Genomic DNA, 53,250 nt, shown 5'->3' with positions numbered 1-53,250 from the left:
TCGCCACGACGCAGAAAAAGGCCCTTTTTCAGGGCCTTTTTTCATGGTGCCCGTGGCGATGGGAGCCAGCATCGGATGGGCCTCCGGCCCCGGGTTTTTACGCGCCTCCGTGCAAGACAAAACGAGGCGCTTGCGCGCCCCGTCGATCCGCCTGCGGCCTCCGTCGCAAGCGATCAGGCCCGGCCCATCCGTGCGATGTCGAGCATGGCCCGCGTCACGTCGGCGACTTCAGCCAGGCCACGGGCGTCGGCGAGCAAGCGGCGACCGTCGAGGTCGGCCTGCAGCCAGGCGTTATGCCCCTTCATGAACGCCTCGTACAGCACGGGGTATCGGCAAATGAACGGCCACGCGGTCGGGCCTTCGGCGTCCGAGTCGGAATCGTAGTGTTCGTTTTCGATGTGCGGGTTCGCGCCGAACCGCGCGAGCAGTTCGATGATTTCGGGCCACTCGAAATCGTCCCCGTTGCCGTCGCCTTCATCGACCTGCATATCGACCTGCACCATCAACGTTGCGAGCATCGTTCGCCCGAACGCCTGGCGGTTCGGGTCGGCGCCCAGCGTGAGCAGCCAGGAGATGTGCTCCAGCCGGCCGTGCAACACGGCTTTGCGAAGCGGCTGGCCGCTGCCGTTGTGACCGTTCACGTCCGCACCTTCAGCGATCAGCCGGTGAAACGCACCGCCCCAATGCCGGCCGATCGAGCGGCAAAGTTCGCGTTCAAGGCGCCGGCTCTCGGCATCGGTGTGCCGCTTCACGAGCGCGACCGGCCGCGGTTTCTTGGCGGGCTTCACGTCGGCCCAGCGCTGCACCCACGCCTGCACCGCGGGCACGTTGGGCACGTTGTCCGACTCCGCGTCGCCGTCGGTCGGGTCGTCCGGCCCGTCCAGCGCGTCGAAGAGGTCGCCGAACTCGGGGCCGATCTCGCGCCGCTGCTCGTAAGCCGCGATCGCTTCGTGATCGTCGGCGTCGATGTACAGCGGGGCCGGGCCGACGCTCCACGTCATTTCTTCGCGAAGTGCGTCGAGCCTCTCTTCTTCGATCCGCGCGAAGTGACGCCGCGTGTACGCTCGCTCCTCGCCTTCCCGCTTCTGTTGCACGTCACTGCGCCACACCATCGCGTCCTGCAGCACGCTCTCCATGCGCTCGCGATGCCGGTTCCAACGCTTGCAGATCAGCACAACGATCGTGAGCATCAGGGCCACCGTGGTCACGACCACCGGCAGGATCAGCCATTTTGAAAGCGACGGTTCGATGCAATCGAGGCCGGCGAGCACCGCGACCTCGGCGACCGCACCGACCAATAGCCACGTCGCCGCGCGGCGGCCGTGGCGCATCGCCCGGTCGGTGAAACGGTCAAGCGCGATGTCTGAGTCGAGCGCGTGGTCCTCGTCGTCGTCCAGGTCGTCGTCGTCCTCGTCGTACGCTTCGTCGTTGATGGTGTTCATGGGTGGTCTCCGATGTTCAGTGCGCCGCGCCTGCTGGCGCGAGCGTGAGGTTCAGAAGCCCGTCGGGCGACGGGGTGCGTCGGGCGATGGCCGCGGCCTTGAACGCGGCCACGCGGTCGAGCCGGTCGCGCATCACCGCCGGGTCGAGGGCGCCGGATTGCAACGCGGCGAGGATCAGCGGGATCGCTTCATCGACCTGGCGCGGTTGTGGCAGCAGGATCACGTCGGCGCCAGCCTGCAACGCCTGCACGACGGCCTGCGGGCGGTTCGAGATTTCCCACAACGCGTCGGTCATGACGAGGCCGTGAAAGCCGGCCGCGCGCAAGCGCTGGACGTACACCGGGTCGAGCACCGCGGGCAACGGCGACACGCCGGGGTAGACGCGGTTGCTCATCATCACGATCGGGGCCGCGTTCACGGGGAACGCATCGGCCATGCGCCACACGTCCGCCGCCGGACCGGGGCAGTTTTCGACCTCGTGGCTGCCCTTGCGAAGTTGATAGCCCGGCAGCGAGGCCACGGGCTTGCACGAGGCGAGTTTGCCCGGGTAGTGCTTCATCACCGGGGCGATGCCGGACTCGGTCATGGCCTGCGCGAAGCGAGCGGCGATCGTCGCGGCCTGCTGCGGGTCGTTGCTGTAACTGCGCTGCGCGTCCTGCACCTCCGCCACCGGCGCGTTGTCGATGTCCACACAACTGTTCGCCAGAGCGTCGCCGGCCCGCTTCACTTGCGCCGTGAACTCGCCGGCCGTCATGCGGGGTACGTCCCACGGTGCGGGCGGTGCTTCCACGTTCTTCAGGTCGCGCACGATGCCGCCCTCTTGATCCGTGAGGATCAGGGCGGACGGATGGGCTTTGCGCAGGTCGCACGCGATGGTGGGTCGTGCGTCGAACTGGTTGCGGATCAGCAGCGCGCCGAACTCGTTCGTGAGCGGCGGGTTCTCGACGACGAACAACGAACGCAGGTCGTCGGGCGTCGGCAACGGTGCGGCGTGGGCCAGCATGGGCGCTGCGAGCAGTGCCGCGGCGATGGTTTTGAGAACTCGGCGCATGGTCAAGCCTTGAGGTGCGCGAAGAGGCGTTTTTGCGCCGCGCGGTTGCCCGCGCTCGCGGAGCGGATCAGGTTGTGCCGGGCGCGCTGCATCAGGCGGTCCACCTCGCCCGGCGCTTGCGCACGGTCTGCGGCTTCTTCGGCGGCCAGGCCGGCGAGGAAAAACGCCTGCACCGGGTGCCCGTCGAGCGCCAGCGCTTCAAACCGGTTGAGCGCCGCGATCGGGTCGGTTTGCAACGCGTCGATCGCCGCCCACAACCGGGGCTCGTAAGGCGTTGCGCGGGCTCGGTTCCATTGCTCGGCGTTCTCGTGGTCCGGCTCAACGTCCGGGTCGTTGTTGTCCGTCCAGAACGCTGCGGTGCGGTACGCGAGCGCGAGGCGGGCCAGCGACCGAGCACTCCGCTCGTCGGAACGCGCGCTCGCGTCGGCGGAGAGTTCGTAGAGCACGGTGTCGAGCAGCAGCGCCGAACCGCCGTGCCCAAGGCTCGCGGCTTTGGCGAGCAGCGGGACGGCGATGGCATGGTCGCGCGGCGGTGCGCCGGCCGTGCCGAACCATGCGGCGAAACCGGCGGCGAACGGCTCGAACCAGGGCTGGTTTTCGTGCGGGTTTTGCATGGCGGACTCCATCAGAGGCGCTGGGCCAGTTGTTCGACCGTGCCGGCCGCGACGCCCAGCATCGGGTTGTTCAGCAGCATCGCCGCCACGCGGGCGCGGATCGCCACGTCGATCAACCGTTGCTTGGCGTCGGTGCGCTGCACGGTTTCCAGCGACGCGCGGGCGGTGCTGATTTGGTCGAGCATCCAGGCGCGCACGTCGGGTTGCTGGGCCGTGCGGGCCTCCAGCGTTTGCACGTTGTCGAGCGCGCGGCGTGCGGTCATCGTCTCGTCCAGCGTGAGCGGCCCGGCGTGGGCCAGGTTGCACGCGAGCGCGACGACGACGGCGAGAAGGAAGCGGGCTTGCATGTCATACCTCCGTGGGCGCGAGGCCGTCGAGCGTGGCCTGCCAGGCGGGCGACAGGTCCGACGGTTCCACGTCGGCGGCGAGGCTCAACGTGCGGGCCGGGTCGCGGTACGCCCGTTGCTGGGCCGCGAGGAGCGCTTTCGCGTCGGCTTGTGCGGCGTCCCATGCGGCGAGCATGTCGCGCAAGCCGGGCGTGAGCGTTCGAGCCTTGCGTTGCGCAAGGATGTGCGCGCGGACTTGCTTGTTCCGCTCCGACACCCAAGGCCGCGTTGGGCGCTTGCTTCCCGTTTTCGTTTTGACTTTGCGAGGGCTGGTTTGCATGACGGGCCTCACGGGGTGGTCTTGCGGTTGCGAGCGGCCGTGCGCTCGATCGCGGCGGCGGCGAGGTTGAACTGCGAGCGTTTTGCGAGGTAGAACCGTGCCGCAACGCCGATGCTCACCGCGGCGACGATCAGGTGCCCCGGCGCCTGGTCGGCCGGTCCGCGCAGCGCGTCGGCGACTTGCCACGCACCGATCGACGCCATGACGATGAAGAGGCCGAGTCGGACGTGACGGACGATCTGGGCGATTTCGGGAAGGTTCATGATGCGCATGGCGGGCCTCACTTCGTCGTGTCCGGGGGGAGCAGTTGCACGTCGGCGTTGCCGAGTACGGAGCGCGTGAAGCCGAACGGATTCGGAAGCCAATCGCTCGGGCGGCGCAGCAGTTCGAGCGGTCGGCCCTCGGTCGCACGTTGACGCATCAGATTTGCGCGGAACGAACCGCTGAACCAAACGGCGCCGGTGAACGCGGCGACGCCCAGCCGGCCGAGCAGGTTGGTCCAGTGACCGTCGCTGGCCTCGATCACGCCGAACGCGAGGTTGAGGGAGAATGCGATCGCGCCGATGTGCGCGACGGCGGTCTGCATCAGGTAAGCGCGGTTCGCCGTCCGCTCTGTGAGGTGATGGTCGAGGTCGTGCATCGTTGGTCTCCAATGGGTGGTTGAGCGTTGGCACAAACGCTATGAACCCAGGCTACCTCGAGCACCGGCTTTAGCAAGGGCTTGGCGGCCCGAAAACGGCCGTTTTCCCCAGAAAAGCCGTGTTTTTTGAGGGTGGGCGGTAGCGGATCGCCAGCGCGGAACGCGCCCGTTTGAAGGTGTTGGTGTAGGCGCTGGCGATGGTTGTACGCGCACCCATGCAAAAAGAATGGGGCGCTTGCGCGCCCCTTGGTCGATCCGCCTTCGGCCCGTTACCGCGGGGTCGTGTTGCTGCTGGCGTCCTTCTCGGCGGTCGGTGCGCCGCCGGCCTCCGGCTTTTCAGCCTCGGCTTTGCGCTCGCCCGGATCGACCAGGCGATCACGCGCCTCGCTCATGCGTTGCCGCGCCGCGTCGAGCGATTGAGCCAGGCCCTTGCCTTGCGCCGCATCGCCCGTTTCGGGCTTCGTGCCGGTCGTACCATCCGTCCGGCTCGTGCTCGTGCCCGTGTCGGTCGAGCCCGTCGTACCGGTCGTGCTGGTCGTGCTGGTCGTTCCGCCCGGCTGGCCGGTACCGTTCGGCTTGGCACCACCGGCCGCGGCTTTCGCGTCCTTCAGCGTCGTAGGCTCGGGGGGCAGGTCGCCACGACCGCCACCCGCCGGCGTGCGCTTCCCAGGTTCCGTGACGTGGGCCCAGCCGCCCCGCTCACGGCCCTCGCCAACATCGCGCTCACGCTCCTTCTTCGCGCCAGCGAGTTTGTCGCGCAAGGCGCCCATGCCCTTCGCCGCACCCGTGGCGGCCGAGCCGAGCGCCCCGCCTGCCGCTGCGGCCCCGGCCGAACTGGCTGCGCCAGTACCGCGGTTCATGTCTTCGACGTGGCCGCCCAGCACGGCGCCATGCCCACCGCCCAGCCAGTCGAGAACGTTGTCCGGCACCGACGTGATCAACTTCAGGCAGTGCCGCACGCAATAGACCAGAAACGCCATGAACAGGATCGCACCCGCGATCATGCGCATCAGTTCGAACAAACCGCCGCCACCGCCGCTCGTCGCGCCAAAGGCCACGCCGAACATCGTGTTGGCAAACAACCCGATCGGCCCCATCAGGACGTAAGCCGCGCACACACCGATGGTCATCAAGGCCGGGCGAAGGGACAGGCTCAAGATCATCATCAAGCCTTGCTTTTGCGAGCCGATGCCGTCGGAGCCGTGATTCGGAGAGAGGAACGAGACCATCCACAAGGGCGCCGCGACCAGCGACTCGAACAGCATGACGAGCCAGCCGAAGGCCGCGAGGGCGACGGCGAAGAACGGCATCATAGGCAGCACGAAGCAGAGTACGAACCCGGGCGCGAGAAAGAGCGACGCGATGAGCGTGAACAGGCCCCCGACCAGCGAGGCCAAGGCGACCACAATCTGGCCGACGGCCGGGACGGCGGCCAGCCCCATCAGCGTCGCAGCAGCGGTGCCAGCGTCTTGCACGGCGGTGAACAGCCCTTGCCCTACGTCGTACGCGCGCATCATCGGGTCTTCGTTTGGGTCCGTGGTGAGCGTGAATCCGTGGCCCGCGAACACGTTGACGATCTTTGCGAACTTGTCGTCACCACCGCCACCGCCGGACTTGGCTGCGGCCTGCGTGTCCGCCGCGTCGAGAAGTGCCTTCGCGTGCTTCACGTCCGAGTCGGTCTGGTTGTCGAAAATGCCCAGCCAGCCCACCTTGCCGGCGGTCATCCCGTCCACCGCCGTCGGCACGTTCGAGACCGACGCGTTCACGTCCGACTTAGCGCGAGCCAGCGCCGCCCACTCGGCGCCCGAGACCACAAACCCGTCGGCGGCCAAGTTAACGGCCAGGTTACCGCTGCCCATCGCCGCGGTGAACGCCGCATTGGCCTTCGCGTTGACCGAGGATTCGTACGCCTTCACGGCGGCGTCGATCGCCGCGTTGACCGTTGCCGGGGGGAGCGCGCCGTTGCCCGCGGTGCCCACCATCTGCTTGGCGAGGTTGTCTGCAGCGACCTGCATGGTTTTCAGCGCATCGACGTGCGCCGACTCGATCGCGCCCGTAGCAGGCGCCGCGTTGAGCCAAGCCGTGGCGGTCTGCAGCCCGGCCGCGTCGGTGCTGGCGTTCACCGCGTTGGCCGTGGTGCCCTTGAGCGTGGCGGTCACGGTGCCGCACGCGGCGTACGTCGAACCGTCACCGGTCCGGCCGAAGTTGTAGCCGACCGTTCCCGCACCGTTGGCGTCGAGGTTGCTGAACCAGGTCGCGCCCACCGCCGACGAAATGTCTTGGCCGTTGTTCAACGCGGCGATCGTGGCTTGATCGTCCGCGGGTGCGCTGGCGTACGTGCCGCGCACGCTCTCGTAGCACACGTTGCTCAACACCAGCGACTCAAACAGCGATCGCGCCTTCACGTCGAGCACCGGGCTCGTGTAGGTCGCGGTCTGCTGCGTCCAGTTCGACAGGTACGTACTCCAGACCGTATCGGCGAGGCCGATGCCGTTCGTCGCGAGCCAGAGAACAATCAACTGGATAAGGCAAAACCCGCCCTTCACCGGCAAGATGCCCGCGAAGCCGATCATCGTGCGGATCGGTACCCACATCGAACTCCACATTTTTCCCAGCATTTCACCGTCGTGTGCGGTGGCTACGGTGCCAGCGACCATGACGTACGCTGCGAGCAGGCCGCCGAGAAACATCAACGCGCCGTTCAACACGGCGAAAAGTGGGCTGAACGGGCTGGCCGACGCGTCCGAACCGGCGCCGAGCAGCGGCATGACGTGGACCATCACCCAATCCGTGCTGGGCGGGGTGAAAAGGTCCACTGCGTGCGCGTTGCCGCTGAACAGCAACGCAAACAGGGCGAGCGGCCCGGCGAGGGTCTTGAAAAGTCGGCGCATGGAATGGCCTCGGGCGAGTTGTTAAAGAGCGGGTGGTGCCGGTTGAGCAGTTGGCACCAACACCAGGCTAACTCGAGCCACGCGCGGGTCAAGCGCAGAACGGGGTGTACGAAAAAAATAGTTTGGGTTCCCAGGCATGTACGGGGGTGCGAAGCCCGTGCAGGCCCGGGCGCTCACGCGCCGGCCGGTCGCTGCCGCCGGTGAGCCTTCGGCGATGAACGCAAAAAAGGCGGCCGGAGCCGCCTTGGTGGGACGTTAGGACGTGGTGCCGTCGATCAGGTTTTCATCGGATCGAACGCGACGCACAAGCGGATTGCGTTGAGCGGACCCAAGGCCATCCAGCCGATCACGGCGAGCGCTGCGCCGTAAAGGGCCGATCCGTGGTTCGCGATTTCGTGCCAGCAGAACAGGCCCACGAGGACGTACAACATCAGCAGGAACAGCAGGCCGCCGATCGCGCCGTGGCGCACGCGCCCGTCCGGGCTGGCGACGGCGTAGACGGTCGTGGAGCCAAGGATGCGCTGCACGCCCAGCGCAACGGGCTCGCCGACGTTCAGGTAGTTGCTCAACCGCGGCGACACGCGCAGGTTGTGGATTTCTTGATCGCCGATTTCCGCGACCGTGCGAATCGTCCAGCCGTACTGGTCCACGCGACCCTCGCCGAGCATTTTCAAACGTCCTTCGATGCGTGCCATCGTCCTCTCCGTTCAGTGTGCGGTGCGTTGATGCCAACGCGGTATCTGCAGTACACCAGGTTCTGCGAAAAACTCAAGTAGTTGCTACGTGCTGCGCTTGGGTGGTGCCGTGGGGCCGCGGAACTGCGGGACGTTGCTTTGCTGCTGCGTGTTGCGGGTGCCTGGTCATCGTCTGCCCTCGTTCCGTTGTGAGTTGTGCGCTTCGGAGCCTGCCGTGACGCATGACAACGCCATTCCGGCCGGCCCGGCCAGGGTTCGGAGAAAGCCGCAGCCGCGCAGCGGACCGGGTGCCGACGAAAGCAACGCGTGCCCTTGCCGGGGACTCGGACGGTGGGCGTATGCGTCGGGAAACGGCGGGATCGAGCGCACGACGTGGTGCGAACGATGCGACCAGGTGCCGGCGTGGGAACACGCAGCAGGACGCGCGGTGGTGCGCGGCCGTGGTGTGGTGTGTTTGATTTGTATCGTTTGTATTTCTCTAGGTACGGTACTCGAACCGTACCCGTTGACATCGGGCTGGGTGTACGAGAACGTGGGATGTATCGGATGTATCAAACAAACGATACATACCACCCACCACGATCTAGAGGAGTACAGACCATGCCGATGTTGACCGTCGATGTTTGGAGCCCCAAGGGCGGCTCGGGCAAGAGCACCTTGTCGTTGAACCTGGCCGCATTCTTCGCCGCGGAAGATGCGAGCCGCCGTGTGCTGCTCGTCGATGCGGACGCGCAGCAGTCGGCACGAACGTGGGAAGCGCGAGCGAAGCAATACGGCCTCGTGCCCGCGTTCGACGTGTCCGCTTCGGCGGCGCGGGCCGATCGCTACGATGTCGTGATCCACGATCACGCGCCCTACGCGCCGGCCGTCGCGGCCTCAACGCTGAAAGGCAACGTGATCCTGATGCCCGTTCTTCCGTCGTCGTTTTTCGATGCGGCCTCGACGGTACGTGGTCGAAGCGAACTGGAAGCGAAGGGCCGGCGCGTCCTGCTGGTTCCGAACAGGGTGGAAACGAACTACGCCAGCGACGTTAGTTTCCTGGCGGACTTCGTAGGGCGTCCGTTCGTGAAGAAACGGAAAGCCGCGTATCAAACGACGGTCGCGCGGGGCCTCACGATCTTCGGCGCGGACAAGTCTGGCATTCGCGGGTTGAGCGAGGCGCGGGCCGAGTTCGGCCGCGTCGTCGAAAGCCTGGTCGATCTGGCCGCTGCCTAACTTTTTTGGAGATGTTCATCATGGAAAATCGCAACTCCCTCGCCCGCCTGGCTGCCAAGCCGGAACACAACCTGCTGGCCGCCGTGGAGGATGTCGCGCACGCCGTCGCCTTCCAGTCGCCGGAGCGCCCGTTCTTCAACCTGCGCACGAGCGATCGTTCCGTGGGAGATCCCGTGGTGACGTGCAAGGCGGCGATCGGCGGGCGCGATGCCGCCGCCACGCAGGTCCGCATTCCGCACGCGCTGCGCGAGCGGATCGAGAAGTACGCCCGGGGGCCGGCGACGGTCGTGCTGGTGGCGCTGGCCGATGCGATGCTCGACCAGTTGCTCGCCGAGGGCAAAACGCTGCACGTCGAGAACGGGAAGTGATCGGCGCCGGTCGAGCGGAACGCAAAAAAGCCCCTGAAAAGGGGCTTTTCTTCTGATACGGTTTGATTGATACGTTTGGTTTGTTTGATACAAACAAACATCAGTCGCGGGGCGCAACGGTGTGGCCGCTGCCGCACATCATCGAATAGCCATCGTCGTGCGTCACGAAGTACCGGCCGGCCGTCTTGCTCGGTTCGACCTTGAACACGAACGAGTGCTTGTGCAAGACCATGTTCACGTCGTGCGAGAGGCTACGGCCGTTCCAGTCGTGCAGGCCCGACAAGCGAACGTTCCAAAGGGCGCCGTTGCGGTAGTCCTCGACCGTCGGGCGGGCGATGCCGTCGCGCTCGAAGTTGCCTTGAAAACGGCGGTACACCGCGTCGATCGCACGCTGTACCGCGGCGTCCGAATGGTCGCGGTTGGTGTGGATGAAATCAACGCCCATCGACACCTTGCGGAAACCGTCCGGCGTGGTTTCCATGTGATGCACGCTGCCGCGGTAGTCAATGCTCGAATCAAAGTAACTGCCTCTGTATCGGTCCGTCACGGCCTCGACCTGGGCCTCGTTCGGGCCGTCGGTCCAGCGGATCGATGCGGACGCGCCGCCGGAGTACGTGGACGAACGCACCGAGAACTTGACCCCCGGGAACGCTTCCTTAAGGGACGCGCGAATCAGGCGGGCCGTGTCGGCGGCGGAGAGGTAGAGGGTATCGCTCATGGTGCGCTCGTCCTTGTTTGATTTGTTTGGTTTGTTTGGTGTGTTCGATCAGTGCGGGTAGATGTTTTCGACGTAATCGACGACGCGCAGGCCACCGGCCACCGCGCGGGCATGGCGCATCGCCGCCGCGTGGGTCGTGAAGTCGTCGAGGGCTTCGCTCGTGCCGTCCGCCTCGCGCCGGTACACCGTGAAAAACTGCGGGTTCAGGTCGTCGATCAGGCATTCGCCGTCCGCTTCACGAACGCCGTGGACGTGGACGTTTTCAACCTGCAGTTGGGGGAGCCCGCCGTTAAGGGGGTTGCTGTTCGGGTGGTTCTGGCTGGTTGCGCTCATGCCTGTGCTCCGTTCGTTGAAAGGTCTGCTGTCGGTGTCGCCCAGGCGCATAAGAAGCCAGGCCGGCACGAGCGCAAGGGCACGACAAAGCCGCACGCCCGCGCAGCGGGACCGGGTGCCGTCGTGAGCAACGCGACCCTTGCGCTCAAAAGTGACGGCTTGGCTTATGCGTCGGCCTTTGGCGACCACCGGCGGCTCTTCAACGAACGGGGTACGGAGCGCGATCGGCCGCGGGAGAACCGCACGGCCTTTCGCCGTTCGAGATGTTGTGTTTTTCCGTACGGGTGTTACCGTGGGTCATCGACGGCGTGGTGTCCGTCGATGCGCTGTGCTGTACTCCCGGTTGCAAAGGGTCGGTCGATATTGACCGGCCCTTTGTCGTTCGTTCTCCCAGGGAATCGGCCCGCCTCCAGGCCGAAGGCTGCGCGGGCGGAGTGGCCGGTGCGTGAGCGCCGGGTGGGTTTTGCGCGAGCGCTCACGCAAAACGGGCGGCTATCGCCGCCCTTGGTCACTCCGCTGGCGCCGGTGACGCCTGCGGCGGTTAGCGCCTGGCCTGTCCTGCCGACGTGACCGCGTCCACCATCGCCCACGCTCGCCGGTTGGCGGCCTCGGCGGCCCGCTCCTCCGGCGTCATGCGGGCGTCCTCGTCCGCGAGCGCCTGCTCGAACATGGCCCAAAGTTCGTCCTCGCGCTCGGGCGTGGTGGCCGGGTCGTGCATCTCGGCGTGATGCTCGCGGATGAAATCGCCGACGTTGCGAGGCTGGCGAGCCATGATGGGGCTCCAGTTACAAGCGACGACGCGCGGGCGCGGCCGGTGCGGCGGTTTCGGCCGCGGCCTGGCGGAGTTCGCGGGCTTCGGCGCAGACGTGTGCTTGCTCCCGCAGCATGTCGTACAGCACGTCTTGATCGTGGAACGACACGTCGGACAGCAGTGCGTCGAGCACGTGGGCCTCACCGCGCTGGGCGACCGGCCGGTAAGTGCCGGCGTCATCGACCTCGGCCCAGTCGATCCAGCGGTCCTGCGGTGAGCCGGTGCCCGGCTGCACGCGGTAGGCGCGCAGTCGGCCGGAACGTTCGACGGTCACGGCGGCGTTGCGGGCCAGCATCAGGAACGGCACCGCGAGGTCTTTCATCACGGCGTCGAGCGCCATCTGGTACGCGGACTGCCCCATCGTCTCGATGCCGAACAAATCGAAGCAACGGGCGAACGCCGCGCGCAACCGCGTGTCGTCCGCCGGACGCCATGCGTTGCCGTCGTAGCCCATCAGCCAATGGGAGCGCGCGCCGATGGCGAGTTGCCGGCCTGCTGCGATTTCCTGCTCGACCGCCGCGCGCAAGCGCAGATGCGGCCAGTTCCACACCGAGCGCTCGGCCGCGGTCGGAGGGGCCGGGTCGAAGCCCGGCAGCAGGTCGAAGTCGTCGCCGGTCTGGTACGACGCCACGTTGTCGGCCAGCACGGCCACGTGGTGCGGCCGGCCTTGCCAGACCGTCGCGAGGTTGCGGCCCAGCGCTTTGCGCAACGCCGCAGCGAACTCGCTCGTCTGCACGGCCTCGGCGACGGCGCCGACGTGCTGGCAGAACCCGTTGTACAGGCCAAAGGCGTCCGTGACGGCGCCCGGCACGTGGCGCACGTGGGCTTCGTCGATCCAGCGGGCGATCAGCGCTTGGCGCTCGCGTTTGAGAAGGGTGGTCATGCGATGGTCTCCAGTTATGGGAACCGGCGGCTCCCGGTACCGGCGCGACCCGCACGTGAGGCGGGCACGAGGGCAGCGTCGAGCGCCGATCACAACCTGCGGCGCGGGGCTGGTGCGGCTTCGATGAACGGATCGGCCGCGGTCATGGCGTCGTCGGCGACCGCGCGGAGCACGTGCTTTTCGTGACGAACGCGCGCGGCGATGGCCGCGTCGTCGGCGACCACCGTGATGTAGCCCGGACAACCAGGCGACGCAAGGTTGCGGCCCAGCATGACGCGCAACGTCACCAAGAACTCGGGCATGGACACGGCCTCGGCCTCGTGGGTGCAAGGCGTGGTGCGGCGGAACTCGGCGAACAAGCCCTTGCCGCTCGTCATTGCTCCAGGCACGTAGCACGGGCGAGCATTGTCAATCCAGCGGGCGATCCGAGCCTTGCGCGCGGTGCGCTCGCGCTTGCGGCGTTGTGCGCCGGTTTCGACGGGCTGCACGGGCACGCTCTCGTCGTCGGGCAACGGCGCGGGCTCGACGGGCCAAAAAATGGCCTCGTGGTTGGGCGGTACGATCAGCGACGGCGGGGCCGGCGGGAGCACGACGGGCTCGTGCGGGTGGTGGGTTCCGATGTTGCGAGGTTGGAAAGCCATGATGGTGTTCTCCGCGGTGAGCGCCGGGGCGGCGCTGGTACCTCGATACCCGCCTTGCGGCGGGCACGAGGGCGGAGTTGACGCTTGGGACGATCAGAACGGCGCGTCGTGCGTGAACCCGTGGTACGTCTTTCCGAAACTATGGCCGTAGACCGCGAGCGTCGTGGTCTTCGCCTCAAAGGCGGCGCCGGTGAGGCTCGGTTCGTCGTTGGCGAGCCATTGGCCCGCGTGAACGCGCAGCGTGGCGAGGTCGGGCAGGACTTGGTATTGACGCACCACTTGGTCCAGGAAACGGATGTGCTGGCTGGGCCGGTTGTGGACGCGGAAAACGGACCGGTGCGCCACGGCGGCGACGCTGGGCGTCGTGGTGGCGTAGTCGTCCGTGTCGGAAAAGCCGATCGTCTGGTCGAGAGCGGTGTCGAAGGCGTCGAAGGTCATGGTGTGTTCTCCGGTGGGCAGCGTCGGGATGACGCTGGTACCCAAAAACCCGCACGTGAGGCGGGCGCTGGGAGAACGGTGGAGCGTGAGGCGTTAGGCGCGGACCGGGCGGTACTCGTGATCGCCGCAGGCTTGGCGCACCGCCTCGACCCGAGCGTGCCAGGATTCCATCACCTTGATGTGCTGGCGAATGCGCTTGATCTCGTCCAAGGCTTTGCGTTTCTGCCAATGCAAAGCGACCGAAAGAGCCATCCGTTCATGAAGGTTGCGGGCGGCGAGTTCGGCGTCGCTCCTGGTGAAGGTTCCGAGTTCCTTCCAATCGGTGATGGTGTCGAGGTAGTCGTCGGTGAGGGCGGGCATGGTGGACTCCGTAAACGAAAAGAGCCCGTGGGGTCACGGGCTCGAACGATGGGCGCGGTGCGTTGCGCTGATGTACCCATTCAACCAGGTACCGGGGATATGTCAAGCACCTGTTAAACATTTTTTTTAGAGGGCGGACCACTTGGGCAGTTTGCCGCTGGGCAGGACTGCGAACGACGGCCCTTCGTAGGGGCTCATGCCGTCGTACGGGCGGAGCGCGGGCACGTCGTCCACGGCGAGGTGCACGACGCCGCGGTGGCGGTCGCACGCCCACGGATCGTTGAGCATCGCGGCGATGTTCTTGAAGAACACGGCCTCGGGCTCGGGCTCAACGTTGGAGCGCGCACAATAGTCCGCGTAGGTGGCGTGGATCGACGCCTTGCCGGTCCAGCGGTCCGGCGCGACCTTCACGTTGAAATACTTGACGAAGCGCTCGCGCATGTCCGCGGGGGTGAAATCCTGGATGATCATGATGTTTCTCCGGTGATGGCGCCAAGGCGCCGGTACCCCGAAGCCGGCCTGCGAAGACCGGCCCGGGGCGAACGTCCTTGTTCCTCGCGTCACACGGACTTAACGTCCCGCATGGTCAAGGGCACGTAGTCGATGCCGTTGCGCTGATGGCGCGGCCAGGTCTTGCCAAAGAAGGCGTACATCTGCCGCCAAAAATGGATTTCGTTGAGCCGGAACTGCGGCTTAACGCCCGTCATGTCGCAGTGTTTCACGTAGAGCGGGTACACCTCAAACTTCGGGATGTATTCGCCGTTGGCGGCGGCCTTCACGTTGTGAGCGTCCACGAACGGCGACACGGGGTTGTTGTCGCCGATGACGCGCGCCTTCAGCGCTCGCACTCGGGTCGGCGCTTCTGCGTCGGGCATGAAATCCCCGCGCTGCACAAGCCGCACCGCGCCGTCGATCACGAAATCGACCATCTGGAGCAACTCGTCCGGGTTGCCCACGATCTGCTCCACGAGGTCGGTGTTGACGCCGCCGGGCTTCGTCTCGGCTTGCACGTCCCAAGGGATGCAGCAGAGCCGGTCCGCGATCGCGCCGCTCGGGTCGTCGCGGTACCGCGGCGGATCGTTACAAGCGATGATCAGCCGTCCGCGCGGAATCATGCTGATTGCCAACCTGTTCTTGCGCGTCACGTCCACCATGTCCGACGCGACCACCGCCTTGAACTCCTTTGCTGGGAAATATTCGGTTTCGGCAGCGACGTACAACGTCTTGCCGATCATGTTTTCCATGCCAAAGTCATCCGCCCATTTTTCAGGGTTCACCGCGGCCCATTTCGGATGGAACACGCGCGTGAGCAGCATCTGGAACGTGGACTTGCCTGAGCGCTTCGGCCCCACGAGGAGGATCGCTTTGCGCCAGGTCTTGTCGCCGGTCACGGTCGATCCCATCGCCTCGGCGACGTAATACACCATGTCGTCCTCGTCTTGGCACGAGGTGTAGATGTACCCGCCGAAGAGACTGGTCTTGCGCAGCGGTGCGGGCGTGTAGATGCCCGATCCCTTGCTGTCGAGCGGCCCAACGCTGCGCTTCCAGTCGATGCGTGCCTGGACGCACGACGTGGTTCCGAAGTGCGGCGCCGGCTTGTGCGCGTACACCAGCACCTTGCCATCGGCCTCTTTGCGGACCTCGAGCACCGCGTTGAGCAACTGGATGTAGATTTTGCCCTTGGGCGTCGCCGGTTTTGCGTACTCTTCGAGCATGATCATCCGAAGGTAGTCGATCATGCTGTGAACGAGGTGGCTGGTCGCTTTTTGCGGCGTGTTCTTACGTGCGAACGAGGCGGCCCGGTGAGCATCTTTCTTGTCCGTCTGCGGCACCCAGTAAACACCGTCGTGCTGGTAGAACACTTCGTCCACGTTCTCGGCGTTTTCGGCCGATGCGCCGCCGGGCCGGTACGTCCAGTCGGCGATGCAATGGTTCAGATACTTCACTTCGGGCGTTGCGTCGTCGTCCTCGTCGTCTTTCGCCTCGAGCGTGACCAGTTCTCCCTCGGCTTCGGCGCGTTTGCGTTCCGCCTCCTCGGCCTCCTCGTTCAAGCGCTTGGCCTCGGCCTTCGCACGCTCAACGACGGTTCGCGCCGTGGCGATCTTGGCTTGCTCCCGGATTTGCGCCGTCCCGGTCAACGACGCTGCGACCGCTTCGCGCTCCGTCACTTTGTCCACGGCCTTGATCACGGCGTTCTCGGCCGCCGCGGCTTTCGTGGCGGCGGCCTTGGTCACGGCCGTCAACGTCTTGACCTCTTGGCGCAACGCCTTGATCGCCTTCATGCGTGCTTCTTCCGTGCGGCGACCGCTCTCCATCGGCTCGACGCCTTTTCCTTGGAACGCCCCCTTGCGCGAAACGATGCTATCGTTCGCGGCCTCGTCGCTTACGTCCGGCGTGGCGACGGCAACGGTCGGGGTTTCGCTATCGTCGGTGGGCACGGTTTCACCGGCGGCCGGCGTCTCGATGGTGCTTTGCGCACTCGCGGATACGACGCTCTCGGTGTCGTCGTGCAAGGGCGAATCGGTGAGCGCGATTCCACTCTCGTCGTCGTCGAATCGCACCGGCCCGTCGTGCGGCATCGCGGAGACCGCCGCCGCCTTGGCTGCGTTGAAATCGAGCACCGCGGCAGAGCCCGCCGGGCGTTGTTGCAGGAGAAAGGCCGGACGACGGCAGGCAGGCGAGGACATGGGAGGGCTCCTTTGTGTGAAACTTGACGACGGAGCCGGTTCTGGTTACGGTACAACATGAACCGGCGCTTTGACGGGTGCAGCGTTCAATCGGACCACGCTTGCAGGCGTGGTCTTTTCTTTTCAGGTGGTGCTTTCCAGCGACGCGCTCCTGTCCTCGAACATCCCAATGCAGAAACGCTTCGGGTTTGCCACGTAGCACCGCATGAACGATCGCAAAACGTCCGGGGCATCCAGGCCGTTCGCAGCGACCGCTGCGTTGAAGTTGTCGCGCAGCGCGCTGTTCATGCGAAGCCCGAGCATGATGTCCTTGGGAACTTTCGGAACTTTGGCGGCTTTGGTTTGCGGCGTGGTCATGGTGTCGGTCTCCGGCGGGTAAACGAAAAACGCCCCGGCTTTTGAGGCCGAGGCGTCGGTCAAGGCTTGCCGCAGCAAGCCACTGGGTCGAACGTTGAGCGCGATGAACTGCGCCGACTGCGTACCCACTATGGCAGGTGCTGCCGGCTTGTCAAGCGTCCAGCCGTCTCCTGTTAAACAAAGCGAAAACGCCTGGTGCGGTGGCCGAACTTCGTCGCCAGCGACGGGCTTTAGCGGAGTGCCTGGGCGCGATAGCGCCCCGGGTGGGTTGGTGTTGGCGGCGGGTTGACTCCCAGCCCGGTCCAGCGTGGTCATGGCCCGCTTACCTGTGTCGTACCTGTGTTGCGGAGCCTTGCTGGGCGGGGCTTCCGGGATTTACCCGTTTTTACCTGTGTCGTAGAAAATCCTTATTTATCAATGGTTTACCGTGGTTTCAAGGGTCTTCGACACGGGTAAACAAGTAAAACGCCAAACCTATCTACCATGCCTGGCTTGAAAAAATAAAAATCGAAGGCCGGCAGGGCTGCCTCGCTTTTTATTTTTCAAAACGGATTTTTGTACTCTAAGGCTCGCCGAAGTTACCTGTTTTACCTGTTTTCGCCCGCAAAGCCTTACCCAGCAAGGCTTTGCGGCGACACGGGTAAAAAAAGTTACCTGTTTTACCTGTGTCGAAACTGTCGATTTGCTTTCGGTTTACGTTCCCGGCCCTCGCGGAACCCCAAAACCTGGGGCGCTAGCGCGCCCGGGCGACCTGCTTGCGCCCATTGCCGGCGTCGCTGTGGTCTCGCCGGGGCGCAAAAAAGCCGGGCATGGCCCGGCTGCGCTGCGGCGCCCTGCGCTCGGTCAAGCCCGCTTGGTCTTGACCGCGGGCAAGGCCGCGAGGTGCTTCAGGTCGCGGCGTAGGTTGGGCAATGCTCGCCAGTCGCCTGGCGTGCTCGGCACACCCCATCGCCGACCGTTCGGGGCGGTGATTTTGCCGTGGCCTCCGCTCCCTTTCGTGAACGTCCAGCCAGCCCGTACGAGCCCGCTGATGTAGTCGTTCACGTCGCGATTCTTGCTGTAATGCTTGCTCATCCCTGCTTCTCCGGTTGTCGATGGTGGAACGCTCGTCCGGCTGGACGAACGGCCCCGACGAACCGGGCTTGTTGCTGGGCTTGCCTCCCAGCGTGTCGCGTGTGTGTGGTGTTGCGGGTACTTCTGGTGCTTCGTGAGTCGAGCGTCAAGTTTCGAGTGCTGAACGCTTACTCGGCGGCCAGCGTCACGTAAAGCGCGAATCCCGCATCGAACGGCAGAAGGTTCAACACCATTGCCTCGGGATGTTGCTGCTGCACCCGTTGAGCCGTCGATGCCACGTCGCATCCGGCCGCGGGCTTCGTCGTGTAGAACGTGCTTTTGCCGCCGTTGCGAAGGTCGCCGGGCACGCACCAAACCACCTTTTTGAGCATGGCCTTGCGCACGCGGGCCTCATGGTCCGAGCGCATGACGATCGACTCGATCGCCAAGCCGTCTTCGTAGTACGTGCCACCGTCCGGCACGACGGCGACGTACCACGCCCGCAGCGCGGCCTTTTCGGCGGCGTTGATCCAGTCCACGCGCATTTCCCCGCCGTCGCCGTAGTCGGCGAACGTGGCGATCGTCGCGCCGTTGCGGTACAGCGTGCCGCTGTACGCCCAGCCCTCGCGGCCCTCGGTCATCCGGCCGGTTTTCGCCGTGTAGTGGTCGCTGCTGCTGAACGTCGTTGCTGCCTGGCTGGTCTTGCTGGTCTTGCTCTTCATCGTGCTTCTCCAGTTGGTTGGACTGCGTTTGCTGCGGTTAAGGAAGTGCCCCGACCAACTCGGGCCATGCCGGGCTTGCCTCCCGGCGGGTCGCGGAGAATGCGCCGTAGCGCGGTGCTGCTGGTGCGTCTGCTGCTGGTGCGTCAAGGTTCAGAACCGCGGACGCGAACGCATCGCGACGGGCGACGCGCCATCGTTCAACGCGTCGTGCAGCGCACGGGCTTGACGCTGGACGTGCTTGGCGACCAGTTCCTCGAGCGCTTTGTTCGCGTCGGCGTGGCGGCCCGGCTCCACCGTCGTCGGATCGGCCCCGGCGCGCACGAGCGCGCGCATGGCGAGCGTGTGGTTGCTGGAGACCGCTTCGGCCAGTACCGCTTGAGTCGGCTCGGCCCCAGCGTCGAGCAACGACCGCAAAATCTGCGCATCGGCGCGCATCCCGCCGTGGTCGCGGTAATCGCGCTCCCACCGCGTGTCGTTCTCGTCCGTGACCGTAAGGAACAACGGCGTTCCGCCGCCGTCGGCGTTCACGTCCGCGCCGGCTTCGATCAGGGCCTTGACCGCCTTCGGGGCCAAGCGACGTGCCGCGGTGTGCAGCGGCGTTTCGTTGCAATCCGTGAGCGCGTTGAGGTTGGCCCCGGCCTCGCAGAGCGCACGCACGGCGTCCGCGTTGTTCTTCCACGCCGCGCAGTGCAACGGCGTGTCGCCCCCGGCGTCGGGCTTGTCGATCAGCGCGCCGTGCTTCAGCAGCATGCGAACCAGCGCCGCATCGCCAAACATCGCAGCGCTGTGCAGCAACGTGCGCCTCGACTCGTCGTCCTCGGCGTTGACGGGGTAGCCGGCCTCGATCAGCGCCTCGACGGCCTCCGGGAAGCACGTGTGGATCGCGAGGTGCGGGAGCGACCACGTGCTCGTCCCGTCGCACAACGGGTCGGCCCCGTGGCGCAGCGCGGTGTGCAGCAGTTCGAGGTCGCCGCGACAGACGGCCGTTTGCAGGTCTTCGTTGTACTCGTTGGTGGTCATGCTCAATCTCCGGGTTGTGATGGCGGTGGGGAACGTGGTTCAGTCGATCGCCATGCCGGCCGCTTCGACGATCGACCAGAACATCTTGTTGCGCGCGTGCAGTTCCTCCTCGCCGCGGCTGCCAAACTCGGCGATCACGGCGATGTGCTTCAACTGCTCGACGGTGACGTGGAACTCGTCGGCGACGTTGCGCCGCTCGGCTTCGCACGCCACTTGGTACTCCGGCTGGTCCTCGGGCTCCGGCGTGTCGAACGCGTCGAGCCGGTCGGCGTTCTCGTCGCGCCAGTTGTCGCACCACGCCTCGACCGCGTTCGCCCAGTCCTCGTGCGCGGCGATCAGCGTGTCGATGTAGCCAAGTGGCTGGCCCGCGAGGACGGCGAGCGCATCGTTCAATGCGTCTTGCTCGTCCGGGTCGTTGATGTAGAACGGGTTGATGTGGAAGTAGGACATGCGTTTTCTCCTGTGGGTAGGTGGATCAGTTCAGGGCGGCGGAACGTTTGGCGTTGCGCTCGCGCACCGCGTCGAGCCCGGCTTGTCCGGTCCACGCCACGATGATGCGGACGTGCAGCATCAGGGCCATGGTCACACCGTGAGCCTCGGCGACCTCCGGCTCCTTTGCGTCGCACCACGCTTGCTCCGCTTCGATCGTCCGGTCCAGCGTGCCCGTGTCGAGGGCGGCCAGCACGTCGAGGCTGTTGGCCGCCCTCTTGGCCGCGAACACCCGTTGCCGCTCGATCACTTCGCCCTCGCGACCGGCTGCGAGCACGAGGCCCGCGGCGTCGATGTCCTTGGCGTCGAGGTTGACGCGAAACTTCGCGCTCGCCGTCTTCTCGGCCCGCTGCTGGTCGTCGAGCCCGGCGAGCGCCCGGGCCGCGTCCAGCGATTCGGTGAGCCAGTGGAGCGGGTACGTGGCGAGCCTTTCGACGGCCTGGTCGGTTTCATCGACGAGGCCGAGTTCGATGCGGCGTTGCTCGACGAGCGACCAGCCCCGGTAGTTGTCCATGAGCACCGCGGCATGGCCCAGCAGGTCCACGCTCACGCCGAAAGCCTCGGCGACCTCGTCCATCAAGCGGTCGCAGGCCGGCAGCCAGTCGTCCGACTCTTGCGCGAGGTCCATGCCTTCGTCGTGGGCTTCGTCCCATTCTTCTTCCTCGTCCTCCCTGTCAAAGCGAGCGTCCGCGTAGTCGGTGGCCCAGTCCTGCAGCCATTCGTCGGTGGCCTCGTCGAACGCCTTTTCGGCGTGGTACAGGCGCTGGCGCGTGTCGTCGTCCAGCACGGCGATGATGTCGAGGGCTTCCTGCTGGCCGGGGTAGGTCTTGGTGGTGTTCATGCGTAGCACTCCTAAATGGTGTGATGGGTGATGGTTTGTTTGATACAAATCGTTTGTATCAGTGCATGGCGGTGCTGGTCGGGGTGAGGTCGCGAGGATCGACCTCGCGGAGCATGTGCGGGAAGCGCTTGGCGTAGGCCCGCATCTTGGCGCCGATGGCCTTGGGCTTCACGGTGTTCTCGGGCAAGTCCACGGTGCTCAAGAGGCCGCGCACAACGCCGGTCACGTCGTACTCGCCGGGGGCCAGTTGGGCGATCGCGATGTCCATGAGTTCGAAGCCGGTGAACGACGGCGTGTCGTCGGGGAGCATCCCTTTTTTCTTGCCATCGGCGCACGTGCCGGCCAGTTGCGCCTCAAACAACGCGTCCGTCATGCCCATGAACTTCAAAAGGTCGCGGCGGTTCTTCGCGCAGGACATCGTCCTGCGCAGGTACTTGGCGTGGCGCTCGGGTTCGTCGAGTTCCGGCGTCGCCAGCACGAGCACGGCGTACCAGAAGCCGCCTTCGTCGAAGAACTGGGGGTGCTTCTTGAACGACGAAAACCGGTGGCAAAACATGCTGCGCACGGTCGGCGGCAGCGCGAACCAGAGCCACGCGTTGATCAAGGGCATTCCCTTGATCAGTTCAAGCGCGACGGGTACGGGGAAGCGTTCGGCCAGCATTTCGGCACGGACGCGGGCGATGATGTCGTCGGACGACGACGGGGTGGTGCTGGTGTGGGTGTGCGACATAGCGCGCTCCTTGAACGTTGGTTGCCAGCACGCCGACATGGCGGGCTGGGTACGGGTAAGCAACAACCGCAGGTTCCGAGGAACCTACGTTTTGCTCCCGACCAACTGGAGGGCTACTTCGAGTCGCGTAGAAATGGGCCGTACTGCGCCGCATGGGACGAAATCCTACACCCAGGTTTTTCGTTTTGTACAGCGTTTTTTTGCGATCCGATCCGCCGCCTTCGGAATCGGGCGGTAGCCGGATCGGGGCCAACGGCCCCAGGTTTGGAGCCGCGGCCCGGCCGGCCTACGCCTTGGCGGTCTTGCGCGCCGCGCGCTTCTTCGCGGGCGGCTTGTCGAACCCGAACATCGCCGCGAGGCCCGCCGGCTTCGGGTTCACGTAGCGTTTGAGCATCTTCGGGTCTTTGTGGCCGGAAATGGCCGAAAGCAGGATGGTGTCCTGCACCTGTTCGGCCAGGCGCGTGAGCGCGGTGTGCCGCAGGTCGTGAAGCCGCAAGCCTTGAATGCCCGGGTTCTCCTTTTCGACCCGATCGCGCCCGCGTATCCACGCTTTGCTGATGGCGTCGGCCCGGATCGCCTGCGGCTTCTCGCGCGTGTTCAACGGGCTTTTGAGCACGAACCCGTACCGCTCGGCGGTCGGGATCGCCTCGAGCAGCGCGATGGACTCCAAGGTCAACGGGATCGTTCTGCTCGTGCCGTTTTTGCTGTCCGGGAACGTGATGTTAGGCCACCGCTTGCGCTTGCGGTCGAGCGTGAGGTCCACGTTGTCCCATTCGAGCGCGGCGATTTCGCTGCGCCGGGCGCCGGTTTCGATCAGCAGCCGCACGCCCAAGCGGGTCGGCGCCGAACCGGCGACCGCGAGGATCGAGTCCACGTCGCCGTCGTCGGCGGTACGTTCCCGGGCGTCGCGCACCGGCAGACGGTGGCCCTTCGCCCCGTTCACGAGCCAACGCTTGCTCTTGTCCGTGTCGTGAACCCAGTCCAGCACCGCGGACCAAATCGACATGAACGAGTTGAGCGTGGAGTTTTCGTAACCGCGCGTGTCGCGCGCTTCGTTGCGCCACGCCTCAAAATGGTCCGGGTTCAGGTTTTTCAGCGGCATGTCGAGCAAGCGGGCGCTGTTCGCCAGGCCGCCGCCCACGGTGTCGAGCAACTGGTCGATCCGGTTGCCCTCCGCGGTCTCGCCCTTCTTCGTGGGCGTGACCTCCTTTTTGTACCGCTCCATGTACGGCCGCAACGTGCCTTTGTAGTCCTCGCCGTGGCTGGCCGGCCGACCGGCCACCAGGTTCGCGCTGCTCTTCTGCACGAACGCGACGGCGCGGGAAAACGCCTCGTCTTTGCTCGCCACGTCGTCCGCCACGTACGGGAACGACTCGCTGAGTTTGTGCCCGTCGTGCATGAGTTTGACCTGGAACGACGCCCCGCGATCGTACACGTTCTTGAACTTGTATGTCTTCGGCTTCGCCACCCCTACCCCCTTCGCTGGAACATGACAGTGGCATATATTTTCCCAGTTTTTTCCCAAATGACCAACGCATTTTTGTTTTTCCCGGCTGAAAAACCCACCAGGCAAGGCTCCTGCGTTTCGGGCCATTGCCTTCGTAATGCAAAGGTCGGGGGGGCGATTCCTCTTTCCTGAATTTCAAGCAGTTCCGAGATGTTCCTGAAACCCGCGATAGCTAAAGCTTCGCGGGTTTTTTGTTGTCTACTCAGGGATTCACATACCGCGCCTCGACGCGAGCGAACCTCCCTGCGCTGTGCCGTTGCACGTTACGCCGACGTACGCGTATCGGTAGCAGGCGCCAGCTGACTCGCAAACGGTTCGAGATAGCCGAACAGTGCGGCGCTACCGCCCGTGTGCACGAATACGACGTTTTCGTCGCGGTCGAAGTGCCCCTTGCGAATCAGGTCGATCAGTCCGGCCATGCCCTTCCCCGAATAAACCGGATCGAGCAGGATGCCTTCGGTCTGTGCGACCAGCGTGACCGCTTCGATCATGCCCGGTGTCGGCAAACCGTAGCCGTCCCCGACGTAGTCGCAGTTCGCAATCACGCGCTCGCGCTTAACGGCATCCGGCATGCCAAGCTGCGCCGCCGTTTCGCACGCGAGACGGTAGACGCTGGCCTCCTGCGCCTCCTTCGGCGCGCGCACACCGATGCCGAGCACGCCGATTCCGCTATTCATGCCGTCGAACCCGGTGACGAGTCCGGCCTGCGTACCGGCGCTGCCGGTCGCATGCACCACGCGATGCACGACCAGATTCTGCTGATTGGCCTGGACCAGGATTTCCATCGCGCAATTGACATAGCCGAGTGCACCGATCCGGTTCGAACCGCCGCCGGGAATCACGTACGGTTTGCCGCCGGCCGCCCGAACTTCGTCGGCAACCGCCTGCATCGCCGCATTCATGTCGGTGCCGGCCGCGTACGTGCGCGTCGGCGCGCCCATGAGCCGTTCGAGGAATACGTTGCCGGAATACAGGTAGTTGCTGTCGCGATTGCCGGTCCGGTCTTCGAGCAGGATGATGCAGCGCAGCCCCAGCCGCGCCGCCGCCGCCGCGGTCTGCCGCGCATGGTTCGACTGCGTCGCGCCCTGCGTGATGACGGTGTCGGCTTGCTGCGCGAGCGCATCGGCCATCAGGAATTCGAGTTTGCGGGTCTTGTTGCCGCCGGTCGCCAGCCCGGTGCAGTCATCGCGCTTGATATACAGCCTGGGACCCTTGAGTAAGGCGCTCAGGCGCGGCATGGGTTCGAGCGGCGTGTTCAGATGTCCGAGCGATAGGCGAGGAAACTTCGAGAGATGCATGGCAGACCTTGTCAATGGGAGTGAATCGGAAGAACGGGAAGTGCCTCGGCAAGGCGCGCGTAACGTACGCAGCGCTGCGCGAGATTCGAGGTCGCATCCAGCACAGGGCACGGCGCGTCATGTTCGGATAGCGCGAGCGGCACTTCCGTGCAGCCCGAGACGATCGCCTCCGCGCCGGCGTCCGCGAGACTCGTCGCGAGAGCACGCATGCCGGCGCGAACCTCGTCGGACACCTCGCCTCGCTTGATGCGATAGATCAGCTGCATGAACGTCGCCTGGCAAGCCGGTGCGAGAACCAGCGCTTCGCGTCCCCGCGCGGCGAACGCACGCTGATACAGTTGCGCGTCGACGCAACCGCGCGTTGCCAGTACTCCGATGCGTTTCGCAGTCGGCCAGCGCCGGCTGCATGCGTCGCCGGCTTCTTCGACCATGCTGACGAACGGCACCGTCAGCGCCGCCCGGATGTCGGCCTCGTACGCGTGCGCGGTGTTGCAGGCCATCACGACAAAGTCGGCCCCCGAGCGCACAAGACCGGCCGCCATCCCGGCAAGCGCCGGGCCCGGAGAAGGCCCGGCGCCGGCGAGCGCGACGTTGCGATCCGGTACCTTAGGATTGCAGTCGATCAGTATTCGCAGATGCTCCTGTTCGCACTCGACCGGAGTCGCCGCGATCAGTTTCTGCAGGAAGTCCGCCGTGGCCTGAGGCCCCATGCCACCCAGCACGCCGACGACGAGTTCGCGCGGTCTGCAAGACGTATCGCTCATGAGTTGTGCCTTGGTACAGGAACGAGTCAATGCGTGAAGCCTCGTTCAGAACGAGTGGAAAATGCCGAGCTCCGTACCGAACTGCTTTTGTCCCGGCAACGTATAGCTACCCGAATCGACCGCGAGGTTGCTATTGGCTGAGTTATGCACGTAACTCATGTTCCAGTACAGCATCGTTCGCTTCGAGAGATTGTATTTGACCTCAGTGACCGCGCTGAACGGCTTGACGTCCTTTCCCGGCACGATGGTCTGATAGAGCGCGCCGACGAGCGCCCATTGCGGGCCGAGGCGCTGGCGAAACCCGGTCCAGAACAGATTGGCATTCAGGGATTGACGGGCGTAGTCGGATTTCAGAAGACGGTAGCCCGCGTACAGGGTGGTGTCGTGGAAGTGATAGCTTCCAGCGGCGATGAATCGGCGGGCCCGGTCGGACGACGTCGACGGCGCCGCCGTCAGGGACGTCGCCACGGCCGTGAGACCCGCTCCGGACGCAGACAGCGGGCCGCGCAAATTGTCGTATAACAGCTCGTAGCCGAAGGCCGGGCCGCTGTAGTGCAGCGCGAGAGCAAGGTCTTTCGCGTTCGCCGACGCGCCTGCGGTGCCGCCGATCGGCGCGGCCAGTGTGTCGACGCCGAGGCTATAGAATGCATCGAAGGTGAACGATCCGAATGCGCGCTGGTAGCGGATCGAGTTGTCGCCGCGCGCGGAGAGACCCGGGTCCTGGGTCGGCAGCGAATACAGGGCATACGAAGCGGGGTCGAACAGGTTGCCCATCTGGTACATCGGATTGTAGGCACGGCCGATCCACAACTGGTTCCCATGGCCACGGAACCCGACTGTCGCCTGGCGTCCGAACAACCGTCCGTTCAGCGCGAGCGCACCTGTGTTAGGCGTAATGCCCGCCTCCAGCGTAAACGTCGTGTAATAGCCGCTGCCTATATCCTCGACGCCGAGTATTCCCCAGCGCGAGGCCTGAATGTTGCCGGACGACGCCACCAGCGCGGAATGACTCGTCTTGTTCGCGTTCGTCAGGTATTCGATACCCGTGTCCAATAAGCCGTACATCGTCACGCTCGACTGCGCGTGAGCCGTCGTCGCGCACACGGCGAGCTGGTACGTCAGCGTGCCGAATATGATTTTCCAGGCTAGAGTTCTCATGACCTTTCTTTATTTATTAAGAATGCTAATTGAGAATCCGATACAAACGGCACGCGGGTGCATTGGCTCCGGCATTGCGCCTATGTGATGAAAAAACTCTGCTGGCGCTTGCGCCAATCCTCGCGCAAGCGTCGTGAAAAAGCCGTGTCAATCGGTATCAATCGGCGTGCTCGCTGACCCATTGCGCAAGGTCGCGATGGGTCGTGAACCAGACGTCCGGGCGGCTCTTCGCCAGGCGCACGATTTCCTCCAGAATCCAGATGCGCGAGCGATGCCCGATCACGTGCGGATGCAGCGTCAATTGAAATAGCCCGCCTTCCGCATACGCGGCTTCGAATTCGCGTATGAAGATATCGAGCACTGCGGACGGCGGCGTGTACGGGCGCAGCGACGAAAAGCGGTTCATCGCAAGGTAGGGAGAATCGTCGCGAATCCATTCGACGGGAATTTCGACGATGCCGGTCGGCTGCCCGCCTCCCACGAGTTCGTAGCAGTCGTCGTCGCCCATGAGCGAGGAGTCGTACAGCAGGCCCATTTCGGCGATGATGGCGAGCGTGTGATCGCTGAAATCCCATGACGGTGTGCGCAAACCGACCGGCCGCTCGCCGCAGATCGCCGTGAGCGTGTCGCTGGCGCGCAGATAGAGCTCGCGCTCCGCTGCGGCGGGCAGCATCGAGTTCAGTTCGTGAATCCAGCCATGCATTGCAATCTCGTGGCCGGCGCCGCACAGCGCGCGCTGTTCGTCCGGATGAAGCAAGGCCGATACCGCCGGCACGAAGAAGGTCGCCGGTACGTCATGGCGGTGCAGGATGTCGGCGATTCGTGGAATACCGGCGCGGCTGCTGTACTGGCCCGCCGACAGCCGGCTGATCGATCGGCCGCCGTCGCGCAGGTCGCTGGTTTCGTGATCGGAGTCGAACGACACGGCGAACGCGCAGCGCGCGCCGTTCTTCCATGTTCCCGGCTTCAGCGGCCGGCCGGCGCGTACCCGGTCGACCAGCATTTGCCACTGGGTGTCCGGCCATTGCCACGGCTCTTGATTCGATATGCTATTCAAAAATACTCTCCAACGGGTTGACGGACATTGCGCCCGACGATGACAGGAAAGCCCACTGCAAGCGCAGTCTCGAAACGGTGTTACTTCAATGCGGTATGCGCGGTTTCGGGTAGGTGCCACAACGTCAAGCCGGACAATAGAGCGGCGGCGATCACGCAGAACACGGGGGAAATCGGCGAACCGGTGTGCTGGATCAGAAGCGTCGCGGCAAAAGGCGCGAAACCGCCGAACACCGCAACGCCAACGCTGTAGCCGACCGACATGCCGACCGCGCGTTCGCGCGCCGGGAATATCTCCGCGATTGCAGCCGGCGCGGGACCGGAGTACATCGCCAGCACGATGCCGAACAGTATCTGCACGCCGATGACCGTGCCAAACGACACGCCGGACAACAGCAGACGGGCGAGCGGGTATGGCAACACCACGAGCAGCGCGCAGCAACCGAGCAGCAGCGGCCGGCGGCCGATGCGGTCCGACAGTGCGCCCGTCAATGGAATGAGCAGGATCATCACGACGAGGCCGATGCTGTCGGACCACAACGCTTCGGTGCGCGAAAGATGCGCGTAGCGGGTCAGATAGGTCGGCATATAGTGCAGCAGGATGTAATGCGACGTGACCCAGACCACGGTGAAGCCGATGGCCTGCGCGATCTTGCGTAACGCATGGCCCGGCGCATGCGGGTCGGCCGGTTGCTTCAGTTCGGCCGGCAGATGCTCGGCAACGTTGCGGCGCAGATAGAAGCCGATCGGCCCGATCAGTCCGCCAAAAAGGAACAGCATCCGCCAGCCCCAGCTTTCGAACGCGGCCGACGATAGCGCGCTGCTGAGCGACGCCGCAACCGCGGAGCCGAGCAAGGTGCCGGTCACCGTCGTGACCTGCGCGAAACTCGCGATCAGCCCGCGCTTGCCGTTGGGCGCCCATTCGACGAGGAACGTATTCGCGCTGCCCCACTCGCCGCCGGCACTGAATCCTTGCAGCAGGCGCGCGAACAGCATCGCAAGCGAGGCGAACGCGCCGATCGCCTCATACGACGGAATGATGCCGATCGCGATCGTACTCACGGCCATCAGCATGATCGTCAGCGTCAGCGCGCTCTTGCGGCCGTGGCGGTCGGCGATGCGGCCGAAGCAGAAGCCGCCGAGCGGCCGCATCAGAAACCCGACGCCAAAGATGGCGAACGTGCCGAGCAGCGCGGAGAGCTCGTCGACCTTCGGAAAATATTGGCGCGCGAGAATCGGCGCCACGAAGGCATAGACCGAAAAGTCGTACCACTCGAGCACGTTGCCGATCGCCGCAGCGCCGACGGCCGCCAGCGCATTGTCCGCCGGTTGCCGCTTGCCGCCGGCGACAGGTGCCGATTCGTCCGACTGATGAATGACCAACGTCTGCTTGTTCATGGCGAGGTTGTCTGATTGAAAGGCTCGGATGGATGGGTTGCGCGGTGGCTCATTCGAGCGCCGCGAGCAGCCTCGTCCAGAAATCGAGGCGCGGCAGTACGCTGGATGCCAGGAAGTACTCGTTCAAGGTGTGCGCGCCCGCGCCATCGACGCCGAGGCCGTCGAGCGTCGGCACGCCGAGCGCGGCGGTGAAATTGCCGTCGCTGGCGCCGCCGGTCTGCGGCACGTCGAGCAGGTCGAAACCGGCCGCGCGCGCATGTTGCTGCGCGATCTGCAACAGCGCGGCGGTGGCGGCGCTCTTTTCGTACGGCGGCCGCGTCAACTGCACGTCGACGTCGAGCGTAAAGTCGCCGCTCGAGGCGCGCTGCCCGCGCAGCGCGGCCAGCATCCGCTCCGCTTCGGCCATGCTTGCGACGCGAAAATCGACGCGTATCGCGCATTCCTCCGCGACGACGTTGGCGCCGGTGCCGCCTTCGATGGTTCCGACGTTGAGCGTGGTGCCGACCGAATAGTCGGTCAGGTTCGAGAGCACGGCGACGTGGCGCGCCATTTCGACGATCGCGTTGCGGCCGCGCTCGTGATCGATACCCGCATGGGCCGCGCGGCCCGTCACCTTGAGCCGGGCCCGGCCCACGCCCTTGCGGCTCGTGACGCAGCGGCCGCCACTGCGCGCCGGCTCGCAAACGAGCGCGTAACGCGCATGCTGCGCGAAACCGGTTGTCACCGGGCGGGATTGCAGGCTGCTCGCTTCCTCGTCCGGAATGAACAGCATGTCGACCGGCAGTCGTGCGCGGCGTTGATGAGCCACCGTCGCGAGGGCGCGCAAGGCGAGATACGCGCCGGCCTTCATGTCGTAGCCGCCGGGACCATAGACGCGATCGCCGTCGATACGGTACGGATTGCGTTCGAGCGTGCCGTGCGGGTGAACGGTGTCGACGTGCGTCAGCACGAGGATGCCGGCGCGCGTATCGCCGGGGGCGCGACTCGATACGACGAGCACCGGCGCCGCGCTTGCCGAAGGCAGCGGAATCCAGCGCGTCGCGAGACCCGCGCGCTGCGCGTGCATGGCGATATTGCGTTGCAGCAGCTCTACGGCGGCGGCGTCCCCGGACGGCGATTCGTGGCGTACCCACGCGCCGATATCGTCGAGCAGCGCGTCGAGCCTTGTCGGCTGGCAAAGCAGGTTCATGTCACCTCGAGGTCGAAGGGCTGGCGCCGATGCGAGAGGAGCAGCGCGGGAATGAACCGATTATTGGGCGGTGACCGGGCTCGAACAACGAGATCAAAAATAACTGCCGAATAAATATTGTTTATGTTTCAATCCGACCGGAAAAGGAAAGCCGATGAGACATAACGACCTGAACCTGCTCGTGTATCTGGATCTGCTGGTGAGGCACGGCAGCGCGACGCGTGTCGCGGAAGTGCTCGGCGTGAGCCAGCCCGCCGTGAGCGCGGCGGTGCGCCGGCTGCGTTCGATGACGGAACATCCCCTGTTCGTTCGCACCGGACGCGAACTCGCGCCGACGGCCTACGCGCTGTCGTTGCAGCAGCAGTTCGCACCGCTCTTGCGGCAGTGGCGCGAACTGACGGACCGCGACGGCGATTTTTCTCCGGGCGTATCCGACCGGTGCTTTTCCATTCTCGCGTCGGACTACACGCAGTATCTGTTTCTGCCGCTGCTCGCGCGCCGCCTCGCGACAGAAGCGCCGAACGTGTCGCTGCGCGTCATTCCGTCAAATCCGTATCGCGGCGTGCAATTGATCGAGCAGCAACAGGTCGACCTCGGGATTGGCTACTACCGGAACGTTCATCCTCAGTTGCGGCTGTGTCCGGTGCTGGAGGAGCAGGCAGTCTGTGTGCTCGCGCGTTCGCATCCGGCACTCGACTGCTTCGACGAGCACGCGTATGCGAGCGCCAGCCATATCGCGATTACCGTCGAAAACGCGGCCTATAACGCGACGCTTGATCGTGCGCTGGCCGCGCACAAGATCCGGCGGCGGATCGCAATCTCGATGCCCAGTTACGTATCGGCCGCGCACGTGGTGGAGGAGACCGAGTACGTGGCAACGCTTCCGCGCAGCATCGCGGAATTTGCGGCGAAGACCGCCGCCATCGAGATTCGCCCGTGCGCGATCGAACTGCCGCCGCTGGACCTGTCGATGCTGTTCCACGTCAACTCGGAAGCGGACGCCGCGAGTCAGTGGTTTCAGCGCGTGGTGCTCGAATGCGCGGAGGTGATTGCGTCGAGCTGGGCGACCTCTGCCGCAAAGGGATAGGCATGAATCGCGCGTTTCAGCGTGGGTTGCCGTGCAGCGCGGCGGCTGACGGCTGGCGGCTTCGGGCCGCCGCTGCGTCAACGGGCTGAATCCGCGGTCAATAGCCGCCTTGCGGAAAAGCGGCCATCCGGACAGCTAAACGTCAATGCGTCGCTTCAGCCAGGAGTAACTCAGCGAGGTCGGCCGGGCGATCCAGCATGATCGAATGCCCGCACGGTATTTCGTGGACCTTCCATCGAGGCGCATGCTTCAGCCTGGCATGGGTTTCGACGAACCAATCCCCACCGTTCCTCGTCGCGAACACGTAAGTGCGATTGGCAACGGGCACCGAATCCACTCCCTCCTTGACGCCTTGAACGAACGTGGCAAGCGGCTGCGGTCCAGACATCCTGTCGACCCAGGCGGCGTCTGCTTCGTTCACGTTGAACAGGGCCGCGGGAATAGGCGGAATCATGCCGTCGTTCCGGCCCGCCTGCGCCAGAAAAGCCAGCGCGGTGTCGGCACCGGTGATGTCGACGAGCGACTGCCCATCGGCCGGCGCATAAGCGTCGAGATAGAACAGTGTGCGGATGCGTTCCCCGACTTCGTGCGCCACGCCGGTGATGACCAGTCCGCCATACGAGTGACCGCACAATATGGCATCGGTCAGGTCCTCGTACTCGAAGACGTTGACGACATCCTGAATGTGCGTGTCCAGGTTGATGGCCCGATCAGCCAGGTGAGAACGTTCTCCGAGGCCGGTCAGCGTGGGCGTGTAGACATCGTGTCCCGCCTCGCGCAGCCGGCGGGCGACTCTCGCGTAAACCCAGCCGCCCTGAAAGGCGCCATGAACCAGAACGAATTTCGCCATAACTAAGTGTTCCTTTGATTTGCCGTAAAAAATGCATCGTGCCGTCGCGAGCGATTCACCGCGTCCCGTTTCCTGTACGGAACCGCGCGGAGATCGGCCATTGACTGAGTGCGACTCCCGAGACGCAAATGATGGCGCCCAGCATCAGCGCCGGCGTAATGGGTTCATGCCTGAAGACAACGCCCGCGCTAATGGCGAAAAATGATTGAAGCAAGGCATAGGGCGCGACCCGGGCCATCGAGAACCGCCCGATAAGCCAGAACCAGGTGATGAAGGCGGCGATCCCGCCGAGCATGACGGTAAAGGCGAAAGCCAGCCACTCTGAACTCGAAGCCCTCTGCAGCGCGGCAATCTGACCGCCCTCCACGATCAGCGAAAGTCCCAGCAGCTGGAATGCCGTGAAGAACGACATCCAGGCAAAGAGCTTCACCGGATCGAACGGGCCGAATTTTTTGGCGAGTACATTGCCGATAGCCAATCCGAGCGCAGACCCGATCACGAAGAGCGTCGGAACGGTCGGGACCTTCAACCTGGGATCGACGATCGAAAGCGCCACGCCACATAGTGCGATACCGACGCCGAACACCATTCGGGCAGAGGGTTTCTCGCCCAGCATGGGCCAGGCAAGCATCAGGGTGAACGGGGTCCACAACTGGTTGGCAATCCCGGCGACGCCAGCCGGCGATCTGGTGAGTCCCACGAAGGCGCAGGCGAAGTTCACCCCGCCCATGAAGCAGGAAATCAGGAAGATCGGTCGAATCTCCGGCCCGCGAATACGCCCCACGAAAGGGATAAGAATCGCGGCAATCACGGCAAACCGCAGGCCGGCGAAGAATAACGGCGGCAGCACCGTGAGCCCCGCCTTGATGACGGCATACTGCAATCCCCACAGCAAAGGAACCAGCAGGGCCGCGGCGATATGAATAGCTTTCATTGATAAATAAACCAATTAGTCCAAAAATCGACGCACGAAAATGCGTCGTGCCTTGTCTTCCGTATTCAAGCCGTCAGGCTGCTGATCAGTGCCTGCACGGCATCCTTTGCCCTGTCGGGTTTGAAGCCGATCTTGCGAACGACACGAAGGCCTTCGAGAAAGCAAACGAGCATGTGAGCCGCCGCCGCGGGGTCGACGTTCCTCGCCAGATCCCCTTCTTTCTGGGCGCGTTTCAAGGCTTTGATCAACCGCGCCTCCATGGCGCTCCAAAAATGAGCGATCCGGCTCGCAACCTCTTCGTCATGTGCCGCTAATTCCATGGCTGTCGCCACGACGAGGCAGCCGCGCTTGCCGGCGGCGCCCTCCGTGCGCGCGACATAACCATTCATGCATGCCTTGAGCCCCGCCAGGGCTTTCTGGCCTGAGGCAAATTCATCGTCGAGGCGCTTGAGTGCCTGGACGATGTAGCGATCGAGGGCGAGCAGGAAAAGGCCGTGCTTGTCGCCAAAGGCTGCGTACAGGCTTCCTCGGGAGAGCCCAGTGACGTCCAGCAGGTCCGGCAAGGAGGTACCCTGATAGCCCTTCGTCCAGAAAATCTGCATTGCGTGCTCGATAGTCTGGTCGAGGTCGAACTCGCGAGGACGTCCTCGCTGCCGGTCGGCGGTGGCATGTGGATTAGGCATGGCACATTTATAAACCAGATGGTCCAAAATAGTCAAGATTCCAGCCCAGTCATCTTTACCGCCATGAATCCATGGCCAGGACGAACGTACTGCCCGCATGCGGACAGCACCATCAGGCGTCCCGGATTAAAAGTGTCTGCGGAAAGTCTTGACGCGAAACCAACCAACTAGTAGATTGCAAACTATTGCAGGCGACAACGGCCCCGTCGTATCGAACCGGACGAATGTTGTCTCACGCGTCTATTCAGCCAATCGAGTCAATACTCATGAGTGTGGAACTGTCTCCCCGCGCCACCGAAATTGCCGAGCATACCAAGCTCCTGCTCGCCGCCGGCGGTTACAACGGGTTCAGCTATGCCGATCTGTCCGAGCGGGTCAATATCAGCAAGGCCAGCATCCATCATCATTTTCCGAGCAAGGCCGACCTCGTTCTGACCGTGGTCGCACAACACCGCGAGCAGGCCCGGGAAGGTTTGGCCGCCATGCAGCGGCAACTCGATGATCCGCTCGCGCAACTGACGGCCTACACCGACTACTGGGCGCAATGCATACGCGAAGGCACATCGTCCATGTGCATTTGCGCCATGCTGGCAGCCGAATCACCGATGATCCCGCAAGAGATTGCAGACGAAGTGCACGGCTATTTCGAAGACCTGACCACGTGGATCGCGACGGTTCTGAAGAAGGGCGCGGCAAAGTCGCAATTCCATTTGCGCGACAGCGCTCGCGTCGAAGCTCAAACGTTTATGTCCACCGTGCATGGCGCAATGTTGACGGCGCGAGCATTGGGCAATCCGGAATCGTTCCGTGCCATTTCGCGCTCGGCCATTGGCCGACTGACTGCGTAAAACCGATCGCCTTACTGGACTGGCGAACCAGTAAGGCGATCATTTTTTTTACCACCAAACCAATCAACTAGTTGGTTGCTTTTCGGAGCTACCGTCTTATGCCCCACCCTATTTCCACTTTGGGCGCTTGCCATACCATCGTCAGCCTGGTTCCGTTTGTTGCGGGACTCTATAGCTTCGTCCGCTATCACGGCATCGATAGCACCAGGCAGTCGGGACGGATTTATCTCGGCGGACTGGTCGTGTCGGTGCTTACCTCGTTCGGGCTATCCAGCACCGGCGGCTTCAACGCCGGCCATGCCCTGGGTATTCTGGCGCTCCTCGCAATAGGCGCCGCGCTACTGATTCCACGGATATCCATTCTGGGGCGCGCGCGAGCCTATCTATCCCAGTTCGGCTTCACATTCAGCTTCTTCCTGCTGCTGGTCCCCGGGATCAACGAGACGCTGACGCGGCTGCCCGTTGCCCATCCCCTCGCGGAAGGTCCCGCCTCTCCCCTTGTGCGCAGCACGCTGGCGGCGTGGCTCGGCATCTTCGTGGTGGGAGCGGCGTTGCAATACTGGTGGATGCGCTCGCAACGCGGGCGTGTGCAAGCTGCTTAGGATCGCTATGCACTGATCCGTCACTTTCGGAAGTTGCCCGGCGCGGCTTTCGACGATTTTCTTCGTTCACGCGCCATGTATCGGTAACGCGATGCTTATATCACCCAGGAGAATCAAGATGGATATTGCACGACTTCGCCAACTTCTCGCCCGCAGCCTGACCGGTGTCGTACTCGCGACCAGCGGCCTGGCCGCTGCCACTGCCGCTCACGCGGCGGACCAGGCGGTTCGTGTGCGGGGTACGGTCGTCTCGTTAGCGGGCGACCAGCTTCAGGTGAAATCACGCGACGGCCAAGCGCTCACGGTGAAGCTCAAGGACGGCTGGCGAGCATCGGCAGTCGTGAAAGCCCGTATCGGCGACATCAAGCCGGGCGATTTTGTCGGTATTGCATCGTTGCCCAAATCCGAAGGCGGCGACGGCGCCCTGGAAGTGCTGATTTTCCCGCCGGCATTGAAGGGGACCGGAGAAGGCAGTTATGGCTGGGACCTGAAACCCAATAGCACGATGACCAACGCGACCGTGGGAGACGCGGTCAAGTCGGTGGACGGCAGCACCGTGACCGTCAACTATCACGGCCAGGAAAAGAAGATCTCCATTCCGAACGGTACGCCTGTCGTGACATTGGCGCCCGCCACACCCGACGACGTGAAACCCGGCACGGCGGTATTTATCCCCGCACAGCAAGAGGCAAACGGCGCGCTGAGCTCGGGTCAACTGATCGTGGGCAAGAACGGCGTCGTGCCGCCGATGTAATGTAGCGACCACCATGACCGGCTGGTGTTATCCGCCAGCCGGTACGAGGCTTTTCAATGAACACCCCTGATTCAACGCATGCGCGGGCACCGCTTCCCCGCCCGACGCGCCGCCGGTTTATCCGGCGACATTCAGCGACAGTGCGCATCACGCACTGGATCAATGTGCTGTGCCTTTCCGTCATGTTGATGAGTGGGCTGCAAATCTTCAATGCGCACCCCAGACTGTATTGGGGCAAATATGGCGCGGATACCGACCATGCATTCATTGTCATCGGGTCGCGGAAACAGGCAGACGGTTTGCACGGTTTTTTGCGCATCGGTTCGCTGAGTATCGGGACGACAGGCCTTCTCGGTGTTTCCCAGGAAGGCAATGCAGTCGTGCCGCGAGCATTTCCTTCCTGGCTCACGATTCCTTCTTACTACGATCTCGGCGCAGCCCGGAATTGGCACTTTCTGTTTGCATGGCTGCTGGTTATCAATGGCGCGATCTATCTCGCGCACGGCTTCTGGCGTGGCCATATTCGCCGCGATCTATTGCCGGATCGAGACCAGCTCGCACCGCGGCATGTGTGGCGCGAAGTACTGGATCACGCGCGCCTTCGTTTCGCCAAAGGCGATGAGGCACGACGCTACAACGCCCTGCAAAAGATCACCTATCTGCTCGTGGCACTCGTGCTGCTGCCGTTGATGGTGCTGACCGGATTGACGATGTCGCCGGGTATGGACGCCGTCTTTCCATTCCTGCCCGACCTGTTCGGCGGCCGCCCTTCGGCGCGTACGTTGCACTTCATCACGGCGTCCTTGCTCGTGCTGTTTGTCGTCGTCCATGTGTTGATGGTCGTCCTGTCCGGCTTCTGGAACAACTTGCGTTCGATGATCGACGGGCGTTATGCGATCGACCACTCGGGAGAGGCACGATGAAATCAGGGTTTTCGCGGCGGCGCATGCTGGCAGGCTTGATATCCGGTGCCGGCGCGGTTCTGCTTGCCGGATGCGATCGAGCAACGCAAAGTACCGGGTTCGGCGCCTTGCTGCGCAATAGCGAGAAGCTGACGATGGAGAGCCAGCGCTTGCTGCTCGGCCGTCAATCGCTGGCTCCGGAATACAGCGTGGCCGACTTGTCGCCCGTGTTCCGCGCCAATGGCACTCAAGCCCCCGACTCCGAGGAGTACAACCAGCTGCTCGAGAACGGCTTCGCCGACTGGCGATTGCAGGTGGATGGGCTCGTACAGCAACCGCTCAGCCTGTCGCTTGACGAACTGAAGCGTCTGCCATCGCGCACGCAGATTACCCGGCACGATTGTGTCGAGGGGTGGAGCGCAATTGGCCAATGGCAAGGCGTGCCGCTCGGGCGAATACTGGATCTCGCGCGCCTGAAGTCCGGTGCGCGCTATGTCGTATTCCACTGCGCGGACGAACTGGAGGTCACGTTCGACGGCAGCGGCCGCTATTACGAAAGCATCGATCTGCTCGATGCTTATCACCCTCAAACCCTTCTCGCCTATGCGATGAACGGCAAGGCTCTGCCGGTGGCGCATGGCGCGCCGCTGCGGCTGAGAGTCGAAAGACAACTCGGCTACAAGCAGGCGAAGTACCTGATGCGGATCGAAGTCGTCCCGGCATTCGATACCTTGTGGGGTGGCCGGGGGGGCTATTGGGAAGATCGGGGCTACGACTGGTACGCGGGCATTTGACGCCGTACGCACAAACGTACGACGAGTCTATGGCGAATCGCGAACTACGCCGCTTGCCCGTTCCGAAAATGCTCGATGACCCATCGCTCGCATGCCGCCCACAGATCGGGCGCCCCGGCTTCGATCACCGGGCCATAGCGGGAGAGCACCTGATCGAGCGAGACGTCGTTCTCCGTCCAGGTGCCGCCGCCGGTCGCGAGGTTGACGAGCAAGGGCTGGAAGCGATCAAGCGCTTTGGCGAACTTCGCGTCCGCGGTCTGCGCAAGCTCGAATTCCTGCCACAGGCCGAGAAGCCCGCTACCTTGCGGCTGCGGCAGCAGCCCGAACAATCGCACCGCCGCCTTCGACTCCTGTTCGGCCTGCAACTCGCGCGACGTGCCGCCATGGATCGGAAAATCGCCGACGTCGATCTCGACGATGTCATGCAGCAGAAGCATCTGGATGACCCGAGTCGCATCCACGGCCTCGCCAGCATGCTCGCTCAGTATCAGCGCGTACATCGCGAGGTGCCAGGAGTGCTCGGCGGAATTCTCTTTCCTGCTGCGGTCCAGCAATGGGGATTGCCGTATGACGGACTTCAGTCGATCGATTTCCTTCAGGAATGCCAGTTGTTTATCCAGCGTGCTCGTCTGCATCGTTTCTCCTTGGGAAGCGGTGGGCCCGGTGCCGTTGCGCTAATGGGGCACGGCTAATGGGTCGCCGCTATTGCGTCGAGTTGCGCGGGCGCCATCAGCGCGAAAGCCGAGCGCATTTCGCGCGCCTCCTCGCCGGGACTGCGGCCAAAGAGCCGCTTGAACTCGCGGTTGAACTGCGATGCGCTTTCGTAGCCGACGCGCACGGCTGCTGCCGCCGCGGTGAGGTCGTCGCGGATCATCAGCAGCCGTGCCTGATGCAGCCGTACCGACTTGATGTACTGGATCGGCGAGGTGGCGGTCACGGTCTTGAAGTGGGCATGGAAGGCCGGGATGCTCAGGTCCGCCTCGCGCGCCAGCGATCCGACGTCCAGCGCCTGGGCGTAATCGCTATGGATACGGCGCAGGGCGCGCGAGATCCGGCCGAAGTTGCCCTGGCTGGCCAGCGCCGCCCTGATCGCTCCGCCGCGCGGACCCATCAGAACGCGAAAGCACAGTTCCCGCACGATGGCCGGACCCAACACGCGGGCTTCGATCGGCGAGGTCAATGCCTTGAGCAGGCGCACGGTCGTATCGGCCAGCGCGGTGTCCAGCGGCGTGGAAATAATGCCGACGGGCGTGGTGGCCGGCGCGCAGGCGTGATGCTCCACCTCGATGACCAGATCGGCCACGGCGGTCATGTCCAGCCGTACGGAGACGGCGAGCAAGGGCTCCCTGGGGCTGGCATCGGTTTCGGTCGAAAACGGCAGCGGCACCGAGAGCACCAGGTAGTGCTGGGCATCGTAGCGATAGAGCTGATCGGCCAGATAGCCGCGCTTGCTGCCCTGGCAAACGATCACGATGCTCGGCTCATACAGCACCGGCGTGCGCCCCAGCGGCCGATCCGCCCGCATCAGGCGTACGCCGTCCAGCAGCGAACGGGTATGCCCTTCCTGCGGGGCGAGCTGCCGGATCAGTGCGGCCATCTCGGCCTGCCGGGATGTGTCAGGACGCGGCTTGCTCATGAAGCGAGTTATTCCTCAAATACGAATAAGCTACATTTTTTCATCAACGAAGTGGTTTTCATAGATGAGAAATAGGAATAGGCAACGACGCGATAGGCTTGCGTCTAGTCCGGGGGACACGTCCTCTCTACGATTTCACCTTGTTCATTCCCCGCCACGGCTTTATTCGCTCGCACTGGGCAACAAGGAGAAAAGATGGAATCGACTACGTCGAATACAAGCAAGGTCATTGTGCTGACCGGCGCCAGCAGCGGCATTGGCGAGGCCACGGTCCGGCATCTGGCGCAGATGGGCCACCACCTGGTCATCGGGGCGCGCCGTATCGACCGCCTCACGGCCCTGCAGGAAGAACTGCGCGCTCAGGGCGCCAGTGTGGATGCGATCGCGCTCGACGTCACCCGGCTCGAAGACCTTCAGCAGATCGCCGCGTTCGCCCACAAGCGCTACGGCCGCATCGACGTGCTGATCAACAACGCGGGCGTCATGCCGCTGTCGCCGCTGGCCGCACTGAAGGTCGACGAATGGAACCGTACGCTCGACGTCAACGTGCGCGGCGTATTGAACGGCATCGCCGCCGTCCTGCCCGTGATGCAGGCGCAGGGGTACGGCCACATCGTCAACGTTGCCTCGATCGGCGCGCATGCGGTCACGCCGACCGCCGCCGTCTACTGCGCCAGCAAATACGCGGTACGCGCCCTCTCCGACGGGCTGCGCCAGGAGACGGATTCGCTTCGCGTGACCGTCGTCAGCCCCGGCGTTGTCGAGTCGGAGCTGGCCGATCACATCACCGACGAAACGGCACGCTCGGCCATGCGCGAGTTTCGCCGCATTGCCCTGCCGCCGCAGGCCGTGGCGCAAGCCATCGGTTATGCGATCGCGCAGCCGGACGGCGTGGACGTCAGCGAAATCATCGTGCGGCCCACTGCAAGCCCGTATTGATCCCACGCAATCATTCTCTTAAGGAATCCCTATGTCTTACGTCACTTCATCCTCTCACGACGCGCCGTTTGCCGGACGCGTCGCCATCGTCACCGGCGCAGCCAGCGGTATCGGTCTCGCCACGGTCGAGCTGCTGCATCGCCAGGGCGCGCGCGTAGTCGCCGTGGACCTGAGCGAGAACGTCAATGCCCTCGCGCGCGACGGCATCGCGCCGCTGGTCGCGGACATCGCGCAGGAAGCCAGCGCCACGCTGGCCGTGCAAACAGCCCTGGAGCAGTTCGGCCGGCTGGACATTCTCGTCAACAACGCCGGGATCATCACCAGCAAGCCGGTGGTCGAGATGCGCCTCGAGGACTGGAACCAGATACTGGCGGTCAACGCCACCGGCGCGTTCCTGTTCTCCCGCGAAGCCATGCGGCCGATGATGGCGGCCGGGTCCGGAGCCATCGTCAATATCGGCTCCTATGCCTGCTACCAGTCGTTCCCCAACATTGCCGCCTATGCGGCGTCCAAGGGCGCGCTGGCTCAACTCACGCGCACGCTCGCGCTGGAAGCCATCGGCCACGGCATCCGCGTCAATGCGGTCGGCTCCGGCGATGCCATCACCAACATCACCAATGCCATTCAGCCGGACGGGCCGGCCTATCTGGCCGAGCACGGCCGCAAAGCGCCGATCGGGCGCGCGGCCCGCCCCGAAGAGATCGCGGAAGTCGTGGCCTTCCTCGCATCGGAGCGCGCCAGCTACATGGTCGGTTCGGTCGTCATGGCCGACGGCGGCATGAGCGTCGCCATCCCGTAACGCCATGCACAGGGAGTATCAGGACAGGCACTCACCAACCCATTCGAGGGTCTGGTTCAGCACGGAAGCCGCACGCGGCATCGGCCGCTCCCTCGCCCACCAAACGCTCGCCGACGGCGACGCCGTGGCTGCGCCCCCGTGCACGCCCGGCGGCCTGCGCGAGGCCTTCAACGAAAACCATGCGCGCCTGCTGGCATTGGAATGCCGATCTGGACGCATGGCGAGTCGCTCTCAACGCCGCCGCTTTCATCGACTGATTTCGCCGGTACGCGAATGCTGGAAAAAACGGTTGATCCTCCACCTGGGCGATGGTCGTTTCAATTTGTCGAACCGTCACGCACTTTCCCCATGCCCCTACCCACACTCAGAAACAAGAACCCGAAAATGAAAACGCATTCCCGGAAGCAAGGGTTGATGTCCACGCTGGCTGCCGTTGCGCTGCTTGCCGCCACCCATGCCGCTTTGGCCGTCGAGCGCTGGCAGACGCTGCCGCATACGCCGACGCCGCCGCACTATGATCGCTCGTCCCGTACCGAGCTTCGTGGCATCAGGCTTTACAACGCGGAGGTGGGACACGGCCGCCCGGTCATTCTGCTTCATGGCGGCCTGGCAAATTCCGATTGGTGGGCCCTTCAGGTCAAGGCGCTACGCGTGAATCATCGCGTCATCGTGGTCGATTCGCGCGGCCATGGCCGCAGCACGCGCGATACGACGCCGTACAGCTATGACCTGATGGCCGACGACGTCATCGCGCTGATGGACAAGCTCCGGATCAGGCAGGCCGACATCGTCGGCTGGAGCGACGGCGCCATTCAGGCTCTCGACATGGCCATGCGCCATCCGGATCGGGTGGGCAAGATCGTCGCGTTCGGCGCCAACACCAACACCGACGGCACGCGTCCGGACGCCGACAAGAACCCGACTTTCGCGGCGTTCATCGATCGCACCGGCAAGGAGTACGCGAAGCTGTCCCCCACACCGAACCAATACCAGGATTTTCTCGCCCAGATCGGCAATATGTGGGCGGCCCAGCCCAACTGGACGGACGACCAGCTCCGGTCGATCAGGTCCGAGGTGCTCGTGATGGACGGCGATCACGACGAAGCCATCAAGCGCAGCCACACGGAATATATGGCGAGAACGATTCCGCATGCACGCCTGCCGATCCTGCCTGACGCCAGCCACTTCGCGTTTATTCAGGCTCCGGAGGCGTTCAACGAGGCCATCCTGAACTTCCTGGACGACGATAAGCAATAAACCCACTTGCTGGCGATCCGCACACGGTTCGCCAGCAAGTGGGCGTCACCTTCCGCATGCTCTCCGACGCGTTCCATCGTTTTTTTGAATTCAGGCAAGTGCGGCTAGGACCATCCGGAATGCTCTGTCGTCGAATGCGGATGTTTTGGCACAAAAGTGCGGCCATGGGTTTGTTACCCAACCTTCAACGGTTAATTCCCGCATGAAAATCATTAAAAGGCGTGCGCAACGTCAACGAGGCGAGTGAATCTGTCGTTTACAAAAAATCAGGCCGGAAATCGTTCAACGGGTAAATAGCGAACGCTCGGCCTTACAGGCAGAAAATCTTGCCGATGTGGCGCCGCACAAACATTGTCATGATTGATTCACATAAAAACGTTAAGGCAGCGCACGAATTGCGCGGACTGCGGACGGGAAGGCAGGGCCCGGTACAGATGGGCATGACGGGGAGGAGCCGGCTAATTCGGATTTCGCACCGGAAAATGCAGACCGGCAATGGATGCGATAGTCAGACGATAAATTTTATTCAAACCCTCTGTTCAAGTGTTGGCTTGTGCCGTTAAAGCAACAGAGAACAGGTGACGTGCATCGGACGCTGGTGCGATGCGGGGACCGAGGCAGATAATCGGTTTGTAAAGGAGAAAGATCATGGATGCCAAGCCACCGAAGATTCCGACCCCGGATAAAGTCTTTTACCCGGATCCGGAACCCGTGGGCGTCGAGTTTCTGGGTGCCGAACTGCCTGAGCATGTTCGCGCTTTTTTCGACGAACAACGCAAGTCGTACGATCCGAAGTAATCGTGCAATCATGCGGTGCAACATCGACGCGCGTGCAACAGGTACGCGCTAAATGCACGCGCCCTCATTATCGTTATAACTTTGCGTCCGACATTCGCGTCGCGACGGTAAATCGGTTCGCCTGATTACAACGATGCCGCGCCACTCAGCCAGAGTGCGTGGACGCATGCGCGTTCTTTCTGTATGCCGCGTTTGTCGTACCTTCGGGCGCATGCCCCGCGTGCGACTTCATTGAGTCTCCACTCGCAGTTTCAGTCGCGCCGTAGTTTCAGCCGCGTAATACGCGCCGTCTGCCGGACATCATTTATTCTTCTCATTTTTCCTCAGCGGCCACCCGGCCTCGTTCACTACATGAATCGTCCGCATCGCTTCGGCGCGTCATACGCGCTCTCCGCCCTTGCACTCACCGCCAGCTTCGCCCTCGCGCCCGCTCCGGCCTTCGCCGATGGCGACGACACCGCGCTCACCAATCTGATTGCGCTGGTTTCGCAACGCCTCGCGCTCGCGGAACCGGTCGCGCGCTGGAAATGGGCCCATCATCAGGCGATCACCGATACGCCGCGCGAAAACGCCTTGCTCGCCGACGTGGAGAAGCGCGCCGCCGCGGCGAACGTCGACCCCGCGTTTGCGCGCGCGTTCTTCCAGGATCAGATCGACGCGAGCAAGGACGTGCAGAACGCGCTCTTTGCCACGTGGCGCAGTACACAACCGCCGCAGGGGCCCGCGCCCGATCTCGCCGCCAGCACCCGGCCGCAGCTCGACAAACTGACGCAATCGCTCATGGCCGGACTGGCGCGCGTGCAGCCGTTGCGCACGGCAGAAGATTGTCCGTCGCGTGTCGCGCGGTCGCTGGCGAGCTGGAAATCACTGACCCGCTACGACTCTGCGCATTCGAGCGCCTTGACGCGCGCGCTCGGTCACGTGTGCGAAACTGGCGGCGTCGGCGCAACCGGTTGAACCCGGCAGCGCGACTCGGCAGGATGCCCGCGAGCCTCGTTCAGACGAAGCTCGACTCAGCGCTCGACGCGCTGTTCGACCTGGGCGCCTCGCCCGATGCGCCGAGCGGCATCACGCGCAGACCGCGCGCAAGATGACTCTGCAGGATGCGATAGGTCGACAGCTCGAACGGCCCCGCGCTCGCCGACGCATGCAATTGCGCGGCGAGCGCGAGCGACGGCGCATGACCGAGGTAGCGCCAACGGTCGACCACATGAAAAGCGCGCGCCGCGTCCTCGCGCTCCTCGAAAACGATCGCGCCCGGAAACGGCCACGGCGCGTCTGCGGGATCGCTCTTCGTCACGCGCGGCAGGCGATTCTGGCTTGGCCGCAGCGTCGCGATCCACTGGGCTTCGGCAAGCATCGCACCCAGCTCGCCGCCGGTCGCGCACCATTCGACCCGCCGTACCTGCTGCGCGAGCCGGATATCTTTCGACGAGCGCCGCTCGCCCGTCAGATGCGAGCGCAGCCGCTGACGCACGCGCACGCTTCGTCCGACGTAAAGCGGCGCATCGCCTTCGCCGTAGAGCGCGTACACGCCGCAGCCCGGCGGCGCGGTATCGAGCAGGTCTTCGGTGATGTCGCCGGCCAGCCGGTAGCGCCGCGTGGTGCGCTCGATCTGCGCGCGCAGCACCTCGGGCGGCACGAGTGCAGGCAGACGCTGCCAGAACTGCCAGATCAGATCGGCATCGGCGAGCGCGCGGTGGCGATCGGCGGGCACGAGCGCGTGACGCTCGACGAGCGCATCGAGCCCATGGCGCTTTTCGGCGGGAAACAGCGCACGCGATAGCCGCACCGTGCACAGGACGTCGGGATCGAACGCGAGCCCCGCACGACGAAACTCGCCGCGCAGAAATCCGCGATCGAAACTCGCGTTGTGCGCGACGAACAGCTTGCCGTTCAGGCGCTCGAAAAGCGCCGGGGCGATCGACTCGAAGGTCGGCGCGCCGCGCACCATTTCATTCGTGATACCGGTGAGTTGCTGGATAAACGAGGGAATCGGCTGCTGCGGGTCGATCAGACTGCTCCAGCGCGATACGCCGGCGGGCCCCACCTCGACGACGCCGACTTCGGTGATACGGTGCTCGCTCGTCGAGCCGCCCGTCGTTTCAAGATCGACGAAGACAATTGGTACATCCAGGGCCGGTTGCGGCGAAAACTGTTCAGACATGGAGGAAAAGAAGGCTTTAGACGCGTGACTTTGCGGCAAGTATGCACCAGTTATGCACCAGCCAGGCGTTATGCATTCAGGTGGCATCGCGCGACGCCCGCGAAACCGGGGAGCAAAAGCCGTTATGCAAGAAGGCGCAGTTTGCTGCTGACATTGAACGGACATTGAGCGGCGGCGGAATAATCCGCCGTGGCAGTCCGTCAGGCAGCCATTAGGCGGCAGTCAAAGCGGGACTATTCAAGAGTAGTCGAATTGCATTTTCTCCGTTATAGCCCGGGAGCCGTATTTTTGAACCATGCGGTTACACAAATAAGTGGCCACCCTTTAAATCTGTCCGAAAAATAAAAACCCCCGCACTTCGGCGAGGGTTCTCTCCTGATACGGCCGGAACCCAGGTCCCGGCGCGACGCAAATCCTACAGCGGCTGGATATTGGCCGCCTGCTTGCCCTTCGGGCTCGTCTTGACCTCGAAGGACACGCGCTGGTTTTCCTTCAGCGACTTGAAGCCTTCGCTACGAATCTCCGAAAAGTGCGCAAAGAGGTCCTCGCCGCCCGTATCCGAAGTGATAAAACCAAAACCCTTAGCATCGTTGAACCATTTGACGACACCAGTTTCCATTTTCCGCTTTCCTCTATGATTTATCAAAATCGGGCATTGCCCCGAATTGTTCCAATCCCGAATTCATCGGCGCTAATAGCTGACTATTGAAATACAGTATCGCCCAATGAAATGCAGCCTTGCCGTTATACGGGGAACCAGGAATCGTCGTCAAGTAAACTTTTCGTATGCGTTTAGCTCATTACGAGATAAATACACAATCCGCATCAAAATAAAAATATTCCGTCAGTCTTACCGGGCAAGATTTAATCCACATCAAGCAACGGCAAAAATTGCGGCGTCACGTCAATTAAATGTAACGAAACCCTGGTTTCGGTAAGTGTTTGTCCGACTTGCTGCAGTGCATTCGTAATCGCATGATGCCAAGCAAGGGTAGCGATGCGCATCGGGAGGTTGCCATGCTCTTCAATGAAATTCGCCGTCTTTTCACCTGGCTTGCTCACTCGCGCACAAAGGTGGTTTCCGACCAGCCCGCCCGGGTTGCGGACACCCCCAGCGCTTTCGATTTCGATCCGATGTGGCACGGGGATCACTGGCAAAACCTGCTGTCCTCGCCGATGGACGCACGCCGTTACGTGATCGAAGACTGGAGCGTGGCGACCGCGGCCGACTGGAACGAGGCCGACGGCACGGCGCCGGCGCACTAGGCTGACCCGCGAATATAGAGTCCGCAGATAAAAAAAAGCGCGACTGGGAAGTCGCGCCGACAAAGGTTTGGAGATCTTTTTCGTCAACGAAAAAGTCTGCTTCGGAAAGCAGAACTTTCAGTATAGCGGCCATACGCGATTTCGTTTATTCGCACTATTAACAACCATCTATTGCCGCAATAACAACAATCGTTTTTCGTGTTTCTTTTCGTTGCTTTTTTGCATCGATTTGTGTCGCGGATCAACAACGCAATTCTCGCCATTCTCCTTCCGGGCTATCTCAATATGGCGCAAAGCCTTTACCTATAAGGCCCAAGCGGCATTCATACATCGTTTCCGGCTGCGTAATACTTTATTGCGCAAATCGGAATGCCCACTTCCGGAAGTGTCTCTCTACACTCTGCCTAATCGGAAACCGGCGCGAAGAATCTGATCGACGCGCTTCTCACGCGAATTCCGCTTCTCGCAGCGCCGCGTGAAGGTCTCCCAAGCCAGGGTTCAAACCTCTCTCGCTCTTGGAGTTATATCAATGAAGAAGACACTCATGGTCGCCGCCCTCACGGGCGTTTTCGCAACCGCAGCGCATGCCCAGAGCAGCGTCACCCTGTACGGCCTGATCGACGCCGGCATCACCTTCACGAACAACCAGCACGGCCACAGCAACTGGCAAATGACGAGCGGCTCGGTCAACGGCAGCCGCTTCGGCCTGCGTGGCGCCGAAGACCTCGGCGGCGGCCTGAAGGCTATCTTCACGTTGGAAAACGGCTTCGGCATCAATGACGGCACGCTCAAGCAGAACAGCCGCATTTTCGGCCGTCAGGCTTTCGTGGGTCTGTCGAGCGACCAGTTCGGCGCCGTCACCCTCGGCCGTCAATATGACAGCATGGTCGACTACGTCGCCCCGCTGGCGCTGACCGGCACGCAATACGGTGGCACGCAGTTCGCGCACCCGTTCGACAACGACAACCTGAACAACTCGTTCCGGATCAACAACTCGATCAAGTTCCAGAGCGCGAACTACGGCGGTTTCAAGTTCGGCGCGTTGTACGGCTTCTCGAACCAGGCTGACGGCTTCTCGAACAACCGCGCCTACAGCGCGGGCGCGTCGTACAACTGGGGCGGCCTGAACGTCGCGGCCGCTTACCTGCAACTGAACAGCAACGGCGCGAACAGCGCGGCGGCGGCGTTCAACTCGGGTGGCGCGGTATCGGGCGACAACACGTTCTTCGCGGCTCGTCAGCAAACGTGGGGCGCAGGTGCCAACTACGCGTTCGGCCCGGCAACGGTCGGCCTCGTGTACTCGCAGACGAACCTGCAAGGTCTCGCCGGCATCAGCCAGAGCGCTTCGGGTATCTCGGGCGGCGTTGGCCTCCCGACCAACAGCGCCCAGTTCCAGAACATCGAAGCCAATGCCCGTTACGCTCTGACGCCGGCACTGAGCCTCGCGGCTGCGTACACGTACACGCGTGCAAACCTGTCCAGCACGCACGTGCACTGGAACCAGGTCGACCTGCAAACCGCCTATGCGCTGTCCAAGCGTACCGACGTGTACCTGCAGGGCGTTTATCAGGCAGCGAACGAAGGCTCGATCGTCAACGCCAACATCAATGGCCTCGGCGCAGCTTCGGGCAACAACAAGCAAGTCGCTGTGACGGCGGGTCTGCGTCACCGCTTCTAAAAACTGCTGAGGTATTCGCAGTAAAAAGGCGCCGTTCGCGGCGCCTTTTTTTATGCCTGCGCTGCGCCCTGCCCGGGCGCTCAACCGCTGTTGCCTAGCCGCCGTTATCGGGCGGCGGATATTTGACGTCGAGAATATCGATCGGCTGCGGGCCTGCCGGTGTGAACAACGTGACCGTATCGCCGACTTTCGCCTTGAGCAGCGCACGCGCAATCGGCGAAATCCAGCTGACGTGGCCGACGTCCAGATCGACCTCGTCGATGCCGACGATCGTCACGGTATGGTCCTCGCCATCTTCCGTTGCATATTCGACGGTCGCGCCGAAGAAAACCTGATCGACATTCTCCTGCCTGCTGCTATCGACCACTTCAGCGAGATCGAGCCGCTTGGTCAGAAAGCGGATGCGCCGGTCGATTTCCCGTAGACGGCGTTTGCCGTAGATGTAATCGCCATTCTCCGAGCGGTCGCCATTCGACGCCGCCCACGACACGAGCTTGACCACGTCCGGTCGCTCGACATCGATCAGATTCAGCAGTTCATCACGCATACGCCGGTAGCCGGCAGGCGTCATGTAGTTTTTTGTGCCCGCGGGTACATCGGGCTGAGCGACGTCGAGATCGTCGTCACTGTCTTCGCTCGACTCTTTGACAAAGGCCTTGTTCATAGTGATCCAGTAACAGCAGCAAGCTACAACAACGTCCCAAGATGGTTACACGATCAGGCCTGTGACACAAATCTCCGTGATGGACTTCCATTTTTGGAATCCATTGGCTATAATCTCGTTTCTGTGTGCGGCTGTAGCTCAGTTGGATAGAGTACTTGGCTACGAACCAAGGGGTCGTGGGTTCGAATCCTGCCAGCCGCGCCACCTTATTCAAGGGCTTTCCTCTGGGAAGCCCTCAAGTTTTACCGATTTCATTGCTGTAATGCATCACCTGTTTTTGCGTGCGGCTGTAGCTCAGTTGGATAGAGTACTTGGCTACGAACCAAGGGGTCGTGGGTTCGAATCCTGCCAGCCGCACCACCTATGAAGGGCCTTCCAGTCGGAAGGCCCTTTGTTTTTTCCTGGCGCCCATCGGGTGCGTTATCGGACGGCCGCGAAGCGTTCTTACAGGAAGATACGCATACCGTTGCGGCGATAGTCGTCGGCGGTTTTATCGCGGCGACGACTGGATATCCCCAATCTGCCCATCCGGACGCGGCAGATCCTCGACAAAACCACCCACCGTCTGCTCGCTGATCGCCACGGCCCGCGCACCAGTCAATGCCTGCGTCTCGCGCAGCACGTCGCTCACGGTAACGCCGAAATGGCTCGCGACGAACGCCCGCAACAACGCCGTACGCAACGACTCTCCCCGCCCTTGCGCAGCACCATGCCCGCCCTGGAATTCCGCAACGCATACGGCACCGGCCTCGCCCTGCTCGCGCACGTCCAGCCGCCGCGCACGCTCGAGCACGACCACGGCAGTCTCCCACGACGTGGACGGCGTAAAGCGGCCATCCCACGGACGACCACGGTCATTGCCGCGAATCGCAACGATCTCGCCGCTATCGGTAAAGTAAATTTCGCGCACGAAGTCATGCAGGCTGCGGGCCACCCAATAATCGAGCGCCACGCCATTGAGGTCGGCTACGTTCATCAGCATTCCCCCAGTCGGTGAGACTTGCCTTCAGGCCACGCTCCGGATGCCGCACGAGGAATGCAAGAACCGCAGGCCAGCTACGGCGAGAGCACGGTCAAAACGAGCTTGCCGCGCAATCAGAACCCAAGCCGATACGCTCGACTCAATAGTCCGCGCGCTCGCGATCGACCCGCATGCCGCCATCGTGGCGATGGTGCCCTTCCTCGCTCGGCCGCTCCCGCGTGATGCGCATCACGTCCGGATTCGTGCGCACGCGGCGCATCACGTTGGCGAGATGGACACGATCGCTAACCTGGATCACGAAGCGCAGAATCGTAGATTCCTGCGACAAATCCTCGTCCATCGCGATATGCACGATGTTCGCGTCCGCCGATGTGATATCGGCCGCCACGCGGGCAAACACGCCCTTCGTGTTCTTGACCAGCACCTTCACGGCGACGTCGAACAGACGCCCCGGCTGTGGCGCCCATGCGACGTCGATCCAGCGGCCCGGATCGCGCCGGTGGATACGCTGCGCGACGCGGCAGTCGGTCGTGTGGATCGCCATGCCGAGGCCGATGCCGATATAGCCCATGATGTCGTCACCCGGAATCGGCCGGCAGCACGCGGACAATTGCACCGACATCCCCTCGGTACCCGTAATCACGACCGGCGGCGCATGCGGCGCCGAACCAGACTCGGAACGCGAGCCGTCGTCGTCGGCGTCGCGCCCGCTCATCAGCACTTCGATGCGCTTGGCCATGACCGCCGCGACACGCCGGCCGAGACCGATGTCCGCGAAAATTTCCTGGCGGCTCTTGTTGCCCGTCCATTGCACGAGCTTTTCCCACGCTTCCGGCGTCACGTCCGACAGCGCGAGCCCGTAGCCCTTCAGCGCCTGATCGACGAGACGTTCGCCGAGCTGCACGGACTCGTTCAGGCGCATCGTCTTCAGATAATGACGGATCGCCGAGCGCGCTTTGCCGCTGCGCACAAAACCGAGCCACGCCGGATTCGGCTTCGAATACGGCGCCGTGATGACCTCGACGATGTCGCCGCTCTTCAACTCCGTACGCAGCGGCAGCAACTCGTTGTTGATCTTCACGGCGACGCACTGGTTGCCGAGATCGCTGTGAATCGAATACGCGAAGTCGAGCGCGGTGGCGCCGCGCGGCAGCGCCATGATCTTCGACTTCGGCGTAAACACGTAGACCGCGTCCGGGAACAGATCGATCTTGACGTGTTCGAGGAATTCGCTCGAATCGCCCGCTTCGCTCTGGATGTCGAGCAGCGACTTCAGCCACTGGTGCGCGCGCTTCTGCACGTCGTTCAGATCGGCGCTGCCGTTCTTGTAGAGCCAGTGCGCGGCGACACCCGCCTCGGCGATCTCGTGCATCTTGCGCGTGCGCACCTGAAACTCGATCGGCGCGCCGAACGGGCCGACGAGCGTGGTGTGCAGCGACTGATAGCCGTTCACCTTCGGGATCGCGATGTAGTCCTTGAACTTGCCCGGCACCGGCTTGAAGAGCGCGTGCAGCGCGCCGATGCAGGTATAGCATTCGAGCGCGCTCTCGACGACCACGCGAAAACCGTACACGTCGAGCACCTGCGAGAACGACAACTGCTTGTCGCGCATCTTCTTGTAGATGCTGAAGATGGTTTTCTCGCGGCCGGTGACCTCGGCGTCGATCTTCGCATCCGAGATCGCGCGCTGCACCGATTCGAGAATCTTGCCGACCACCTCGCGCCGATTGCCGCGCGCCGCCTTGACGGCTTTTTCGAGCGTGGCGTAACGGTGCGGGTTGAAGTTCGCGAAGCTCAGGTCCTGCAGCTCGCGATAGGTATTGTTCAGGCCGAGCCGGTGCGCGATCGGCGCGTAAATGTCGAGCGTTTCGCGCGCCACGCGGCGGCGCTTCTCCGGCGGCACGGCACCGAGCGTGCGCATGTTGTGCAGGCGGTCGGCCAGCTTGACGAGAATCACGCGCACGTCGCGCGCCATCGCGAGCAGCATCTTGCGGAAGTTCTCCGCCTGCGCTTCCTCGCGATTGCGAAACTCCATCTTGTCCAGCTTGGACAACCCGTCGACCAGTTCCGCGACCTTCGCGCCGAAACGCTCGGCGAGCTCCGCCTTGGTCACGCCCTGGTCTTCCATCACGTCGTGCAGCAGCGCCGCCATGATCGCCTGGGCGTCGAGATTCCAGCCCGCGCAGATTTCCGCGACGGCGACCGGATGCGTGATGTAGGGCTCGCCGCTCTGGCGATACTGGCCGAGGTGGGCTTCGTCGCTGAAATGGAAGGCCGCCTTGATGCCCTTGATCTCTTCCGGCTGCAGATAGCCGGACAGGGCGGACGTCAGCCTGGCGATGGAAACGACGTCATGCCGGCGCGGCTGCTCCGGCGTGGCGGTCGGCCCGAACAGATGGCGGAACGACTGTTCGAGGACCGCGTCGATGTACTTGCGTGCAGACGAGGGCGAGTCGGCGTCGTGATCCACTTCCGTGGCGGTGGGCGGGGTGGTACTCATGGTCGCCTCCGTAGCGGTCAGGGTTGGACGCAGGTCTGCACGTTCAAATTACACGGCAATCAACAACGAAAAACAGCGCGCCTTAAACCGGCACCTTCTTCAGCATTTCGACGCCGACCTGGCCCGACGCGATTTCACGCAGCGCGAGCACGGTGGGCTTGTCGCGGCTTTCGATCTTCGGCGTGTGGCCTTGCGCGAGCTGACGCGCGCGATAGGTTGCGGCAAGCGCGAGTTCGAAACGATTCGGGATCTGTTTGAGACAGTCTTCGACGGTAATGCGGGCCATGTTGGGTTCCTTCTCAGTATGTTGCTTATTCTACCTTATGTGCTCGACACGACGCCGCGCTCACGCGTGCGGCAGATGGATGCCGAGCTGCATGAAAAGCTGCGTGTGACGCGCGTACTGCGAGGCGAAGCGCGAGCGCGTCGCGCCGACGAGGCAGCGCAATTCGGCGAGTGCGCGATCGAAGTTCTCGTTGATCACGACGTACTCCGCCTCGGCCGCGTGCGCGATCTCGCCGCCGGCCGCGAGCAGGCGTCGCGTGATCACGTTCGGCTCGTCCTGACCGCGCTTTTTCAGACGCTCCTCGAGCGCTTCGAGCGACGGCGGCAGAATGAAAATTTCCACCGCGTTGTGAAACTGCTTCTTGACCTGCTGCGCGCCCTGCCAGTCGATTTCGAGCAGCACGTCATGGCCGTTTTTCATCTGCTCCTCGATCCAGACGCGCGAGGTGCCGTAGTAGTTGCCGTGCACTTCCGCGCTTTCGAGGAACTCGCCCGCGTCGTGGCGCTGCATGAAATCTTCGACGGTCGTGAAGTGGTAGTGCTCGCCGTCCTGTTCCTTCGGACGCGGCGGGCGCGTCGTGTACGAAATCGACAGACGGATCGCGTCGTCGCCCGCGAGCAAGGCATTCACGAGCGTCGACTTGCCGGCGCCCGACGGCGCGACGACCATGAACAGATTGCCGGGATAAGCGCCGGCGTACGGATGGCGCGGCGCGCTGCTTTCGCGTGGGTGGTGGTCGGTCATGATGTGGGGTGCTCCAGCCTTATTCGAGATTCTGTACCTGCTCGC

At 63.5% G+C, this 53,250-nt stretch carries 61 protein-coding genes and 2 tRNA genes (1 of these 63 cut by a window edge); 17 read left to right on the top strand and 46 right to left on the bottom strand.

The window, feature by feature from the left end; genetic code table 11:
- Window positions 1-173 precede the first annotated feature (173 nt).
- From F3J19_RS23300 to F3J19_RS23260, 9 genes are all read right to left on the bottom strand, one after another.
- Window positions 174-1,442, bottom strand: a complete 1,269-nt coding sequence (locus tag F3J19_RS23300; protein ID WP_167046684.1) for a hypothetical protein — start codon at window positions 1,440-1,442, stop codon at window positions 174-176.
- 16 nt (window positions 1,443-1,458) lie between these two features.
- Entirely contained in the window at window positions 1,459-2,493 is a 1,035-nt protein-coding gene (locus tag F3J19_RS23295; protein ID WP_167046681.1) for a glycoside hydrolase family 3 N-terminal domain-containing protein, read from the bottom strand.
- A 2-nt stretch (window positions 2,494-2,495) separates the two neighbouring features.
- Complete coding sequence (locus F3J19_RS23290) at window positions 2,496-3,107, bottom strand: hypothetical protein (RefSeq protein WP_167046678.1); 612 nt, start codon at window positions 3,105-3,107, stop codon at window positions 2,496-2,498.
- Between the two features lie 11 nt (window positions 3,108-3,118).
- Window positions 3,119-3,454, bottom strand: coding sequence for a hypothetical protein (locus F3J19_RS23285; protein WP_167046675.1), 336 nt, complete (start codon window positions 3,452-3,454; stop codon window positions 3,119-3,121).
- 1 nt (window position 3,455) lies between these two features.
- On the bottom strand, window positions 3,456-3,710 hold the full coding sequence (locus F3J19_RS23280) for a hypothetical protein (RefSeq protein ID WP_167046672.1): 255 nt from the start codon (window positions 3,708-3,710) through the stop codon (window positions 3,456-3,458).
- A 71-nt stretch (window positions 3,711-3,781) separates the two neighbouring features.
- Entirely contained in the window at window positions 3,782-4,045 is a 264-nt protein-coding gene (locus F3J19_RS23275; RefSeq protein ID WP_167046669.1) for a hypothetical protein, read from the bottom strand.
- Window positions 4,046-4,053: 8 nt separating this feature from the next.
- A complete protein-coding gene (locus F3J19_RS23270; protein WP_167046666.1) occupies window positions 4,054-4,413 on the bottom strand; it encodes a hypothetical protein in 360 nt (119 codons plus the stop codon).
- A 269-nt stretch (window positions 4,414-4,682) separates the two neighbouring features.
- Window positions 4,683-7,304 carry a DotA/TraY family protein gene (locus F3J19_RS23265; protein WP_167046663.1) on the bottom strand — a complete coding sequence of 874 codons (2,622 nt, stop codon included), beginning with the start codon at window positions 7,302-7,304 and terminating at the stop codon, window positions 4,683-4,685.
- A gap of 275 nt (window positions 7,305-7,579) precedes the next feature.
- On the bottom strand, window positions 7,580-7,999 hold the full coding sequence (locus tag F3J19_RS23260; RefSeq protein WP_167046647.1) for a hypothetical protein: 420 nt from the start codon (window positions 7,997-7,999) through the stop codon (window positions 7,580-7,582).
- A gap of 600 nt (window positions 8,000-8,599) precedes the next feature.
- Between F3J19_RS23260 and F3J19_RS23255 the strand changes: the two genes are divergently transcribed.
- Together F3J19_RS23255 and F3J19_RS23250 are read left to right on the top strand one after the other, a co-directional pair.
- Complete coding sequence (locus F3J19_RS23255) at window positions 8,600-9,214, top strand: ParA family protein (RefSeq protein ID WP_167046644.1); 615 nt, start codon at window positions 8,600-8,602, stop codon at window positions 9,212-9,214.
- 20 nt (window positions 9,215-9,234) lie between these two features.
- On the top strand, window positions 9,235-9,582 hold the full coding sequence (locus tag F3J19_RS23250) for a hypothetical protein (RefSeq protein WP_167046641.1): 348 nt from the start codon (window positions 9,235-9,237) through the stop codon (window positions 9,580-9,582).
- A 100-nt stretch (window positions 9,583-9,682) separates the two neighbouring features.
- On the opposite strand, the gene F3J19_RS23245 is transcribed toward F3J19_RS23250, so the two are convergent.
- The 23 genes from F3J19_RS23245 to F3J19_RS23135 form a co-directional block, all read right to left on the bottom strand.
- On the bottom strand, window positions 9,683-10,300 hold the full coding sequence (locus F3J19_RS23245; RefSeq protein WP_167046638.1) for an LPD29 domain-containing protein: 618 nt from the start codon (window positions 10,298-10,300) through the stop codon (window positions 9,683-9,685).
- A 48-nt stretch (window positions 10,301-10,348) separates the two neighbouring features.
- Window positions 10,349-10,633 (bottom strand): hypothetical protein, encoded by a 285-nt coding sequence (locus tag F3J19_RS23240; RefSeq protein WP_167046635.1) that lies wholly within the window; start codon window positions 10,631-10,633, stop codon window positions 10,349-10,351.
- 541 nt (window positions 10,634-11,174) lie between these two features.
- Window positions 11,175-11,405 (bottom strand): hypothetical protein, encoded by a 231-nt coding sequence (locus tag F3J19_RS23235; protein ID WP_167046632.1) that lies wholly within the window; start codon window positions 11,403-11,405, stop codon window positions 11,175-11,177.
- 13 nt (window positions 11,406-11,418) lie between these two features.
- Window positions 11,419-12,327 carry a hypothetical protein gene (locus tag F3J19_RS23230; protein WP_167046629.1) on the bottom strand — a complete coding sequence of 303 codons (909 nt, stop codon included), beginning with the start codon at window positions 12,325-12,327 and terminating at the stop codon, window positions 11,419-11,421.
- Window positions 12,328-12,416: 89 nt separating this feature from the next.
- A complete protein-coding gene (locus tag F3J19_RS23225) occupies window positions 12,417-12,968 on the bottom strand; it encodes a hypothetical protein (protein WP_167046626.1) in 552 nt (183 codons plus the stop codon).
- A gap of 93 nt (window positions 12,969-13,061) precedes the next feature.
- Window positions 13,062-13,406, bottom strand: a complete 345-nt coding sequence (locus F3J19_RS23220; RefSeq protein WP_167046623.1) for a hypothetical protein — start codon at window positions 13,404-13,406, stop codon at window positions 13,062-13,064.
- A 93-nt stretch (window positions 13,407-13,499) separates the two neighbouring features.
- On the bottom strand, window positions 13,500-13,766 hold the full coding sequence (locus tag F3J19_RS23215) for a hypothetical protein (RefSeq protein ID WP_167046620.1): 267 nt from the start codon (window positions 13,764-13,766) through the stop codon (window positions 13,500-13,502).
- Window positions 13,767-13,892: 126 nt separating this feature from the next.
- On the bottom strand, window positions 13,893-14,237 hold the full coding sequence (locus F3J19_RS23210; protein WP_167046618.1) for a hypothetical protein: 345 nt from the start codon (window positions 14,235-14,237) through the stop codon (window positions 13,893-13,895).
- 89 nt (window positions 14,238-14,326) lie between these two features.
- Window positions 14,327-16,453, bottom strand: a complete 2,127-nt coding sequence (locus tag F3J19_RS23205) for a DUF5906 domain-containing protein (protein ID WP_167046615.1) — start codon at window positions 16,451-16,453, stop codon at window positions 14,327-14,329.
- A 123-nt stretch (window positions 16,454-16,576) separates the two neighbouring features.
- On the bottom strand, window positions 16,577-17,125 hold the full coding sequence (locus F3J19_RS23200; RefSeq protein WP_167046612.1) for a hypothetical protein: 549 nt from the start codon (window positions 17,123-17,125) through the stop codon (window positions 16,577-16,579).
- A 528-nt stretch (window positions 17,126-17,653) separates the two neighbouring features.
- Window positions 17,654-17,884, bottom strand: coding sequence for a hypothetical protein (locus tag F3J19_RS23195; RefSeq protein WP_167046609.1), 231 nt, complete (start codon window positions 17,882-17,884; stop codon window positions 17,654-17,656).
- A 167-nt stretch (window positions 17,885-18,051) separates the two neighbouring features.
- Entirely contained in the window at window positions 18,052-18,585 is a 534-nt protein-coding gene (locus F3J19_RS23190; protein WP_167046606.1) for a hypothetical protein, read from the bottom strand.
- 150 nt (window positions 18,586-18,735) lie between these two features.
- On the bottom strand, window positions 18,736-19,605 hold the full coding sequence (locus F3J19_RS23185) for an ankyrin repeat domain-containing protein (protein ID WP_167046604.1): 870 nt from the start codon (window positions 19,603-19,605) through the stop codon (window positions 18,736-18,738).
- A gap of 39 nt (window positions 19,606-19,644) precedes the next feature.
- Complete coding sequence (locus F3J19_RS23180) at window positions 19,645-20,055, bottom strand: hypothetical protein (protein ID WP_167046602.1); 411 nt, start codon at window positions 20,053-20,055, stop codon at window positions 19,645-19,647.
- A gap of 25 nt (window positions 20,056-20,080) precedes the next feature.
- A complete protein-coding gene (locus F3J19_RS23175; RefSeq protein ID WP_167046599.1) occupies window positions 20,081-20,935 on the bottom strand; it encodes a hypothetical protein in 855 nt (284 codons plus the stop codon).
- Window positions 20,936-20,993: 58 nt separating this feature from the next.
- Window positions 20,994-21,665 (bottom strand): hypothetical protein, encoded by a 672-nt coding sequence (locus F3J19_RS23170; protein WP_167046596.1) that lies wholly within the window; start codon window positions 21,663-21,665, stop codon window positions 20,994-20,996.
- Between the two features lie 286 nt (window positions 21,666-21,951).
- Complete coding sequence (locus F3J19_RS33115; protein ID WP_167046593.1) at window positions 21,952-23,133, bottom strand: site-specific integrase; 1,182 nt, start codon at window positions 23,131-23,133, stop codon at window positions 21,952-21,954.
- Between the two features lie 302 nt (window positions 23,134-23,435).
- Window positions 23,436-24,470, bottom strand: a complete 1,035-nt coding sequence (locus F3J19_RS23160) for a D-cysteine desulfhydrase (RefSeq protein ID WP_167046590.1) — start codon at window positions 24,468-24,470, stop codon at window positions 23,436-23,438.
- Window positions 24,471-24,481: 11 nt separating this feature from the next.
- A complete protein-coding gene (locus F3J19_RS23155; RefSeq protein ID WP_167046587.1) occupies window positions 24,482-25,234 on the bottom strand; it encodes an amino acid racemase in 753 nt (250 codons plus the stop codon).
- 45 nt (window positions 25,235-25,279) lie between these two features.
- Window positions 25,280-26,392, bottom strand: a complete 1,113-nt coding sequence (locus F3J19_RS23150; protein WP_167046583.1) for a porin — start codon at window positions 26,390-26,392, stop codon at window positions 25,280-25,282.
- 157 nt (window positions 26,393-26,549) lie between these two features.
- A complete protein-coding gene (locus F3J19_RS23145) occupies window positions 26,550-27,449 on the bottom strand; it encodes a polysaccharide deacetylase (RefSeq protein ID WP_240159177.1) in 900 nt (299 codons plus the stop codon).
- An 80-nt stretch (window positions 27,450-27,529) separates the two neighbouring features.
- On the bottom strand, window positions 27,530-28,846 hold the full coding sequence (locus tag F3J19_RS23140; RefSeq protein WP_167046580.1) for an MFS transporter: 1,317 nt from the start codon (window positions 28,844-28,846) through the stop codon (window positions 27,530-27,532).
- 49 nt (window positions 28,847-28,895) lie between these two features.
- A complete protein-coding gene (locus tag F3J19_RS23135; protein ID WP_167046577.1) occupies window positions 28,896-30,035 on the bottom strand; it encodes a M20 family metallopeptidase in 1,140 nt (379 codons plus the stop codon).
- 154 nt (window positions 30,036-30,189) lie between these two features.
- Between F3J19_RS23135 and F3J19_RS23130 the strand changes: the two genes are divergently transcribed.
- Window positions 30,190-31,122: a LysR family transcriptional regulator gene (locus F3J19_RS23130; protein ID WP_167046575.1), complete on the top strand. Its 933-nt coding sequence runs from the start codon at window positions 30,190-30,192 to the stop codon at window positions 31,120-31,122.
- A 142-nt stretch (window positions 31,123-31,264) separates the two neighbouring features.
- Here F3J19_RS23130 and F3J19_RS23125 read toward each other — a convergent pair whose 3' ends face one another.
- The 3 genes from F3J19_RS23125 to F3J19_RS23115 form a co-directional block, all read right to left on the bottom strand.
- On the bottom strand, window positions 31,265-31,972 hold the full coding sequence (locus F3J19_RS23125; protein WP_167046572.1) for an alpha/beta fold hydrolase: 708 nt from the start codon (window positions 31,970-31,972) through the stop codon (window positions 31,265-31,267).
- 55 nt (window positions 31,973-32,027) lie between these two features.
- Window positions 32,028-32,906: an EamA family transporter gene (locus F3J19_RS23120; RefSeq protein ID WP_167046569.1), complete on the bottom strand. Its 879-nt coding sequence runs from the start codon at window positions 32,904-32,906 to the stop codon at window positions 32,028-32,030.
- A 65-nt stretch (window positions 32,907-32,971) separates the two neighbouring features.
- Window positions 32,972-33,625, bottom strand: a complete 654-nt coding sequence (locus F3J19_RS23115; protein WP_240159175.1) for a TetR/AcrR family transcriptional regulator — start codon at window positions 33,623-33,625, stop codon at window positions 32,972-32,974.
- Between the two features lie 230 nt (window positions 33,626-33,855).
- On the opposite strand from F3J19_RS23115, the gene F3J19_RS23110 reads away from it, so the two are divergent.
- From F3J19_RS23110 to F3J19_RS23090, 5 genes are all read left to right on the top strand, one after another.
- On the top strand, window positions 33,856-34,437 hold the full coding sequence (locus F3J19_RS23110) for a TetR/AcrR family transcriptional regulator (RefSeq protein ID WP_167046563.1): 582 nt from the start codon (window positions 33,856-33,858) through the stop codon (window positions 34,435-34,437).
- Window positions 34,438-34,535: 98 nt separating this feature from the next.
- The gene (locus F3J19_RS23105; protein WP_167046562.1) at window positions 34,536-35,039 is read left to right on the top strand and encodes a hypothetical protein; all 504 of its coding nucleotides are present in this window, start codon (window positions 34,536-34,538) and stop codon (window positions 35,037-35,039) included.
- 118 nt (window positions 35,040-35,157) lie between these two features.
- On the top strand, window positions 35,158-35,793 hold the full coding sequence (locus tag F3J19_RS23100) for a hypothetical protein (protein ID WP_167046559.1): 636 nt from the start codon (window positions 35,158-35,160) through the stop codon (window positions 35,791-35,793).
- 56 nt (window positions 35,794-35,849) lie between these two features.
- The gene (locus F3J19_RS23095) at window positions 35,850-36,716 is read left to right on the top strand and encodes a cytochrome b/b6 domain-containing protein (protein ID WP_167046556.1); all 867 of its coding nucleotides are present in this window, start codon (window positions 35,850-35,852) and stop codon (window positions 36,714-36,716) included.
- Entirely contained in the window at window positions 36,713-37,489 is a 777-nt protein-coding gene (locus tag F3J19_RS23090) for a molybdopterin-binding protein (protein ID WP_167046553.1), read from the top strand. Before F3J19_RS23095 ends, F3J19_RS23090 begins: the two co-directional genes overlap by 4 nt.
- A 44-nt stretch (window positions 37,490-37,533) precedes the next feature.
- On the opposite strand, the gene F3J19_RS23085 is transcribed toward F3J19_RS23090, so the two are convergent.
- On the bottom strand, window positions 37,534-38,124 hold the full coding sequence (locus tag F3J19_RS23085) for an HD domain-containing protein (RefSeq protein WP_167046551.1): 591 nt from the start codon (window positions 38,122-38,124) through the stop codon (window positions 37,534-37,536).
- A 53-nt stretch (window positions 38,125-38,177) separates the two neighbouring features.
- A complete protein-coding gene (locus F3J19_RS23080; protein ID WP_240159173.1) occupies window positions 38,178-39,125 on the bottom strand; it encodes an AraC family transcriptional regulator in 948 nt (315 codons plus the stop codon).
- A gap of 195 nt (window positions 39,126-39,320) precedes the next feature.
- Here F3J19_RS23080 and F3J19_RS23075 point away from each other — a divergent pair, with 195 nt between their 5' ends.
- Entirely contained in the window at window positions 39,321-40,064 is a 744-nt protein-coding gene (locus F3J19_RS23075) for an SDR family oxidoreductase (RefSeq protein WP_167046548.1), read from the top strand.
- A gap of 31 nt (window positions 40,065-40,095) precedes the next feature.
- On the top strand, window positions 40,096-40,863 hold the full coding sequence (locus F3J19_RS23070; protein ID WP_167046545.1) for an SDR family oxidoreductase: 768 nt from the start codon (window positions 40,096-40,098) through the stop codon (window positions 40,861-40,863).
- A 31-nt stretch (window positions 40,864-40,894) separates the two neighbouring features.
- Here F3J19_RS23070 and F3J19_RS23065 read toward each other — a convergent pair whose 3' ends face one another.
- Window positions 40,895-41,200, bottom strand: coding sequence for a hypothetical protein (locus F3J19_RS23065; RefSeq protein ID WP_167046542.1), 306 nt, complete (start codon window positions 41,198-41,200; stop codon window positions 40,895-40,897).
- A gap of 47 nt (window positions 41,201-41,247) precedes the next feature.
- Between F3J19_RS23065 and F3J19_RS23060 the strand changes: the two genes are divergently transcribed.
- From F3J19_RS23060 to F3J19_RS23050, 3 genes are all read left to right on the top strand, one after another.
- Entirely contained in the window at window positions 41,248-42,120 is an 873-nt protein-coding gene (locus F3J19_RS23060; RefSeq protein WP_205193172.1) for an alpha/beta hydrolase, read from the top strand.
- A gap of 648 nt (window positions 42,121-42,768) precedes the next feature.
- Window positions 42,769-42,918 (top strand): hypothetical protein, encoded by a 150-nt coding sequence (locus tag F3J19_RS23055; protein WP_167046539.1) that lies wholly within the window; start codon window positions 42,769-42,771, stop codon window positions 42,916-42,918.
- Window positions 42,919-43,269: 351 nt separating this feature from the next.
- Window positions 43,270-43,875 (top strand): chorismate mutase, encoded by a 606-nt coding sequence (locus F3J19_RS23050; RefSeq protein ID WP_167046536.1) that lies wholly within the window; start codon window positions 43,270-43,272, stop codon window positions 43,873-43,875.
- A 40-nt stretch (window positions 43,876-43,915) separates the two neighbouring features.
- On the opposite strand, the gene F3J19_RS23045 is transcribed toward F3J19_RS23050, so the two are convergent.
- Both F3J19_RS23045 and F3J19_RS23040 read right to left on the bottom strand, forming a co-directional pair.
- Entirely contained in the window at window positions 43,916-45,085 is a 1,170-nt protein-coding gene (locus tag F3J19_RS23045; protein ID WP_167046533.1) for an exonuclease domain-containing protein, read from the bottom strand.
- Window positions 45,086-45,500: 415 nt separating this feature from the next.
- Window positions 45,501-45,704 (bottom strand): cold-shock protein, encoded by a 204-nt coding sequence (locus tag F3J19_RS23040; protein WP_062128797.1) that lies wholly within the window; start codon window positions 45,702-45,704, stop codon window positions 45,501-45,503.
- A 398-nt stretch (window positions 45,705-46,102) separates the two neighbouring features.
- On the opposite strand from F3J19_RS23040, the gene F3J19_RS23035 reads away from it, so the two are divergent.
- Complete coding sequence (locus tag F3J19_RS23035; protein WP_167046530.1) at window positions 46,103-46,351, top strand: hypothetical protein; 249 nt, start codon at window positions 46,103-46,105, stop codon at window positions 46,349-46,351.
- 529 nt (window positions 46,352-46,880) lie between these two features.
- Complete coding sequence (locus F3J19_RS23030; RefSeq protein WP_167046527.1) at window positions 46,881-48,029, top strand: porin; 1,149 nt, start codon at window positions 46,881-46,883, stop codon at window positions 48,027-48,029.
- 94 nt (window positions 48,030-48,123) lie between these two features.
- Here the strand turns inward: F3J19_RS23030 and greB are convergent, their stop codons facing one another.
- Window positions 48,124-48,693, bottom strand: coding sequence for a transcription elongation factor GreB (greB, locus tag F3J19_RS23025; protein ID WP_167046524.1), 570 nt, complete (start codon window positions 48,691-48,693; stop codon window positions 48,124-48,126).
- A 127-nt stretch (window positions 48,694-48,820) separates the two neighbouring features.
- On the opposite strand from greB, the gene F3J19_RS23020 reads away from it, so the two are divergent.
- Window positions 48,821-48,897 (top strand) — tRNA-Arg (locus F3J19_RS23020).
- A 79-nt stretch (window positions 48,898-48,976) separates the two neighbouring features.
- Window positions 48,977-49,053: transfer RNA gene (locus tag F3J19_RS23015), tRNA-Arg, on the top strand.
- A 130-nt stretch (window positions 49,054-49,183) separates the two neighbouring features.
- Here F3J19_RS23015 and F3J19_RS23010 read toward each other — a convergent pair.
- From F3J19_RS23010 to F3J19_RS22990, 5 genes are all read right to left on the bottom strand, one after another.
- Window positions 49,184-49,669: a phage protein NinX family protein gene (locus tag F3J19_RS23010; protein ID WP_167046840.1), complete on the bottom strand. Its 486-nt coding sequence runs from the start codon at window positions 49,667-49,669 to the stop codon at window positions 49,184-49,186.
- A 145-nt stretch (window positions 49,670-49,814) separates the two neighbouring features.
- Window positions 49,815-52,175 carry a bifunctional (p)ppGpp synthetase/guanosine-3',5'-bis(diphosphate) 3'-pyrophosphohydrolase gene (locus F3J19_RS23005; RefSeq protein ID WP_167046522.1) on the bottom strand — a complete coding sequence of 787 codons (2,361 nt, stop codon included), beginning with the start codon at window positions 52,173-52,175 and terminating at the stop codon, window positions 49,815-49,817.
- Between the two features lie 82 nt (window positions 52,176-52,257).
- Window positions 52,258-52,461 (bottom strand): DNA-directed RNA polymerase subunit omega, encoded by a 204-nt coding sequence (rpoZ, locus tag F3J19_RS23000; RefSeq protein WP_008921215.1) that lies wholly within the window; start codon window positions 52,459-52,461, stop codon window positions 52,258-52,260.
- A 60-nt stretch (window positions 52,462-52,521) separates the two neighbouring features.
- Window positions 52,522-53,205 carry a guanylate kinase gene (gene gmk, locus F3J19_RS22995; RefSeq protein ID WP_167046519.1) on the bottom strand — a complete coding sequence of 228 codons (684 nt, stop codon included), beginning with the start codon at window positions 53,203-53,205 and terminating at the stop codon, window positions 52,522-52,524.
- Between the two features lie 19 nt (window positions 53,206-53,224).
- Window positions 53,225-53,250, bottom strand: partial view of a YicC/YloC family endoribonuclease gene (locus tag F3J19_RS22990; RefSeq protein ID WP_167046516.1) — the end only. It continues 898 nt past the right edge of the window; the window shows 26 of its 924 coding nt (coding positions 899-924); its start codon lies off the right edge, out of view — the gene reads right to left on this strand; it ends in the stop codon at window positions 53,225-53,227.

This window comes from Burkholderia sp. Ax-1724, from assembly GCF_011752995.1.
Taxonomy (GTDB): Bacteria; Pseudomonadota; Gammaproteobacteria; order Burkholderiales; family Burkholderiaceae; genus Paraburkholderia.
The sequence above is the reverse complement of the archived record's forward strand: the minus strand, read 5'-3'. Positions and strand labels throughout refer to the sequence as shown.

Excerpts from the sequence above, each read along its gene's own strand:
- rpoZ (WP_008921215.1), bottom strand. The coding sequence starts at position 52,461 with ATGGCCCGCATTACCGTCGAAGACTGTCTCAAACAGATCCCGAATCGT.
- F3J19_RS23140 (WP_167046580.1), bottom strand. The coding sequence starts at position 28,846 with ATGAACAAGCAGACGTTGGTCATTCATCAGTCGGACGAATCGGCACCT.
- F3J19_RS23010 (WP_167046840.1), bottom strand. The coding sequence starts at position 49,669 with ATGAACGTAGCCGACCTCAATGGCGTGGCGCTCGATTATTGGGTGGCC.
- gmk (WP_167046519.1), bottom strand. The coding sequence starts at position 53,205 with ATGACCGACCACCACCCACGCGAAAGCAGCGCGCCGCGCCATCCGTAC.
- F3J19_RS23170 (WP_167046596.1), bottom strand. The coding sequence starts at position 21,665 with ATGTCGCACACCCACACCAGCACCACCCCGTCGTCGTCCGACGACATC.
- F3J19_RS23120 (WP_167046569.1), bottom strand. The coding sequence starts at position 32,906 with ATGAAAGCTATTCATATCGCCGCGGCCCTGCTGGTTCCTTTGCTGTGG.
- F3J19_RS23045 (WP_167046533.1), bottom strand. The coding sequence starts at position 45,085 with ATGTCTGAACAGTTTTCGCCGCAACCGGCCCTGGATGTACCAATTGTC.
- F3J19_RS23275 (WP_167046669.1), bottom strand. The coding sequence starts at position 4,045 with ATGCGCATCATGAACCTTCCCGAAATCGCCCAGATCGTCCGTCACGTC.
- F3J19_RS23090 (WP_167046553.1), top strand. The coding sequence starts at position 36,713 with ATGAAATCAGGGTTTTCGCGGCGGCGCATGCTGGCAGGCTTGATATCC.
- F3J19_RS23135 (WP_167046577.1), bottom strand. The coding sequence starts at position 30,035 with ATGAACCTGCTTTGCCAGCCGACAAGGCTCGACGCGCTGCTCGACGAT.
- F3J19_RS23245 (WP_167046638.1), bottom strand. The coding sequence starts at position 10,300 with ATGAGCGATACCCTCTACCTCTCCGCCGCCGACACGGCCCGCCTGATT.
- greB (WP_167046524.1), bottom strand. The coding sequence starts at position 48,693 with ATGAACAAGGCCTTTGTCAAAGAGTCGAGCGAAGACAGTGACGACGAT.
- F3J19_RS23080 (WP_240159173.1), bottom strand. The coding sequence starts at position 39,125 with ATGAGCAAGCCGCGTCCTGACACATCCCGGCAGGCCGAGATGGCCGCA.
- F3J19_RS23175 (WP_167046599.1), bottom strand. The coding sequence starts at position 20,935 with ATGAACACCACCAAGACCTACCCCGGCCAGCAGGAAGCCCTCGACATC.
- F3J19_RS23185 (WP_167046604.1), bottom strand. The coding sequence starts at position 19,605 with ATGACCACCAACGAGTACAACGAAGACCTGCAAACGGCCGTCTGTCGC.
- F3J19_RS23030 (WP_167046527.1), top strand. The coding sequence starts at position 46,881 with ATGAAGAAGACACTCATGGTCGCCGCCCTCACGGGCGTTTTCGCAACC.
- F3J19_RS23210 (WP_167046618.1), bottom strand. The coding sequence starts at position 14,237 with ATGATCATCCAGGATTTCACCCCCGCGGACATGCGCGAGCGCTTCGTC.
- F3J19_RS23250 (WP_167046641.1), top strand. The coding sequence starts at position 9,235 with ATGGAAAATCGCAACTCCCTCGCCCGCCTGGCTGCCAAGCCGGAACAC.
- F3J19_RS23095 (WP_167046556.1), top strand. The coding sequence starts at position 35,850 with ATGAACACCCCTGATTCAACGCATGCGCGGGCACCGCTTCCCCGCCCG.
- F3J19_RS23260 (WP_167046647.1), bottom strand. The coding sequence starts at position 7,999 with ATGGCACGCATCGAAGGACGTTTGAAAATGCTCGGCGAGGGTCGCGTG.
- F3J19_RS23285 (WP_167046675.1), bottom strand. The coding sequence starts at position 3,454 with ATGCAAGCCCGCTTCCTTCTCGCCGTCGTCGTCGCGCTCGCGTGCAAC.
- F3J19_RS23005 (WP_167046522.1), bottom strand. The coding sequence starts at position 52,175 with ATGAGTACCACCCCGCCCACCGCCACGGAAGTGGATCACGACGCCGAC.
- F3J19_RS23040 (WP_062128797.1), bottom strand. The coding sequence starts at position 45,704 with ATGGAAACTGGTGTCGTCAAATGGTTCAACGATGCTAAGGGTTTTGGT.
- F3J19_RS23190 (WP_167046606.1), bottom strand. The coding sequence starts at position 18,585 with ATGAAGAGCAAGACCAGCAAGACCAGCCAGGCAGCAACGACGTTCAGC.
- F3J19_RS23110 (WP_167046563.1), top strand. The coding sequence starts at position 33,856 with ATGAGTGTGGAACTGTCTCCCCGCGCCACCGAAATTGCCGAGCATACC.
- F3J19_RS23300 (WP_167046684.1), bottom strand. The coding sequence starts at position 1,442 with ATGAACACCATCAACGACGAAGCGTACGACGAGGACGACGACGACCTG.
- F3J19_RS23130 (WP_167046575.1), top strand. The coding sequence starts at position 30,190 with ATGAGACATAACGACCTGAACCTGCTCGTGTATCTGGATCTGCTGGTG.
- F3J19_RS23160 (WP_167046590.1), bottom strand. The coding sequence starts at position 24,470 with ATGCATCTCTCGAAGTTTCCTCGCCTATCGCTCGGACATCTGAACACG.
- F3J19_RS23265 (WP_167046663.1), bottom strand. The coding sequence starts at position 7,304 with ATGCGCCGACTTTTCAAGACCCTCGCCGGGCCGCTCGCCCTGTTTGCG.
- F3J19_RS23270 (WP_167046666.1), bottom strand. The coding sequence starts at position 4,413 with ATGCACGACCTCGACCATCACCTCACAGAGCGGACGGCGAACCGCGCT.
- F3J19_RS23290 (WP_167046678.1), bottom strand. The coding sequence starts at position 3,107 with ATGCAAAACCCGCACGAAAACCAGCCCTGGTTCGAGCCGTTCGCCGCC.
- F3J19_RS23195 (WP_167046609.1), bottom strand. The coding sequence starts at position 17,884 with ATGAGCAAGCATTACAGCAAGAATCGCGACGTGAACGACTACATCAGC.
- F3J19_RS23295 (WP_167046681.1), bottom strand. The coding sequence starts at position 2,493 with ATGCGCCGAGTTCTCAAAACCATCGCCGCGGCACTGCTCGCAGCGCCC.
- F3J19_RS23085 (WP_167046551.1), bottom strand. The coding sequence starts at position 38,124 with ATGCAGACGAGCACGCTGGATAAACAACTGGCATTCCTGAAGGAAATC.
- F3J19_RS23075 (WP_167046548.1), top strand. The coding sequence starts at position 39,321 with ATGGAATCGACTACGTCGAATACAAGCAAGGTCATTGTGCTGACCGGC.
- F3J19_RS23105 (WP_167046562.1), top strand. The coding sequence starts at position 34,536 with ATGCCCCACCCTATTTCCACTTTGGGCGCTTGCCATACCATCGTCAGC.
- F3J19_RS23060 (WP_205193172.1), top strand. The coding sequence starts at position 41,248 with ATGAAAACGCATTCCCGGAAGCAAGGGTTGATGTCCACGCTGGCTGCC.
- F3J19_RS23205 (WP_167046615.1), bottom strand. The coding sequence starts at position 16,453 with ATGTCCTCGCCTGCCTGCCGTCGTCCGGCCTTTCTCCTGCAACAACGC.
- F3J19_RS23225 (WP_167046626.1), bottom strand. The coding sequence starts at position 12,968 with ATGGCTTTCCAACCTCGCAACATCGGAACCCACCACCCGCACGAGCCC.
- F3J19_RS23220 (WP_167046623.1), bottom strand. The coding sequence starts at position 13,406 with ATGACCTTCGACGCCTTCGACACCGCTCTCGACCAGACGATCGGCTTT.
- F3J19_RS23235 (WP_167046632.1), bottom strand. The coding sequence starts at position 11,405 with ATGGCTCGCCAGCCTCGCAACGTCGGCGATTTCATCCGCGAGCATCAC.
- F3J19_RS23155 (WP_167046587.1), bottom strand. The coding sequence starts at position 25,234 with ATGAGCGATACGTCTTGCAGACCGCGCGAACTCGTCGTCGGCGTGCTG.
- F3J19_RS23070 (WP_167046545.1), top strand. The coding sequence starts at position 40,096 with ATGTCTTACGTCACTTCATCCTCTCACGACGCGCCGTTTGCCGGACGC.
- F3J19_RS23255 (WP_167046644.1), top strand. The coding sequence starts at position 8,600 with ATGCCGATGTTGACCGTCGATGTTTGGAGCCCCAAGGGCGGCTCGGGC.
- F3J19_RS23240 (WP_167046635.1), bottom strand. The coding sequence starts at position 10,633 with ATGAGCGCAACCAGCCAGAACCACCCGAACAGCAACCCCCTTAACGGC.
- F3J19_RS23100 (WP_167046559.1), top strand. The coding sequence starts at position 35,158 with ATGGATATTGCACGACTTCGCCAACTTCTCGCCCGCAGCCTGACCGGT.
- F3J19_RS23215 (WP_167046620.1), bottom strand. The coding sequence starts at position 13,766 with ATGCCCGCCCTCACCGACGACTACCTCGACACCATCACCGATTGGAAG.
- F3J19_RS23055 (WP_167046539.1), top strand. The coding sequence starts at position 42,769 with ATGGATGCCAAGCCACCGAAGATTCCGACCCCGGATAAAGTCTTTTAC.
- F3J19_RS23050 (WP_167046536.1), top strand. The coding sequence starts at position 43,270 with ATGAATCGTCCGCATCGCTTCGGCGCGTCATACGCGCTCTCCGCCCTT.
- F3J19_RS23035 (WP_167046530.1), top strand. The coding sequence starts at position 46,103 with ATGCTCTTCAATGAAATTCGCCGTCTTTTCACCTGGCTTGCTCACTCG.
- F3J19_RS23200 (WP_167046612.1), bottom strand. The coding sequence starts at position 17,125 with ATGACCACGCTGGACCGGGCTGGGAGTCAACCCGCCGCCAACACCAAC.
- F3J19_RS23125 (WP_167046572.1), bottom strand. The coding sequence starts at position 31,972 with ATGGCGAAATTCGTTCTGGTTCATGGCGCCTTTCAGGGCGGCTGGGTT.
- F3J19_RS23230 (WP_167046629.1), bottom strand. The coding sequence starts at position 12,327 with ATGACCACCCTTCTCAAACGCGAGCGCCAAGCGCTGATCGCCCGCTGG.
- F3J19_RS23180 (WP_167046602.1), bottom strand. The coding sequence starts at position 20,055 with ATGTCCTACTTCCACATCAACCCGTTCTACATCAACGACCCGGACGAG.
- F3J19_RS23150 (WP_167046583.1), bottom strand. The coding sequence starts at position 26,392 with ATGAGAACTCTAGCCTGGAAAATCATATTCGGCACGCTGACGTACCAG.